We start from the raw sequence: 56,834 nt of genomic DNA, 5'->3' as shown, positions 1-56,834 counted from the left end.
CGCGCTGAATCCCCGCGCTTTTATCCCAGCCTTCCAGGTCCAGAATTATCAGCTCGCTCATAGCATCAAGGAATACCGCATCGATAGGTGCCCACATCTTACCAATGTTCGCTTTCTCGGTTTTCTCCAGCACCAGATTAATCGGATGAGACATAGTGACCTGGCTGAAAATCACATTTCCCGACTCGGCGATTTTCGCGGCGACTTTATTGCATGCTATAAAGCGCTCGTGAACGACCTTCGCGTCTGCGTGGCTGTACGGGCAGGCAAGGAAAATTTTACGCATAAAAACCTCAGTAATATAAGAGTCTGATAAAAACTTTAAAAATCATTCAGGGTAAACCCATGATTGCTTACGACAGCAATACTGTTAACCCTGATTTAAAACAACAGCTATCTGTAATAATGCGATGGCGCCTATTTCTGGCAGCAAGTAAATGAATGCCACCCATTAAATAATTTATGGAAAACGCAAGGCCTTACTTGAATTTTTCGTATGAACCTTATTGCTTAAATGCACATTTCAACTTACACCGCTGGTAATAAAAATCGATATTATTAATCATTTTGTATCACTGGCAGGCAGAAATATTCGTGATCACAATCGTGCTTATAGCGTTACTGGCTTAACTGCGCGGCCATTTTCGTTTCGGATGATTCACTCTCTTTTAATTCATCACGTTTTTCCATTCGCTGCGCTTCCGGTACGGAAATAAATATCGCAATCGCCACCGCAATGGCCCCGGCCATAAATTTACCGACCATAATCGGCAGCACCAGCGTCGGCTGGAAGTTCGCGGTGAAGGCCAGATGGTCACCTAGCGTTGCCTGAGCACAGATACCGAAGGCCACGCAAAGCACTTTGTCACGGGCGCGCATGTCTTTAAAGAGATGATAAACCGCGATAATGTTCGCCAGCACCATTACAATTCCCAGCGCACCGGCTTCGGTCAGCTTCAGCTGGCGGCCAATAAACTGCATCGGACGGTGACAGTATTTCTGGAACAGATAACAAATCGGGAAGGTTCCTGCCAGCATAATGCCGATATATCCGGCGATCTCAATGGCGCGGTACAGCTCTTTTTCATCAGCGAACAGCGGGTCGAATACCCAGCCGCCGAAGACTTTAGTAAATACGCCGGTGAAATGCTGAATAATACAGGCCGCCAGCACCAGTTTAATAAAGGCATCCATGATTTTACCGAACATCAGGAAGCCACGAACCATCCACTCAGTGCGGTATTTTAATCCCAGCGCCAGCAGGAAGCAGAAGGCAAACAGCGGTGATAAAAGCTGTAGTGCATTAACAAAGTCAATCGTCAGGTAATGGCTGGCCGGCGAAGATGTGGAAATGATATCGCGTACCGGAATGTTATTTACGGTAATAATCATCAGTGAGATCAGTACGCCAAACGGAATACTGATTAATCCCGCCATTGCGCCCAGTGCCAGATATTTATGGTCGCGCTTTTGCAGCATAATTAAACCTACAGGAATCAGATAAACAATACTGGCCCCCGAGGTGTAACCAATCAGCATCGCGGTGATCCACTGATCGCGGTTAGAGGCAATCACATCTGCCAGCTGGTAGCCGCCCATATCCACGGCAATAATTGACAGTGCGGCAATAGACACATCCGACCCCATCGACTCGAACAGCGGGCCGATAGTATGCGTAATACCGTAGGAAATAATGGGAATGGCAGCCATTATCCCCGCCTGTGCCAGAAATACCGGGCCGATGGAGTGAATACCGTTAACAAACTCTTTCCCCAGTCCGCTTTCCGGGCGAACGATCGACGCCATTGCTCCCAGCAGCGTGCCAGCCATGATGATGTAGATAATGATATTTCCAATCTCTGACATGATAGCCTCTTATTATTATGCGTTACGCAGGTTGCGTGAGCGATTAATGATGTCCTGATACCGTTCAAAATAAGGCGCGAAGTCCCTGTTCTGTGGTTCAGTGATGGACTGCTGGTTTCTGACTTTCATTGGATGCGTATTGCCTAATCCTCTTCTCGCCAGCAGCGCCACGCCCTGGGCGGTAATTTCGCGATTGGAAGGTGAGACAATGCATTTCTGAATCAGGGTGGCAAGGAACTGCTTGAAGTAAGCGTTGGAGGACAGCCCGCCATCGACGGAGATGGTGTCGCCAATGCTGCGCACCTTGTCCATGGCGTTAATCACTTCGGCGGAGCGCACGGCAATGCCTTCCAGAATGGACTGCAGCATGTCTTTGCGTTCGGTTTCCAGCGACAGCCCGGCCCAGACTCCCGCCGCTGAGCGATCCCAGTGCGGGCACCCCAGCCCGGAAAGCGCCGGAACAAATGCCAGACCGCGTGCAATCGCCGGTTCGTCCGGAAAATCGGAGAACTCCTCCAGGTCGCTGTACAGGCCGATTTTCCCCGCCCAGTTGATAGCGGAGGCCGCGTTATAGACGCCACCGTCCAGACCATACAGCGGGTTTTCACCCGGCAGTTTCCAACAGAGCGTGGGGAGCAGGCCGGAACTGGCGGCATCAGGCACTTCCGCGCCGGTAATCGATTGTAAAAATGCGCCGGTGCCAAAGGTGATTTTCATCTGGCCAGGTTCCAGACAGCCGTGGCCGTAGGTTCCGGCAAACTGGTCAACGATGCAGGCGGTCAGCGGTGTGGTGTTCCCTTCATAGCGCACGTCGCCAAAGTGGCTGATGTTGTGGCGCACTTCCGGCAGGGCTTCTATCGGCACGCCGAAGATGCGGCACAGTTCTTCATCCCACTGCAGGGTGTGGATATTGAATAGCGAAGTGCGAGAGGCGGAGTTGTAATCCGTGGCATGCACGCCGCACAGGTGGAACATAAAGAAGGAATCCATCGTCCCCAGCCGCAGATCGCCACGGCGCAGCAGCTCCTGCGCGCCGGCTACGTGCTGCATCACCCAGCCCATTTTGCTGGCGGAGAAATAGGTATCCAGCGGCAGCCCGGAGCGCGCACGCACCGTCTCTTCTACGCCGTCGGCGCGCAGTTTACGAATGGTGGCTTCAGTGCGTTGATCCTGCCAGATAATCGCATTGCACAGCGGCAGCCCGCTGCGTGCGTCCCAGGCAACAATACTTTCCCCTTGATGGGCCAGCCCGATAGCATCCACCACGCCGCAGCGATTCAGGCAGTTGCGGATGTTACGCAGGATCTCCATCGGATCGTGTTCAACCCATCCCGGGTTTGGCGTGAGCTGTTTGTGAGCGATAGCGGCTGGCGAAAAGTGTTTGCCGTCCTCGCTGAACACGACAACGCGCGTTCCGGTCGTTCCCTGGTCAATGGCTGCATAGCGTTGGTTAAGCATATAACCCTCAGTTCTTATGTGTTACTTAAATGTTGCCAGTAAGCGATTTCCTACCATTTAGCATGATAACCACACATTAAATCAACATTAATATCACATTACACTGTGTAAACGTGACATGCTTCATACTTTTTCCTTATGTCAGTGTGGGTATTTTTCAGCCGTTTTCAGGGATATAACGGAGCCTTAAAATCGGGTCATATGATGGCGAAAAATACCGTCAACACCTTGAGTATCGCGGTTCTTGCGGGGAATGAGGCGCTTCAGCTCACAGAGATGAAAAATGTCCTGAGGGAGAATTGCAGATAAAGAAGCAGCAGGCCGGTGGGGAAATCCTCAAACAAAAACAACATGAAAACAACATTGGGATGTGGTTTCTGTTGTCGGGTATCGCGCTTGTCCGATATTTAGCGAATGCGTACTATTGTTGTTTACGATCAGACGACCGGAACTTTACATGGATCACTCAAACGGTTCGGAACGCAGGAACATTATCCTGGAAAAGCTCAGGGAAAGCGGCCAGGTATTTGTTAACGATCTGGCGGAGTTCTTCAACGTCTCCCAGGAAACGATTCGTCGCGACTTCAACAAGCTTGAAGAAATGCGCTATATCAAGAAGATCCACGGGGGAGCGGTCAGCGCACAGTTTGGTTTTGAGCTGGAATTCAAGGAACGGGCAAAGCTGGCGGAGGAAGAGAAAAAATCCATTGCCGCACGCGCCGCAGAGCTGGTTAAGCCCGGCGACTCATTATTTATCGACTTCGGCACCACGACGATGGCGTTCGCCCGTCAGATAAGTGCAATTAACAATCTGACGGTGATCACCAACTCGCCGGTGATCGCTAACCTGTTCCATGACAATGCCACTATCAAGCTGATTCTGATTGGCGGCGAGTTCGGTTCGTCGAAGATGGAGTGCATTGGCCCGATTGCCCTGCAGTCCGTCAGCGCGTTCTACGCCGATTATGCGTTTATCGGTGCCGGGGCAGTCAGCCCGGAAGCCGGCGTGATGGACCAGGATCTGAACGAAGCCGCCATCGCCAGGCAGATGATTAAACAGAGTAATCAGGCAGTGGTGCTGGCGGATGGCCATAAGGTAAACAGTCGCGCTACCGCGCTGGTGGCGGTGTGGAAGGATATTTCCTGGCTGATTACGACCGATCCCGACCGTAAACTCAGGCAGCTCTCCTTCCCGAAGCACCTGAATGTGGTTGTGGCCTGAGACATGATGCACTGATGGACGTTAACCTGGCTGGCTTTCTTCCTGCCCTCCTCCCCGTTGCGTTCTCTCCCGGGGCGAGTTTTACGCTGGCGATGAACAGCGCCCTCGCAGGCGGACGCAGCGGATTGATTCGCACGCTGGTGGGTACCGCACTGGGGATTTATACCCACGCGTTACTCATTGGGCTGGGAGTGACGGCTGTACTTGTGGCCTCCCCCGCATTGTTCGGCGTGCTGAAAGTGGCCGGGACACTGTATCTGCTGTGGTTCGGTGTGCAGCTGATCCGCAGCGGCCTGCGAGCTGGCGTGATGGATTTCAGCGGCGGTGAAGGGACAATCACGTTAAAGAATGCCTGGCTGGCGAACGTGCTGAATCCCAAGGCCATCGTGTTTTATCTGACCGTGGTATCACAGTTTGCGGGCCGACAGGGCGACATAACCGATTATCTGGTTCTGGCATCGCTGCATATCGCGGTGATGTGTTTATGGCTGATCGTTGTCAGCTATTTACTGATTTTCTCCGCCAGTAAAGCCGATCCGGTGAAGATTAAAAAAGCCGTGAATATTGGCGGCGGTGCGTTGTTAATTATCTTTTCAGTTCTGGCGGCTTTTCACTGATCGATTTCTATTACAGCGACTGAGCACATCTTCCGTTATCCCGCTATCGGTTTCAAGATGACGATCTGCATCAGGCACTGCTGGCCTGCCAGCAGTGCCTGATGCAGATCGTCACGGGTGATTGATACGGGGATGGCAACCGGCGGCGGCGCGGGTTCTGCAGCGGCCAGCGGATGCGGATAGCGGCGGCCAGCCAGGTTGTTAAACGGAATGGCCAACAGCGCCAGTGAAACGGAATTCAGCAGGACCGGCGTGAAGGCAAACTCATAGCCCGCACTGTGGATGCCCGGCCCGCCGAGCACGGCAGTCAGCGCCACAGCCCCACCGGGTGGATGCAGGCAGCGCAGCTTAAACATCAGCGCAATCGCCAGGCAGGCCGCGACGCCGCAGGCAATTGCCGGATTATCAATCCAGATCCCGACGGTAACCCCGGTCAGCGCGGAGACAAAGTTACCGCCCACGATCAGGGCTGGGCCAGCGGACTGTTGGGAACGCCAAATAATAAAACGGCAGAGGCACCGACCGGAGCGACAAACCACAAATTAACTTCACCCAGCACCCAGTGGCTGAACAGGCTGGTAATCGCCAGCCCGATTCCGGCACCAATACTGGCAAGAACCATCTGTTTTCTGGCAACTGCCAGCGGATGAGGTTTAAGGCGACCGAAGAAGATCCGGACCTTAGCGATAAAGGTATCTGGAGGGGAGTGATTCATAGCGCAGGTGACTAATCCATAGAAAATTCTTATATTATGAGCGGGCGATTGTCCTCCGATCGTCCGCCTCAGGCAACCTGCAAAAATGTGTGGTTAATCATATGCAAGCGAACAATTTTCGATTACTTTTTTATTGTAAGAAAATCGCTGCGTTATTTTTAAGGATCTGTAATGCCTCATTTCGTCATGAAGGGAATTATGCTGATGGTAGTAGGTTTTCTGGCTGCCTGCAGTCAGACTACGGATAGCGTCACTGCCCATACTAAAAGCTATGTTTTTAAAGCCAAAAACGATTTCGATCCCAATTACACCACTCAGATTTCCGGTACCATCCAGTTAATGAAGCCGGTTTTCAAAGCGTTTTATGATGACGGCATAAAGGATCGTCAGGCGGGAATGTCGCGCGGGGTGGCGTTGCAGAAAGTGGACCACTTTAAAAAAGAAAAAGCCTCAGAAAAGATGGAAAGCCAACATACCTTTATTAACAGCAGCTATGCCAGCACGCTGAGCGACAAGCAGCGGGCGCTGTTTATCAATGAGGCAATGGGAGCCTATCTGGACGGTTTTGAAGGCCGCTAATCATAAAGCTACCGCAGTGCTGAGGGATCGGGGCTGTTAAGTTGGCCGCCATTGTGAGCAACAAGCAAACCCTTTCCACGCTGTGAATGCTTAACCTGGTAGATTCTGCGGCACCGATCCGATCGCTGAACACGCCGAGGCCAGACCCGCCGATTAATCTGGCCCCGATGAGCCGCTTTTTGCCAGCGGCTCGTTACCCTGACGGATGCAGTTCAGTTAAACCAGTGCGGCAGCGGGTCGGGAAAATAGACCCAGCTACGTGGCCCGGCAGCCAGTTCGCTGTCGGTCAGCAGCGCCGCATTAAGCTGGCGGCGCAGTTCCCCTTCATCCATCTGCATGCCGATAAACACCAGTTCCTGGCGCGCATCGCCCACCCCATCCTGCCAGTGCTGCATAATCCAGCGCAGGGATTCTTCATCCTGCGGCCAGCGATCGCGCGGTACGCCTACCCACCAGCGCCCCGCCATCTCCTGGCGCGACACGCCACCGGCCTGTGACCAGCTACCGGCAAATTCTGGCCGGCTTGCCAGCCAGAAATAGCCTTTGGAACGCACTACCCCGGGCAGTTCGCCGCTGAAAAATTCCCAAAAGCGCTGCGGGTGGAACGGTCTGCGGGCGCGCCAGACAAAATTGCTGATGCCGTACTCTTCCGTTTCCGGCACGTGGGTGCCGCGCAGCTCCTGCATCCAGCCGGGAGCCTGCGACGCTTCGGCGAAGTCAAACAGGCCGGTATTCAATACCTTATCCAGCGGCACCTGGCCGAAACGGGCGATTTCAATACGCGCGCGAGGATTGAGACTGCGCAGGATACCGGTAAGCTGTCCGCGCTGTTTTTCGCTGATCAGATCGGTTTTGTTGATAATCAGCACGTCACAGAATTCAATCTGTTCAATCAGCAGATCGACCACCGAACGTTCGTCAAACTCGCCGAGCGACTCGCCGCGGGACTCAATGCTGTCGCGTGATTGATAGTCGCGCAGGAAGTTAAAACCATCGACCACCGTCACCATGGTATCCAGTCGTGCCACCGCCGACAGGCTTTCGCCGCTGTCGTCTTCAAAGGTGAAGGTTTCCGCCACCGGCAAGGGTTCGGAGATGCCGGTGGATTCAATCACCAGCTGATCGAAGCGGTTTTCCCGCGCCAGGCGATTGACCTCCAGCAGCAGATCTTCGCGCAGCGTGCAGCAGATGCAGCCGTTGCTCATCTCGACCAGCTTTTCATCGGTGCGGGACAAATCGGCCCCGCCGTCGCGAACCAGCGCGGCATCGATATTGACTTCAGACATATCATTGACGATAACCGCGACGCGTCTGCCCTCGCGGTTGTTCAGAATGTGGTTGAGCAGCGTGGTTTTACCCGCGCCCAGAAAGCCGGAAAGCACGGTAACCGGCAGGCGACTATCGTGGTCGGTGTTGATGCGTTGTTGTGACATAGTGACATCCTCAGGTGCGTTAACGCGGAGATGAACGGGCGTTAAACCGTATCCCTTATGGGATGATTGTTATGTTATAACATAACAATTGAAGCTGTCATCCGTTTATCGAAAAATGCCTGGTGCAGGGATTTGTCGGGACTACGTGGTGTACATTATATGTCCCGGATTTCTATGTACCTCAACGAGGCGAAAAAACGGACCGGGATACGGAAACAATCATTTGCTATGGGTGTTACCATGGCAATATGTCCTGGCTCTAATGTAAGTGCCGGAATTGTCGGAAAGGCGAGTAAAGTCTCAGGTCTTTCTGTTGCGGCATTAAATCTTTATGGATATATTCAGGAAGCGGCTGAAAGTGCCGGGCGGTTACAAATCATGCATCCGGAATATTAACAGGTATCAGATATCAGAAAATTGGGTGATGACTCCAATTTACTGATAGTGTTTTATGTTCAGATAATGTCCAATGACTTTGTCATGCAACTCCACCGATTTTGAGAACGACAGCGACTTCGGCGTAAAACAGCCAGCGCTGGCGTGCTTTGCTTCCGATGTAACTCCACTGTTCGTCCATTTCCGCGCAGACAATGACGTCATTGCCTGGCTGTATCCGGGAAGTTACTGACTGCGGTTTGAGTTTTTTAAATGGCAAAAAATCGTGTTGAGGCCAACGCCCATAATGCGCACGGTGGCACGACATCCGACACCATTCATGGCCATACCAATGATTTTCTGGTGTGTACCGGGCTGAGACGTGGTGTAGGTGAAGGAGAGTTGCCATGTTTTACGGCAGTGAGTACAGAGATAACGCTGATGTCCGGCAGTATTTTTGCCGTTACGCACCACGCCTTCAGTAACGGAACAGGAGGGGCAGCAGACGGAGACGGAAGCCACAGAAGCACCTCAAAAACACCATCATGTACTGCATCAGTAAGTTGAGAGCATTACCTAATTTTGGAGATTTTTATGGCTTATTTCTTCTCCCATATTGCAATGCAGGCAATAGGGATTTTCTTTGTCTTAATGTTAGCTGCTGTTTTTTTCTGCTCTCGATAAATTTAAAAGGATGTTAAAACGTCAACCCCAGCTCATATTTGGTTAACAGATGAAAATGGATCGTCCGTAGTCGGTGGGTGTTTAATACCAACGCGAATTGGTTCAATTGAATTAAAGTCGCTTACACACAGCTGTATCCCTTAACACAGGAAAACTTACCGGTACAAGAATCCATTCACCTGTTGCAGTGCAACAAGAGTTCGATAAAACCACACCAATTCTATTTCGCGCACTGTGTGAAGGTCGAAAATTTAAATCAGCAACAAGTTACCCAGGCTGAAATGACGAAGGCATTAGTCGGGCATACTCTACGGCCTCACATCTGCCATTCTTTACCGTTGTTACCGCCTGCACTAGCGGGCACTTTTAGCCAGTAAACCCCGCAGCAGCAGCCCCAACGCTGCCGTACTTTGCGCCAGGCGGGCGTCACTATCTTCTCCTTCGGCGATCCAGAATGCGGCTTCGGCCAGACTGCCGTAAATCAGAGATGCCAGCGCCTGCGGGTGCGGGTGCGCTTCAGCTATCACGCCCTGAGCAATCAGTTGGCCAATCAGCCGCTGCATGGCATCAACGCAGTGCCGCTGCGACTGCTGCGACGGCCCACCCAGTACCGCACGGGCATCGCGCAGGACGGTACGCTGATACTCAGGTTCCAGCGCTATGGTCAGACAGGCATGGCACCGATGGGTAAACCCCTGCCAGCCGTCTTCAACTGCACTGGAGATCGCCTCCAGCCTTGCATCCCTTTCTTCATCAATCTGCTCCACCACCGCCGCCAGCAGTCCCTTTTTATCACCAAAATGGTGATAGAGTGCGCCGCGGGTCAGCCCCGCCTGCCCGGTCAGATCGTCCATCACCGTTTCGGCATAGCCGACCTCGCTAAACACCTTCCGTGCCGTTGCTATCAGCGCGCCGCGGGTTTCTTCCATCTCTGCGCGGGTACGTCGCACCATAATCCCCTCCTTTACCGGGATCATCATTATCAGGCGGACGGCGCTTACCCTGTTGGCGATTGCACTGGGCTTACTATTGCTTTCTAAGTATCGGGCATTGCCGTACAGGCAGCGGAGCCGCGCTGATGCTCTGGGGCCTGGCCTGGGGAGGGGTCTCGGTAGGCTTAATGAGCTGGATGATGAAAGCCGCGCCGCGCGCGATTGAAAGTGCGACATCGCTGTATGTTGGCGTGTTTAACATCGGTATTGCTGGCGGTTCCTGGTTCGGTGGGCAGATCGTTGACCGGTTTGGCCTGGTGCCCAACCTCTGGGTGACAGCCGCGATGCTGATGGCTGCGGCGCTGCTGTCACTTTGCCTGTTGCTTCACGAGTGTAAAGACACCAATGTCACGCTGAAAAGCTAGCTATAACGCTTTGCCCCAAACACGCAAAGGATCACCGCCGTGGCGCAGGCAACCATGCTCCAGGCGATGGATTCATGGAGCAGGACGGCGGCCAGCAGCAGGCCGAAAAACGGTTGCAACAGCTGGAGCTGGCTGACGCCGGCGATACCGCCGAGCGCCAGGCCGCGATACCAGAACAGAAAGCCAATAAGCATACTGAACAGCGAAACATAGCCCAGGCTTAGCCAGCCGGGCTGACTGACGGCGCTCCAGCTGTGCGGCAGGCTGAACAGACCGATAACCGCCATCAGCGGCAGAGAGAGCAGCAGCGCCCAGCTGATCACCTGCCAACCCCCCAGGCGGCGCGACAAACCGGCGCCTTCCGCGTAGCCCAGACCGCAGACGATAACCGAGGCAATCATCAGCAGATCGCCGCTCAGCGATCCGCCCTGTGCCTTGGCGATAGCAAAGCCGGCCACGATGGCGGCACCGAGCAGTGAAAAAAGCCAGAAAGCCCTCCGGGGGCGTTCTCCGCCGCGCAGCACACCAAACAGGGCCGTGGAGAGCGGCAGCAGACCGATAAATACCACTGAGTGACCGGCGCTGATATGGCGCAGGGCCAGCGCGGTCAGCAGTGGGAAACCGACTACCACGCCAAGCGCCACAATCAGCAGCGGCAGTATATCGGCGCGGGCCGGGCGTCGCTGGCGCAGCAGCAGCAGCAGCGCGCCGCCCAGCATTGCGGCGATGGTTGCTCTCGCAGAGGTCAGAAACAGCGGCGAAAAATCATTAACCGCCACGCGAGTGGCCGGCAGTGAACCGCTGAAAATCATCACGCCGATCAGTCCACTCCACCATCCTGCCGTTGTCCGTTCCATAGTTCCTCGTTTCTGTTTTGCCTCACAATTTTCAACGATAATAGGTAACATCAGGCGCGTTTCGAAGATACAATGCAGTACAATTTTACCAAACTGTATGGATTAAGTTGACCATACAGCTGCCGCTGCCCCGAGGGATACTGCGATGACACGTACCGAAATGCTGATCGCCGATATTCGCAGCCAGATTGTCAGCGGTGCTCTCGCCGCAGGAGAACGTCTGCCGTCAGTGCGCGGCTATGCGGCAAAGATGCAGGTGTCGCCGTCAACCGTGGTTGAAGCCTATGAGCGGCTGGCGGCGACGGGAATGATCCGCGCTCGCCGGGGCGCCGGATTTTTTGTGACAGGGTCGCATCAACCGCCGCTCAATCTGGTAGAAAAGAATGTCGATTATCAACGCGACGTTGACCCGTTCTGGGTTTCCCGCCAGGCGCTGGATGCCGATCGCGATGTGCTGAAACCCGGCTGTGGCTGGCTTCCTGCCGACTGGATGCCGGTGGATGCGCTGCGCAAAGCGATGCGACAGCTGGCCCGTTCGGATGCCAGCCTGTTATGTGATTACGGTACGACACGCGGTGCGATGGAGCTGCGCCGCCTGCTGCTGGCGCGCTTTGCCAGCGAAGGGCTGACGACGGCAATGGAGCAGATTATGCTGACCGGTTCCGGGACCCTGGCGCTGGATTTAATCTGTCGGTTCCTGCTGCGGCCGGGTGACACGGTTCTGGTAGACGATCCCTGCTATTTCAATTTTCAGGCCCTGCTCCGCGCGCATCAGGTCACTATCGTGGGCGTTCCCTTCACGCCCACAGGACCGGACGTGGCGGCGTTTGAGTCGGTTCTCCGCCAGTCGCGGCCCAGGCTGTATATCACCAACTCGGCGCTGCATAACCCGACCGGGGCAAGCCTTTCCCCGCAGACGGCCTGGCGTCTGCTTAACGCGGCTCGCGAGCACGATCTGATTATCGTTGAAGATGATATCTTCGCCGAGTTCGAGCCTGAGCTGTCATCGCGGCTGGCGATCCCCGACGGTCTGGAGCGGGTGATTCGCATGGGCAGCTTCTCCAAAACGCTCTCAGCCTCGGTTCGCTGTGGCTATATTGCCTGTCGCCCTGAATGGATTGAGGGCCTGACCGATCTGCAAATTGCCACCAGTTTCGGCGGTCCCAGCCCGATGACCACCGAGCTGCTGGCCCGCGTGCTTTCCGGTGGCAGCTATCGTAAACATCTGGATGAGGTGGTTCGCAGGCTATCAAGAGCGCGCAAAGATGCGATCGAACGGCTGGCTGCGCTCGGAATAACGCCATGGATGATGCCGCGCGGTGGGTTTTATCTCTGGTGCCGTCTGCCAGCGGAGTTAGATTCGACGGAAATTGCCCGCCGCTGCCGACAGCACAACGTGGTGCTGGCACCGGGTAACGTCTTCAGCGTGTCGCAGTCGGCAGGGGAATTTTTGCGGTTCAACGTTGCTCATCTGAGCGATGAGCGCGTGTATAGCGTGCTGAAAGAGGTAATGGCGGCATGTTCAACCGGGGATTAGCGTCCCGGACGGGTAGTGTAAAACAGAGACTTTCCGCTTAAACCTGCCCGCCGAACTCCCTGTGCCGCTGACGGTATTGGCTTCACAAATGAGATACCGCCAGCGGTGTGGTTTAGCGGTTAATGCAGGCTTTCCTCTTTAAAATCAATCGCTCTCAGCGCCTGCTGGAAAGTCGTGTCCGTGATGTTGCGGGCGCGTTTAAGCCTGAACAGTTCGGCACGCTGGGCCATGATCGCCTCGCGCTGCATCGCTTTTTCGATCCGCGCACGCTCCTTCAGTTCCTGGCCGACATCGTTCTGGTCGTCGCTATCATTGTAGTGAAGGCGACGCTGGTAGGTTTCCAGCAGCAGATTTCCGGCATCCGCCCGCATTGCTTCTTCTTCCGGGTCGTCAACGGGCTGGCTAAGCAGTTCGTTCAGACGGGCAATCGCCGCTTCGGTCAGCGCCGCACCGATCGCGCCCTTGCCGGAATCATGGGGTAAGTCATCGGCCAGATACGAGGTCATGATCGGCAGACCGATCGCGGCAACGATCAGCGACAGCAGGATCACCGACATCGAAAGAAAAATCAGCAGGTCTCTGCCCGGGAACGGCGAACCATCGGTCAGCACCACAGGGAGTGTCAGAATACCGGCCAGCGTGATCGAACCTTTTACGCCGGCCAGCGCCATCACCGCCACCGCGCTGAACTGCGGGCGGCTGGTGGTGACTTTACCGCGGCGTTTCTGGCGGAAGACCGTCAGCGTAATCGAAAGCCATACCCAGCAAAAGCGCATTGCGCCCAGCGCCAGGGTAATCACCACCGCGTACAGCAGCAGATACCAGGGGGATGAAACGCCTGCCTGGCTGGCAACGTCCGGCAGCGTCTTCAGCATACGGGGAAGCTGTTCGCCCAGCATTAGGAAGATCATACCGTTGAGGATGGTTTGCAGCATGTTCCATACGGCACTGCTTTTCATCCGTGTGGCTGGCAGGCGAGGACCAGAAAGCTGTTCGTAGTGCATGGCGATCCCGGCGGCAACGGCGGCCAGAATCCCCGACACGTGGAAGCTTTCAGCGAGGATATAGGCAGCAAACGGGATAAGAATACTGATCAGGATCTGTATTGCTGGTTCTTCACGGGTTCGTTTAATCAGGAAGTTGTTGCACTTGCCGGTTGCCCAGACCACTACGAGGCCGCTGAGGAGACCGCCGATGGCCATCAGAATAAATCGCGTTACCGCATCGCTGGCTGAAAAGCTGCCGGTCAGCACGGCGGCAACGGCAAAGTTAAACGCCACCAGTCCCGATGCATCGTTGAGCAGCGATTCACCTTCAAGAATATGGCCCATTCGGGAGGGCAGCGGCGAGTTGGCGGTCATCGCAGATACGGCGACCGGGTCCGTCGGTGACAGAATCGCCGCAAGGGCAAATCCGGCTGCGACGGTGATCGCTGGAATCAGCCAGTGAATGAACAAACCGATACCGATAATGGTAAACAGCACCAGCCCGATGGCCAGCGACAGAATAGGTTTTAAATCGCTGAAAAAAGCATCCTTCGGGATGCGCCAGCCATCAAGAAACAGCAAAGGAGGAATGAACAGCAGCAGAAAGATGTGAGGATCAAAATCGACCTGAAAGCCGCCCGCAGCCAGGGCTGCTCCCGCCGCAATCTGAAGCAGCGGCAGTGGAATTTTAGCGGACAGTAAATGGGATATAAAAACGGTAACAACAATGGCCATCATAAAAACTAATACAATGGTGATCAGCGACATTCGCAACCTCCCCTTTTGGTAAAAATGGCAAAAGACATACAGACCTTCTCCCTAGTTAACTTAAACAATAAAGAATTCACTGGCACCCACACGCTTCGCGACCGGTTCATCACACTGATGCGCAGCCCGAACACCTACTACAGGCCCGGTTTCCGGTGGATATTCAACGAGCGAAAACAAAACGCGTAGGAAGTCTGAGCATACAGTGATGGAAAATAATCGGTCATTATGGCTGCCAGTCAGGAGGGATGATACAGGAAATATCTTATGCGGAAATGTTGTATTCGCCGTCGCCGGAAGCAGTTTGCATCAGAATTAACGTTGCCGGGCCATTTGACAGGGAATATTGATCGTCGTTATTCCGCTAAGGCGGATTAAGATTTTAACTGCGCATCGTTATCAGATATTTATCTTTCACAGTTTCCCCCGCGCTGTTAATAATCTTATTAACTTAATTGTCTGACGGTGGAACTCATGACTGAACATATTCGTTTAGCAAAAGCGGAAGAAGCAGAATTACTTCACGGACTATTACAGCGCGCCTACGCGCCGCTTATTCACCAGGGTATTCATTTCACCATTACCCGTTCCAGCGTGGAAGATGTTCGCGCGGTGATCGCCAGCGAATCGACATTTGTGCTGGAAGATGAGGGACGTCTGGTTGCCACGCTGACCGTCCGCTTACCCTGGGCTGCCGACAGCAAGCAGGTATCTCCGTGGCCTTTCCTGCACTGGTTTGCCGTCGATCCGGAGTTCAAAGGTCAGGGCTTCGGCAGTCGGATTATTCGCTACGTGGAGGAAAGCTTCCTGCGCGATACGCTGAAATCCCCGGCAGTTTACCTGGCGACGGCAATTAAACATCCGTGGCTGTCGCAGCTCTATTTGCGCCGTGGCTATCAGCCGTTTCATCGTGCGGTTAATCCGTTGGGCGTTGAGCTGGTCTATTTAACCCGTGTGCTCGATCAGCAGCGCTATCAGCAGGCGAAAATTAAAGAATGCGTACACGATTTTATTGAAAACTCACTGACTGCTTAGTCGTCTTTATTACCTTTCTGGGAAAACTATGCGCTTAAATAATAAAGTGGCCATGATGGTTACGGTATCGCTGTTGGCTTTATCCGTCTCATCGGCTTTTGCTGCCGCAGAACCCCGTACCGGCGGAACCCTGACGTGGGGGGGGGTGAAACCGAACCTAAACCGTTAAATCCCCAGCTGAACGGTCAGTCCAAAGCCGAGCTGATCCTGCGTGTAGCCTATGAGTCACTGCTGGCGCGCTTTCGGGACAGCCGGATATTATGGTGCTGGATGCGCCGCAGCATCCGTATACACGATTGCTGATGGAGTCAGTGCCGCGCATCGGTGCTCCGCTGGATGGCGCACGTCCCGTCTCCCACCGTTCAGGGAGGTTAAAAGAGCGCCATATTGATTAAAATAGTTACAACATACAATAAAAGCATTAAACCACTCAGTAATCATCTGCAACTATGAGATCTCAATTCAGATCGGCAAAACATGCAATAGCTAATCAGAGATTAACAGGCTGGAACTGACGCAGTTACTTCAGCGCCCTGGCAATGACTCAAAATGACACCGCTGCTTACGAATCCAGTCCGCCACGTCTGAAAGCACTCCCGGTGTGACGCTGGCGGTAGAATCGTTGCGTACGCGCGACGGTAAGAAAGAAGCGTAAATCGTTCCAGTCCACACTAAACACCCCGCAGCTGTTTTCTATTAATGGAAAATGATTGTCCTGTTTTGTCTGTTTTTTTCCAAATCTGTCATAACTATACTGCCTGAAATGATACGTAACCTAATGATTTTAAGGTAAAGAAATATTTTATATGGCACAGGAAGAGAAGCACAGCGCACCAAATTTGACTGCAACCGAGGTGGTCAAAAACTATTTCGCCGCATTTGCCAGAGGCAATATCGTGGATGCTGTCGCCCTGCTGGATGAGAATGTTGTCTGGCATATCGACGGCGATCCGAGCGTTTCCACCACCGGTCTGCTGTGCGGGCAGAAAGAGGTTAAAAACTGGCTGGAGCGCTTTCGACATACCGTGTTAAGCAGTGGTAATACCATCGGCAGCGATATGATCATTCATTTCACTGTCGAAAATTACCCGCTATCAGATATTTGAAGATTCGGCTCTGCTGCAGCGCGCTTTTGATGCCGACGATAGCTGGGAAAATCAGCAAATCAGGATTAACGGTACTCTTTATCGCTACCGCGACTGCGGTGAAGGCCCTACCCTGCTGTTTGCTCACGGGCTGCTGGTCGATCGCGATGTCTTTGCGGCACAGGTCCGCGTACTCAGCCAGACCCGTCGCTGTATTGTGCTGGATACGCCAGGCCACGGGCAAAGCGGCTACCGCCCCGATGGCTGGACGCTGGATGATATCAGCAGCGACCTGGCGTTACTGATCCGCGAGCTGTCATTAGGCAAAGTGACGTTTGTGGGACAGAGCCAGGGCGGGATGGTGGGAATACGACTGGCAGCGCGGGAGCCGGAGTGCGTATCGGGACTGGTTTTGATCGGCACCAGCGCCAGGGCTGAGTTCCCGGAGCGGCTCGATAGTTGGAAATCGCAGCGCGAGGTGATACTCAACGGCAGCGATGAGTCGCGTGAATCGCTGTTCAGGGATATTCAGTATCGGTTAAACGGACAGCGCTGGCTTGCAGATCACCCAGACGAGGCCCTGCACGAATGCGCCGTGATGCTGAGCCATAACCGAACTGGCACTTGCGCTCGATGCCGCCGTATTCAGCCGGGGCGATATCCGATCGCTGCTGCCGATGATTACCGTGCCCACGCTGATTATCAGCGGTGAAAACGATCGGGCGACGCCACCCAAGTTAAGCGATGAGATGGCGAAAGCCATACCCGATTCAACGCTGCAGCTGTTGCCCGAAACGGAGCACCATCCAACGATTGAATCAGCTGAAATGGTGACCGAAGCCATTGCCGTTTTTTTATCTCAATACCCGCATGAATGATCCTAACGGCCGGTTGCAGCATATCATGTGCCGCGACTTATGATTATCATCAATGCAAAGTGAACATTTAAACAGAAAATTATTAATCATAAAAAATCCATATTATCGTTATCTTAATCAGTACAGAATTAATAAAACATGATTGATTACATCTTAACATCATTACTTACATGATTACCATCCAGTATCCTGTACTTATATACATACGGTTGATAAAATCCACGGATTAATATCATTAATATTCACTCCGGGAAAGTCAGACTTGCTGATTTCACATCCCGGATGTATTCGTTGAAGCGATGTTCAATTTCCGATGATGCATTCGCCCGAAATGCAAAACGTGGATGGTGTCATTATTGTAAATTGCCATCCTGCATTCTGTGCCGATATACATACGTCTTATAATATGCACACGCTTTTGATAACTAACAAATAGTGAGTCCTGAAGCATGTCCTGGAAATATCTATTGAGGCGCATTGCATTCAGTCCTTATGACTATAACGCCATTAATATCCACCCAAAAAAAGTCAGCCTTGCCGTTATTCACATCCCGGATCAGATCGGGGACGCGATGTCCGTTTTTCCGGTGATACGTTCGCTCGAATTGCAAAAAGTGGATCATATTATCATTGTGGCATCAACACTAAACAAGGCGGTTTTTGACGATCTGATTTTATCTCCGACCCGACTTACCGTTATTGAAATGACATTTCAGGATAACGCACGCTTAACGGAAGTTAAGGCGGTGGCGCTGGAGATACGTAAAACTTTCGGCCCCCCCGACCTCTGTATTGAAGCAATGCGAAAAAGTAATTTTAAAACAATGTGTTTCATAAGAAACCTGAAGGCTAAAACTAACTTTCAGGTAGTGGGTTTATCCCTGAAATGCTTCTCGCCAGCATGCAAAATCCCTTCCAGAATGGACCAGATTTTTCGCGCACCGGTGCCGTTAACCTGGTCGATCATGATGCGAGAAGCCGGGTTTCCTGCCGTGCGGCCCCGATTTGAATTTCCGCTGAGTGAGGATGTGAGAAATGAAGTACGAGAAGATTTAGATTACGCGGGAAAATATATTGCACTCAATTTTGAGGGCAGCGTTGATGAGCGCACTTTTTCGGTGTCAATGGTGAAAAAAATAATAATGTTAATCAGGAAACAGCTAAAAATCCCGGTGATTGTTGTCCACAGTCCTAAAGGAATGAATACCGCAATGGAATTAGAACGGACGTGCGATCATGTTTATCGCCTGAGGCTGACGCCATCCATAAAACGGTCCGCTGCGGTGGTTAAAGACGCTTTTATCGTCATCACACCGGACACATCGATATTACATATTGCCAGCGCATTTAATATACCGACCATTGCCATTTACGCCAATTATAAAACGCGCTGGCCGGCCATGCAGGATATCGCGGAAACGATCGTCGTTGGAAATAATATCAACGAACTCAATCTGGACGAGTTCACTATGGCATTACGGAGCCTGAAGACGCGCCTTGATCTGCCTCATGAAGGTCGGGAAGTGCCTGCAGGCCATGCTGTGAACGAATAATATTGATGAATTCTCGCAGGGCAGGATGAACATATCGCTTGCTACTGTAGTAAATATTAAAAGGCTCGCCATAAGAAGAGTGTGCGGACATCACATTCACCAGCGCACCTTCAGCAAGCTCATCACTCACGCGCGATTCCAGCACATAGGCAAGGCCTGTACCGGCTTTGGCTACCGAAATAGTGGTTTCCGTATCCTTGATGGTGATATGGCCTGGAACATTAATACTGATGCCGCCTTCAGGTGAATCGAATTCCCAACGATAACGCGCGTTATTCCCCAGTAATAGCTGGATGCAGCGGTGTTTTACCAGCTCAGCCGGGGATGCGGGCACGCCGTATTGCTTAACGTACTGCGGAGAACCGACCACGATCCAGCGCTGCGCACCGGTCAGCGGCACGGCAACCATATCCTCCGGCACCAGATGGCCATAACGCATACCGGCATCAAAGCCTTCGGCGGTGATATCGACCGGCCTGTCCTCCACCACAATGCTGAGCCTGACCTGCGGGAAGCGCTCGGAGAATATTGGTAATGCAGGGGCAACCAGCAGCTTTGCCGCATCGGCAAAAACATTAACGCGCAGGGCACCGAAGCTGTTACGCCCGGGCGCATCCAGCGTTTCAACTGCGGCAGAAATAGTGTCAAATCCCTCACCCAGCTTTTCTGCCAGCTGCTGCCCTAACGCCGTTGATGATACCGCCCGGCTGGTGCGGTTTAGCAGGCGGGCATCAAGGCGCGCTTCCAGCCGTCGTATTGCATGGCTGACCGCCGAAGAGGTCAGACCCAGCTCAATCGCCGCCAGCTTAAAGCTGCGGCAGCGCAGCACGGTCAGAAAAACCTGAAGGTCTGCGAAATCAATACGTTCCATAACGATGACGTTCCTGATTAACTGCCTGAATGAACGGCAAACATCTATTATTGCGGGCTATATAATCTGGTAAAGGCAACGCTTCTGCAATCATTCTGCTGTCTGTCCCGATGTAGCGGGTCATCTTTGCCCTTTTAGCCAGCCCCGGCATGAAGGCTCCGGTCAATATATCCATCCAGCCACCTTGTAAGGTGGCTATTCATTTAAATGGCACTTACGACTTATTTTTTTCGCTGTTGCTTAGCTCTTCGATGAACATAGCTCTCTCTTTCAATTTTTTATATGCATCAGTCTCACCAATTAATTCACTCAGCTCATGGAACGAATGGATTAGCGCGCTGGCCTCTCTGGTTTTATTTTTCTTTAAAAGTAAGTTAGCAAGGAAAACCTGGGCCGTAGCAACAACAATTAAAATATCTTCATTTGGCGAATCACTAAATTTCTTTATTATTTCCCAACATGCTTTTTCTTCATCTTCAGCGTTTGATTCAAACACTAAACCAAGCATAGAACAGGCAACCAATACCTGAATCGCATCGTTTTTATATTGACCAAAGCGTTCGATAAGCTCGCGGTATCCCTGACGCTTTTCTTCACCTTGAGCATCAACTGCCAGGTTGAACATCGCGCTGGCAACGCGTATTGCACGTCGGCGCGAAGGTTGTACAACAATGATGAATTTCATTAACTGCTTGATTGAACTCTATTCATCTTTTATCACGGGAGATCCCGTCGGGTAAACGCTAAGCTCCTTCATACACCCGATTTTGTATCCCGGTTTGCCGAGTCGCAGCCACCATTTTTCAGTCAATAACGGTAAGGAATGACAAGATGAAACACAGAACGCTGGGAAAAACCGGCCAGAAGGTGTCGGAAATTGGTTTTGGTGCCTGGGCGATTGGCGGTACCTGGGGCGAAGTCAGCGTCAAAGACGCAGAGGAAGCGCTGAACGCCGCCCTGGATGCCGGAATCGACTTTATTGATACCGCCGATGTTTACGGCGACGGGCGTTCAGAAAAAATTATTGCCAGCGTGCTGAACCAGCGCGGCGGCAAACGCCCGTTTATCGCCACCAAGCTCGGCCGCCGGCTTTCCCCGCATCAGGCTTCCGGCTACACCGAAAAAAACCTCAACGATTTTGTCGATCGCTCACGCGTTAATCTGCAAATGGATACGCTGGACCTGGTGCAGCTGCACTGCCCGCCGACGGAAATTTACTATACCCCGGAAGTCTTTGCCGTGATGGATGAGATGATTGCCACCGGAAAAATACGCAGCTATGGCGTGTCGGTTGAAAAAGTTGAAGAGGGTCTGAAGGCGCTTGAATACCCGAACGTTTCCTCTATTCAGCTGATTTATAACATCTTCCGGCAGCGTCCCGCCGAACTGCTGCTGCGGGAAGCGAAGCGGCGTGACGTCGGCATCATCGCCCGCGTACCGCTGGCTTCCGGATTATTGACTGGAAAAATGAACGCCGCCACCGCTTTTTCCGCCGACGATCATCGGGCGTTTAATCGCAATGGTGAAGCCTTCGATAAAGGGGAAACGTTCTCCGGCGTGCCTTATGAGGTGGCGCTGGATGCCGTTGAGGATATCCGCCGTTTCATTACCGGTGACGTGACGATGGCGATGTTTGCCCTGCGCTGGATACTGATGAATGAAGATGTCACCGTAGTGATCCCAGGCTCGAAAAACAGAGTACAGTCACAGGCTAACGCCCAGGCGAGCGGCGTTGACGCGCTGCCGGCGGAAACTATGACCGCGCTGAAGCAGCTCTACCAGGAAAAAATCGCGCCGTGGGTGCATCAGCGCTGGTAGCAGGGATTATCGATTCTCAGATCGGTAAAACGGGGGCGCTGCGGCCTCCGTGTGTTCACCTTCAGGCGTTAAACGGCGCATGCCCCAGCAGCATGGCATCAATAACCGCTAAAACACCCTCTTCATCGTTAGCCGGTGCCGCATAGCGCGCAGCCGCTTTTGCCGCCGGTGAACCATTGGCCATGGCAAAGCCAAATCCGGCATGCCTCAGCATTTCCAGATCGTTGCCGCCGTCGCCAAAGGCCAGCACTTCGTCATCCGCAACGTCGTAAATCTGCTGGATACGACGGATGCCGTTCGCTTTATGATTGCCGGGGATAATCAGGTCAACGGAGCCGTGGCCGCTGGAGACCGGCGTGACGATATCCCCCACCTCTTCAGCAATCTGCGCCATCAGAGCGCTGACGTCATCCTCAACGTAGCTGAGCGCGAATTTAAAAACGGTGTCGTCAATCTGGTCATAGCTGTCGATTTTCTCCAGCATATGGTAGTAAACCCGCATCTCATTGAAGAACGCCTCGCCGGCGCTGGCCAGCATCCAGGCCCATTTCCGGCCACAGACCAGGAAGTTAACGCCCTCAATCCGGCTTATCACTTCAATAACGCGTTTTACTTCAGGCTCCGGCAGGCTTCCGCAATAGATCTCCCGCTGCTTATCCACTATATAGGCACCGTTTTCCGCCACGTAGGCCAGTTCGGCATCAATATCAGGAAAGAAGCTTTTTAACTGGTAATACTGATTGCCGCTGGCGACCACGAATTTGATATTTCGCTCTTTAAGCTGCTGGTACTGTTCGGCAAAACGCTGACGCGCGTAATCACCCTGACTGTTGAGAAAGGTTCCATCCATATCCACGGCCACAAGCTTAATCATCGTTTATCTCCCTGCAATTTAAAAAAAGCCGGTACGAAAGACCCGGCCGGCACAGTGCCACTCAGGTAATCGTTAATATTTCAGTTTCAGGGCGCCCAGCACAATAACCAGGAAGCTCAGTACCACCAGCGAAAACGCCGCATAAAGATTGGAAAGATGCGCCACCCAGCCAATCAGCGCCGGCCCGCCCAGCACGCCGAAGTAGCCCAGTGTGGCCACCATCGCCACCGAACGGTTAACCGGCATCACTTTTTCCTGACCCGCCAGGGTAATCAATACCGGAACGATGTTCGCCGCGCCAATCCCCACCAGCGCGAAGCCAAACAGCGACATCGCCCAACCGGCAGTCAATACCGTCAGCAGGTAACCAACGATACCCAGCACACCCCCGACTATCAGCACCCGCTTGCGGCCCAGCGCGGTGACCACCGCATCGCCGGTCAGGCGCATCAGAGACATAGCGATGGCAAACGCCGCGAAGCCCCAACCCGCATGCTCAACCGCCATACCGCGTTCCTGGGTGATAAAAATACCGCTCCAGTCGAGGATGGCACCTTCGGCCATAAAGCAAATCATCGCCATCACCGCCATCAGCACCAGACGGAAATTAGGTCGCGCTTTGCCGCCTTCAGACTGTTCTTCCTCCCCACCGGTCGGCAGCAGCGATGACAGGAAGCCCAGCGTCACCAGCACCACCAGCGCCACGGTGCAGAGCGAGGCCCCCAGCGGCGAGAAGCCGGACCCCAGCAGCAGCGCCCCACCGCCCGCCCCGACGATACCACCGACGCTCCACAGGCAGTGGAAGCCTGACATCAGCGGCTTTCTTGCCGCCTGTTCCACCAGCGTACCCTGCACGTTCATCGCCACATCGGTCAGGCCGACCCCCATGCCGAAAATCAACAGGCTCAGCGCCAGCAGACGAATATCGCTGAAGATCGCCAGCAGCGGCAACGTCAGGCAATACAGCAGCACCCCGGCGACGATCACCGTGCGGCAGCCCAGCCGCCCGATGATCCGCCCGGAAGCCAGCATCGCTATCAGCGAGCCGCCTCCGAGGCACAGCAGCAGTAGCCCCAGGTCCCCGGCTTCGGCCCCCGTTCGCAGTTGCGCATAGGGAACCAGCGCCGCCCACAGGCCCATCGCCATCCCGGTGACAAGAAATATTGCCCGCGTGGAGGCCCGACGTGTAGAGCTGTCCACCCCAACCAGCGCGTTTTGCATCGACATAATCGGAGGTTCCTTCGCTTGCGATTAAACTTATTAAAAGTCTTTTAATAATTCGGTATTATTACGATGGCGAAAAAAATGTCAATCGGGGAACGGGAAATTATCGGAAAGACATGCGGCGTTACTCCGCGTACAAACGATGGTAGTTGTACTGTTGCAGAGTGCGATCGGCGATACCCTGCAGATAGTCCTGGCGAATTGAGTCACGGTAAATCAGTTCAGGCAGATGTTTTTCCGGAACGTACCGCAGGCAGATTTCTCTCATCTCCGGTAGATGGTCAGCGCGAATGTTATCCCCCGCCACCGCAACGGTGCACGGGTTAATCAGCGCCGTCAGCGAAACCAGGGTTTTGGCCATGCCTTCCACCAGCGACGGTTCGCCTTCGACGTTAAACGGCAGATGCAGCACTTCACCGGCAAAATTACTGACGCCTGTCAGCACCTTGCCATCAATAACCATGCCGCAGCCGGGGTAGTGAACATCGGGTTTGTAGAGATAGGCTACCGGTGCACGAATGCCCGCACAGCTGCTGCGGTAAAAGCCCCATACCGTGTAGTTCAGATCGTTGCCCGCCTGGGTAAAGCAGCCGGTTTGTTGCGCCGCGCGCTCTGCAATCGGCAACCCGCTAAACAGCGAGATATCACAGTATCCCACCACATCGTCCACCACCACGCCCGGCAGCCCGATGCCGATGACTCGCACGCCGGGATATTGTGCCAGCAGGGAGGCAATCAGCATGTCGAAGGTTTCCACCGTCTGCGGCAGAAACGGCATCTCTCCCTGAGCCAGCAGATTGCCTGTGGCCGAACTGACCGCCCACACCAGTTCAGCACGGGCATCGCTTCCCGCCGCGTACAGGCTCAGGACGGAGAAAAAATCCGGGTTGCAGGCATAGCGTTGCGCCGGACGACCACCGCGCGATGCTTCAAATTCCAGCGCCAGCACTTCACCGGTGAGGGTCAACTCATTGAGTACTGCACCACAGGTGGCACTGCTCAATCCGGTTTGCTGCGCCAGCTCGCCCTTGGTTGCCGTGCCAAGGGATTTCAGCATCCCGATCACCAGCGCGATGTTGCTCTTTTTCATTTCACGGGTGGTTCGGCTGTGCGGCGTATTCATCTTTTCTCTTCGGCTGTCGCGGGTAACGACAGTAATTTAACACAGATGGGCACTTTCAGGGCTGCGCTTAGCCCGGGGCGGGAGAATCAGCCCGGTTTTAATCTCAAACCGGGCATGTGTATCAGGTTTTCACTGTTGTATAACGTTCGGCCAGTTTATCGAGGAAGGTATACAGCACCTGATTCATCGCCCGGTAATCATGGGCGCGCAGCTCATCCGCTGTGTTCACAAAACGCAATTCAGCCGCACGGCTGAGATCGTTTTCAGAGTGGGCAATCAACAGTTCAACCACTTCGGGCGTCAGTTCCATATGGCACTGGAAGCCGAAAACGTGATCGGGATACCGATAACCGCTTTGCCCGCTTTGATAGCCGAAGCAATCAGCAGCTGCTCACCTTTGGAATCAAAGTGCGGGCACGCTTCCGGTGTGGTTGCCGGGTCCTGCGGGCCGCCCATCACGATCAGAAAATCAATATTGGTGACTGCCTTCGGTAACGGCTCACCGGCGTAAACCCGGGAAAAGGTCACATCATGGCCACGCTCTCTGGCCCAGATTTCATAAGCGCCCGGGGCTTAAAAACTTTCATGCACGATGAAATGTACGCGCATTTCAGGTAACTCCGTTGATCGTGATACCGGCCCGTTTCAGGCCAGCTGAGGAATAAAAGTCTGGCGCGAAGCAGAGAGGATCGCTGCCAGAGACTGCGCAATCTGTTCGGTTTCCGCCGGGTTAAGGTCGGAGACGGTAATCCGCAGACCGCTACTGGTACCGCCGAGCGCAAAGGAATCCCCGCCCCTGACCAGCCATCCGCGCTGAGCCAGCTGCATGACAATGGCCGAAGTATCACCGACAAGCGGAACCCAGATATTCAGTCCGTCATGCTGCGACGAAATAGTGACACCGTAACGTTTTAACGCCGTCACTAATCCTTCCCGCTGCTGCTGATAGCGCTGGCGCGCCTGCTCAATTGTCTGGCGAAACTGTGGTGACGTTATGGATGCGCCGGCCAGGTCCTGAAGAATATGACTGACCCAGTTGGTACCGGCATTGAGCCGCTGCCGCAGGCGGGCGGACGTCTCACCATCGCTGGCGACAAAAGCCAGCCGCAAATCAGGCCCGAGAAATTTCGACGTCGAGCGGATCAGCACCCAGTTCTGCGTATTAACCGGAATAACATGATGATAATCCTGCGTAGAAAGCAGAGAAAAATGGTCGTCCACAATCACCAGCACCTGCGGATAGCTTTCCAGCAGGGTACGGAGCTGTGCGGCTCTGCCAGAACTTAAGCCGTAACCGGTAGGATTGTGCGCGCGCGGGGTAATAATTACCGCCTTCACCCCGGCTTCCAGCTGGCTCGCCAGCGCCTCAGGCTGCATCCCCTCAGTATCAACCGGCACCGGGCAAACCTGCAGACGGTTATGTTTTAGCGTGCTGATACTGCTGAGAAAGCAGGGATCTTCCACCGCCACCCGATCGCCGGCAATCAGCCAGGTTGCCAGCACGCGCTCTACCGCATCGACCGCACCGCTGGTCAGATTCAGTTCGAAGCGGGTTGATATGTCAGCCTGTAACCATTCACGCCCTGCCTCTTCCAGTTCCGGGCGAATAGTGGCTTCACCGTAAAGGCTTGGTGAACTGCGGATAAAAGTCACGAGATCGTGAAGCTGTGGCAGAACGTCGGGGGAAGGATTACCGCTGGCAAGATCCTTCAAAGTCAGGCCGACGGTGCTCCCCTCCAGCTCTACGTCTGATACGGCGTCACGAATAATGGTGCCGTTACGCCCCTGCGAGAGCGCAAAACCCGCATCGGTTAACCTTTTATAAGCCAGTGCAACCGTATTGCGATTGACCCCAAGCTCGTTTGCCAGCTCCCGGACGGAAGGAAGCAGCATTCCCGGTGTCAGCTCGCGGGCATGTACCAGAGATCGAATGCTGTCGAAAATTTCACCTGCTGTTTTACCGTTTATCTTCATTGAACTGTGACAAAATCAGGTTTAGCCTAGGACAATGTTAATTCACTGCCGATGAGTTGTCTATCCGTTATGAAAACACACCAGAGTTCCCCCCTCGATCCGGCTGTCGCGGAGCACACGCAGCCGCGCCATGAGATGCATAATCGCTGGCCACAGGCGGAAAGCGTTGAGGATTTCCGCCATAATCTGGCTGCGGTTCAGACACGGATCGGCAGCGCCTGCCTGCGCGCCGGTCGCGATCCTTCTGAGGTGCGGCTGCTGCCGGTAAGTAAAACCATGGATGAAGCCCACATTCGCCTGGCGCATCAGGCAGGCTGCACCATGCTGGGCAAGAACAAAGTGCAGGAGGCGTGGAGCAAATCGCAGGCAATGGCCGATTTAACCGATCTCAGATGGTCGGTTATTGGTCATCTGCAAACCAATAAAGCAAAGCTGGTTGCCCGCTTTGCCAGCGAATTTCAGGCGCTGGACAGTCTGCATACCGCAGAGGCACTTGACCGCCGCCTGCAGGCAGAAGGCCGGGCGCTGGATGTATTTGTACAAGTGAATACCTCAAATGAACCGAGCAAATACGGGCTGCATCCCGATGCTGCTGGCGAATTTATGCAAAAAATTCAGGGCCTGGATACCCTGCGCGTGCGCGGTCTGATGACGCTCGCCGAATTCAGTTCCAACGCCGCACGTGTGCGGGCCTGTTTTGTGCGGCTGCCAACGCTGCGGGATCGCCTTGGTGATGCACAGCAGCTGGCGCTGTCGATGGGCATGTCCGCGGAGATTTCGAAATCGCGATAGAAGAAGGCGCAACCGTCGTGCGGGTCGGACAGGCTATTTTCGGCGCGCGGTCACTGCCTGACGATCACTTCTGGCCAACGGAGAAATAATCTCATGATACCTGGCATCACTCCGGCCCAGCTGCAAAAGCGCCGCCCGGAAAAAAACGCGGATATTATCTCGATCCAGTCGCAGGTCATTTACGGTACCGTCGGCAACAGCATTGCCCAGCCTGCGCTGGAAAGCCACGGCTGGCAGGTTCTGGCCGTACCCACCTTTTTACTCAGCAATACACCCGACTATCCCAGCTGCTTCGGCGGTGAGATTTCATCAGAATGGTTCCGCGGCTTCCTTCAGGGGCTGCACGATCGCGGGCAGGATGCGCAGCTGCGCGCCATTATTACCGGCTATCTGGGCAGCACCAGTAAAGCCGGTGAAGTCAGCCGCTGGCTGCCTGATACGTTGCGGAGCAATCCGGCTGCGATGGTGATTATCGATCCGGTCATGGGTGACGACGACTGCGGCTACTACGTCGATCCGGCGCTGCTGAGCTGGTATCGCGACAGTCTGGCACCGATGGCAACAGGCCTGACGCCCAACCGCTTTGAACTGGCCTGCCTGAGTGGTAAAACGCTGGAAAATGACGATGATGTCATCTCTGCAGCACGAACGTTGCTAAACCAGCTAACTCAGTGGGTTATCGTCACCAGCGCCGCGCGCAGCGAAGTGGGAAACAGCCTGCGCGTCATTTGCGTGACTGCAGAGGCGGTGCATATCATTGAGCACGAGGCCTACGACGGCGCGCCCAAAGGCACCGGCGATATGTTTACCGCACAGCTAACCGCTCTGCTGCTGAAAGGTTTAACGCTGTTCGACGCGGCAGAACTCGCCTGCCAGATGACCCGCCGCAGCGTGCTGGATTCGCTGAATGATGGGACAGGACTGCTGAATCCACGACCGGATATGTCGATCGGTCCGGCGGGGAATGAGACTGACTGAAGCGGAGTGACAGCGATATTCTGACCGGCTGGCGATAGCCATCGTCAGCGCTAAAGACTCTCAGCCTCCTTACCTTGAGCAAACACCCTGTCGGTCAGGAAATCGACCAGCGCACGTATCTTTGGTGATGCGTGCTTGCTGGCAGGCCAGAGGATATGGAACACCCCTCTGCGCTTATCGATATCGTCCAGCAGGGTCACCAGCTGCCCTTCCGCAATCAGGTTGTTAATTGCAAACCCCGGCAGAAAAGCAATACCTAACCCCTTGAGAGCAAAGCACACCCGGGTCTCGATATTATTGCATACCATGGAAATCGGCAGACTCAGCTCCACTTTACTGCCAAGCTCCCATTTTTCCAGCTTTCCGCTGTACGGAAAACGGTAATGCATACAGCGGTGACGCAGCAGATCGCCGGGATTTTCCGGTGTGCCGTAGCGGGAAAGATAGGCGGGAGAGGCAACGATTTTCATTGTAAAATTGCCCAGCTTTCTGGCCGACAAACGGGAATCCATCGGCTGCCCGGTGCGGATCACCGCATCAAAACCTTCCTCAATCACCTCCACCATTCTGTCGCTGAAGTCCAGATCCAGCTCGATGTCCGGGTAGCGCGCCATAAAATCGCCCAGCACCGGCAGCAGTAGCGGGCTGACCTGCGGCAGGCTGATGCGCAGGCGTCCCGCCGGTTTTCCCGCCACCTGCGACAGCTCAACCTGTGCGGCCTCCATCTCACCGATAATACGCCGGCTTCGCTCCAGAAACAGCGCCCCTTCAGCCGTCAGCGTTATGCTGCGCGTGCTGCGATGGAACAGCCGGACGCCCAGCTTTTCCTCCAGCCGGGCAATGCTTTTGCTGACCGCCGAAGCAGAAAGCCCCAGCTGGCGACCTGCCGTCACGAAGCTGCGGCTTTCCGCCACCTGCACAAATACCGTCACGCCGCTAAAGCTGTCCATTTTCACCTGCCGATTAACGAAATTTATTCACGGGTTAACTGAACTATACCCTACTTTTTCTTTAATACGTCACTGCTTAAGGTAGTCGGACATTCACTGATTTAAGGAATTCCAGATGAGCAACAGCGCTATTCCACAGGTTATGGTATCGCTTTCAGATCGCGTCAGCGCGGTCATTCAACAGGCCCTGGACCAGCAGAGACTGGTGGGTGCGGTTGTGCTGATTGCCCGACATGGCCGCATTGTTTACCGCCAGGCCGCCGGGCAGGCCGACCGGGAAAACAACCGCGCTATGACCCCGGAAACACTATTCCGCCTGGCTTCGGTCAGCAAGCCGATTGTCTCTGCCGCCGCACTGGTGCTGGTCGCACGCGGTCGACTCGATCTGGACAGCCCGGTCAGCCGCTGGCTGCCGGAGTTTACCCCAACGCTGGCCGACGGCAGCCCGGCAACCATCACCGCCCGTCAGTTGCTCAGCCACACCGCCGGTCTGGGCTATCGCTTTTTTGAAAGCGATGAACAGGGTCCTTATGCGGCGGCGGGCGTTTCCGACGGCATGGATTCTTCTGATATATCGCTGGACGAAAACCTGCGGCGTATTGCCCGCGTGCCGTTGCAGTTCGCACCGGGCAGCAGCTGGGCATACTCACTGGCGACCGATGTTCTGGGCGCGCTGGTCGCCCGCGTCCACGGAACCACGCTGAATGAGGCGGTTCGCGAGCTGATTACCGATCCGCTGGCGATGCACGACACTGCTTTTTACAGTGCCGAACCGCAGCGCGTGGCCCGTGCCTACGTCAATGATCAGCCCCGACCGCACCTGCTGCGAGAAGGTGAAACCGTGCCACCCTTCCCCGATGTGGTCGGCATAAACTACAGCCCGGCACGCATTTTCAATGCCGATGCTTTCCCTTCAGCGGGTGCGGGAATGGTCGGATCGGCAGATGATTTTCTGCACCTGCTGGAAGCGCTGCGCGATGGAGAAACGCTGCTGCCGCGCACGCTGGTTGATGAAATGTCCCGCGACTGGACGCACGGCCTTGAGCTTGAAGGCTCACCGGGTATCGGTTTTGGCCTCGGTTTCTCGGTACTGCGCGACCCCAAACTTGCCGCCTCGCCGGAGTCGCCGGGTACCTGGCGATGGGGCGGTGCCTATGGCCATTCCTGGTTTGTCGATCCGCAGCAGGGCGTGAGCGTCATTGCCTTTACCAATACGCTGGGTGAAGGGATGTCCGGGCAGTTCGTTAACGATCTGCGCGATGCGGTTTATGGTGTTTCCGCTACCGGCAGGGAGGCAGCATGAGCAGTGACGTCACCGCGTTTGTGGAACGCGATCGGCTGCCGGTTTCCGCCCTGCTCGCCCTGGCGCTGGCCGGATTTATCACCATTCTGACAGAGGCGTTACCGGCCGGACTGCTGCCGCAAATCAGCAGCAGCCTGTCCGTTTCCACCGCCAGCGCGGGGCAGCTGGTGACACTGTATGCATTGGGATCGCTGCTGGCGGCGATTCCGCTGACGGTCGTCACACATAATCTGCGGCGCAGGCCGCTGCTGTTGACGGCGGTGTTAGGTTTTATCGTCGCGAATACGGTAACAGCGCTGTCCGGCGATTATCTGCTGACGCTGTCCGCACGGTTTCTGGCCGGTGTTTCCGCCGGATTGCTGTGGGCGCTGATCGCCGGTTATGCTGCCAGAATGGTCCAGCCGTCGCTGAAAGGACGCGCGATCTCGCTGGCGATGGTCGGCACTCCGCTGGCGCTGTCTATCGGTATTCCGCTGGGCACGTTTATCAGTGGAATTATCGGCTGGCGTAGCTGCTTTATGGCGATTTCCGCACTCAACCTGCTGCTGATGCTATGGATCGCGGTCAGCGTACCCGATTTTGCAGCCCAGCCCGCCGCAAAAAGACTGCCGTTGTCCGCCGTACTTCGCCTGCCCGGCGTACGATCGGTGCTGGCGGCCACGCTGATTTTTGTGCTGGCGCATAACGTTCTTTATACCTATATCGCCCCGTTTTTACAGGCGGTACAGCTGGCAGATCGCATCAGCACGGTGCTGCTGGTGTTTGGCATTGCGTCCCTGCTGGGGATCTGGCTGGTTGGCATCACCATCGACCGCTGGCTGCGGGCGGGCGCGCTGCTGTCAACGCTGCTGTTCGCGCTGGCGATGGTGCTTTTGCAGTGGGGAGGCGGCAGCCCGGCGATGATATATTCGGCGGTAGTTCTGTGGGGACTGGCATTTGGTGGCGCGCCCTCGTTATTTCAGACTGCACTGGCGAAAACCGCCGACGACTCAGCCGATGTGGCGCAGTCCATGCTGGTGACCGCATGGAATATCGCAATTGCGGGAGGCGGCGCGGTGGGTGCGGCGATTTTGACCGGGTTCGGGCCGGGTCTGCTTGCCCCCACGTTACTGGCCCTGCTGGCACTCACCTGGGGGACGATCTGGCGGGCAAAACGCTACGGATTCAGGGCATAACGGGTGGATTAAGGCTCCATAAACAGCAGCGCGCGCTCGCTGAGATGCAGCTTTTCCCCCTGATAACGGTGAGTCAGCGCGTGATAGGACGGCGCGGCAATGATAGTTTTGATACTGTCGGACAGGGCGTTTAATGCCTGCTGCATCTGCGGCAGGTAGTTATGCGTATCGTAGACGCGGTCGATCCCTTCGAGCGCGTGGTTCATGATCTTACGCGCCACATCGTTTGGCGTATCCAGCGCCGCCAGCCGGGATCGCGCGGTACGGCGCAGGTCTCGGGTGGTAAAAGGCTCCAGACCAAGCCCGCGATCGGCACGGATCATTCTTCGCAGCGCCTGAGTAATGGCTCCCTTAGATAAAGGACATGACACTGTCACTGGTGACGGTACCAGCCAGGGGGAATCCTCCGGGCTGGCCCGCATTAGCGCATCAATGCAGGTGCGCATCAATGGGGTAATCGGCAAAATATGCTCGCGCTGGGACTTATTTCGATCGCCCTGCCGCCAGATGCCGGATTCCAGATTAAACTCCTGCTTGCGTGCCTGCACCACTTCATCCGGCCTTCGCGCCGACAGCAGGCACAGCCTGAGCGCCCAGCGACACTGCTCGGAAAGCTCCCACTCATCCAGCCCGTGCCAGAACACCCACACTTCTGCATCGCTCAATGTACGGGTTCCCGGCGGTGTACTTCTTCCGGCAATATCCCGTTTTTTCATCGCACTTAGCGGCGAATGGTTGAGATATCCCTGAATTTCCGCCCAGCTGAGAAACTGCTTACAAAGCGAGAAAACGCGCCGCGCTTCCTCTTTTTTACCGTCGGCAATCAGGATGTTAAACAACCGGTTGAGCTGCAGGCGGGTCACGCCGCTCAGGGATCGATGGCCAATTACCGGCAGTACGTGCTTCAGCAAAGACGAAACGGCGATTTCCGGGCGACGGCGGGTTTGCAGCAGCGAAAGGCGAACCCACAGTTTCATTACCTGCTGCACGCTGCCCTTATCCTCACCGGACTCCAGCTGGATCAGCGAGGCGTTTTGTACCTCGTTCAGCCAGATCAAAACGTGGCGGCCAACGTGAGGTGAGTGCAAAAGCGGTGTTTTCTGTTTTTCAGCCATACGCGGTTCCGGCGATATTTCCCAACAACGATCGGCTTATTCGGCAACGATCGCTGTTAATGATGTTCATTCCAGCCCGTTATCTTCTCTTACGCAGAGGGATAGATCGGTGATTTCAAAGCATATTTTACCTCGTAGCGCAGTATGACTCCAGACTTAATAGGTCTGGAGTCATAAAAATAGCGCAGAAAGAAATCTGATGAAGATGACGGATCAATCTCAGGCCAGTTCAATCAGCATTACGGCGGTGGTATTGGCTTCTAGGGCGTCAAAAATATGGGGGCAGTCGGCAGAATAGCTGATGTAATCGCCCGCGCTGAGTTCAACCCACTGCTCCACAGGCCCGATCCGTGCACGGCCGCTGCAAAGGATCACATGTTCCAGCGTCCCCGGCTGATGTGGTTCCGACAGGCGCGGCTCGCCGGGCTGCACACTGAGGCGATAGATATCGCGCTGCGCCCCCACCGGGCATGCGGCCAGTAGCGTTGCAATATAGTTCGCCTGGCCGGAAACCAGCGGCGTGCCTTCACCGGCGCGGATCACCTGTACCTGCTGGCGCGGCTGGGCGATCGGTCGGCTGACGGGAACATCCAGCGCCATCGATGGTGAACGGCCGCTCATCGCCATACCGGCGAGCGAAGGTAACAGTCCCCCTTCCAGATAACCGACGGTCTGCACCCATCCCGACAGTCTGACCGCCGAGGCGGCATCCGGGCTGACAGCAACCGGAAGATGCAGCGCCAGCGGAAAACAAAGTCCGATGGCGATCCCCATCAGCAACACGGGAACAAGCAGGGTGTAATTGATCCCCGCCTGCAAAGCAAAAAATACCGACAGTCCGGCGGCAAGCCAGAATAGCGATTTACTTTTCCCGGTGACCGGCGGTTGTTCGTTACGTGCAGGAAGTGAAAACAGGCTCCAACAGATCAACGCCAGCAACGTTGGCAATGCCCAAAATGCCATTCCGCCTCCGGGATGCCCGCTGATAGCCGCAAGGGAGGCGGTGCCGAGGGTGGCCGTCCCGGCTCCGGCGCCCATCGACGCAGCATAAATACTCACGGCCAGTCGGCCACGATTGGCACAGCGGAGTTTGATAAAACCGGAAATCATCGGCCGGATCAGCGCATCACCCACGCCTACCAGCACCGCGGTCAGCAACAATAATCCAAACCAGCTATCGAACCAGCGTAGTAATTCACCGAAAAATACCAGCATCAGTCCGACCATCAGCGTTTGTTTCAGACCGACTCTTTTTTCCAGCAGAAATGCCAGCGGGGAAACAATTCCCATGCAGATCACCGGAATACTGGTCAGTAATCCAATCCCCGCCGAACTGACGGTGGAAAACTGCCGTTGCAAAACATCGGAAAGCGGTACAACAGATGATATCCCCGGCCGTAAACAAAATCCGGCAAGGAACAAGAGAAACAAAACTGGAAACTTCAGGGGGATTTTCATTAACGTTAACCCGGGCGCTGCACGTTGAGATGGGATGCAGAACAACACACAGCGCCGCTTAAGATAAAAAGTGGAGTCTGTGCGTTGAATGACGTTAACGCGTACGAATGTATCGGCAATGAAAGTAGCATAACCCTGGCCTGGTGAAAAGCCCTGTTTACCGGGGCCGAAGAGGCCGCCACTCCCTGCATCACTTACAGTATGTTGTAACTATAACCCCCATTGATAATAATCCTGTCATATCAAAACTCATATCAGGATCAATTAGGCAACAAGGAGCTCACAAGAGTGAGTATGCTAACGATGCTGTTGCCCGGTTTATTGATAATAACGAAACCGTATCGATAACTGTTTAATCTCCAATTGACGGTATGCCCGGATAAATTGCTTAGCGACGAACCGCATTTTATTAAAATGTACAAAAGTGTGGAAGACATCAGATTTCTTCTCAGAACTTTGGTTGATAAATGGATTTTTTACAAATTTTGTTAAATCTCGGGTGACAGGGTAACGCGAATAGTTTATTAATACGGTCGCTAATGCGATGCTGGCAACGGCGGAGCACAAGCAATCTGAGGCATAGTGGATTATAAATTCCCACCTTTTTATCCAGCATTGATTACGATATCCGCATGCCTGCGGGGTAAAGTTTCATCAGATAATGATGAGTCACCAAAGAAAGTGTTAAGATTTATCCCATATGTTGTAAATATAGTTCTTTTGCCATTCGCTACATTAGTGACTAAACTTTCACTGAAGAAACATTTAAAGAAACATTTTTTTTGATTTAGTGTTTTTTCGTGATTCATTTGTCTGTACACTTGTCTTCGAAACATTAGTTGACTAAATTTAAACCAACCCAAAGGTTACGGATTCCGTTATGAGTGAAACGCTAAAAGTATTAAATAACATTCGCACCCTTCGTGCCCAGGCTCGTGAAGTCTCTTTAGTTGAACTGGAAGAGATGCTGGAAAAACTTGAAGCGGTTGTGAACGAACGACGTGAATCAGAAGCCGCTATCGCTTCTGAGATTAAAGAGAAAGAAGAGAAGCTGGCTAAATACCGTCAGATGCTGTTGGAAGACGGGATTGATTTAAGCGAACTGACCGCCGCTGATACCACCGCTGGCAAAACCCGTACCAAGCGTGCACCTCGTCCGGCTAAATATGAATATACTGATGAAAACGGCGAAACTAAATCCTGGACCGGCCAGGGCCGCACCCCGGCTGTGATCAAGCAGGCGCTGGATGCGGGTAAATCGCTGGATGATTTCCTGATCAAGTAATGATAAAGGGTCACTCAAAAGAGTGACCCTTTACTTTTCCCCTTCTGCTACCGCCGAATTTTTAATCTCTTTCTATTTAAAACCCGCCGCAAAGTAACGATCTTTTTTCCTGCCCAACACGTTAACATTGACACATTGATCGCCCTGGATAATCGCGGACACAGAAAAATCTGTATGTGCACGTTGAATTTGATCCATACCCACAATATAGCGTCAGGTTTTTCACTGCAGATTCGGTTTAGCCCAGCCTGACAAGAATATTATCCCAATAATAGCGATATTCTGACAGACTGCTCGACATAAAACCGCTGCCGGGATAACCTTATTCATTACTAAAATGAGTCGTCACCTCGTGTTTACCGGGTCAATCCGCCGTATCAGATGCCAGTTCAGAGGAAAATTCCGTCATCAAAATGCTTAGCGCCCTCACTGCGGGAAAACTAGCCGGCTTTAATATTCGTTCCGGCACTGTGCTTTGATTACCCCTGTTTTGAAAATATGCAACGCCAGCCAGGCAGAAACCCACCGACGACGTTAGCCGTGTTATTCAACAGCGTCAGACTGTTTTATGCGATTGAGCAGTAGCAGCAAACGATCAATATTGGCGTCTTCCGTTCGCCATGAGCAAATGCTGATACGTAAAGCGGGTTGCCCCTGCCATTGCGTCGCAGCAAACCAGGTTTCTCCAGACACCTGAACCGCATCGCGAATACGCAGCGTCTGCTGTTGATCATCAGCACGGAACAGGACCTGATTGAGCGCCACCCGATTCAAAACTCGATAGCCGGAGGATGACAAACCTTCAGCCACTCGCTTTGCCAGCCGACAGTGACGCTCAACCATCTCCGCCACCCCCGTCCTCCCCAGCGAACGCAGCGCGGCCCAGACAGGAATGCCACGCGGCCGGCGGGAAAACTCCAGCGTCAGATTTTTCTGCGCGTCCTCTGCCACCGCCGAATACACCGCGTCGCCGCACAGGGTGGCCGAAAGCGCCGCGGCATGACGGCATATTGCCATCGCGCAGTCATAGGGCGTGTTCAACCACTTATGCGCGTCGGTCGTCCAGCTATCGGCCTGCTCCACGCCATTAGTCAGTATGTGGAGTGCAGAAGCTCTGGCCCACAGACCGAATGCACCGTCAACATGCACCCAGCTTCCGGCCGCCTTTGCCAGCGGAATAATCCTTTCAAAATCATCAAACTCACCGCTGTTAACCTCTCCAGCCTGCAGGCACAGGATGGTGCGGTCGTTCAGCTGCGGCAGTTGTTCGATATCCACCTGTCCTCGTTCATTCACCGGCGCGATTAACAGATGACGCAATCCGAAACCCAGCACGCGCAGCGCCTTAATCACCGTGATATGCGCCAGCGCCGACACCACTACGCGGATCTCCGGCGCACCGATCAGCCCGTCCTGGTCAAAGTCCCAGCCCTGTTGCTTCAGCAGCTCGCGCCGGGCGGTCGCCAGGCAGCTCAGGGTACAGGCCGTGGCGCTGGTGCCAAATCCCACCGCACTTTCACTGGGTAAGTTGAGGATTTCCAGCAGCCAGCGCGACGCCTGCCGTTCCAGCGTGGCGGAAACCGGCGAATTATCCCACCCGGAAGCGCACTGATCCCAGGCGATCATCAGGCGCTCGGCAGCGCTGGCCACCGGCAGGGTCGCGCCGATAACAAAACCAAAATAATCTGCCCCGTTAGAGGCTGTGGTCGCAGGCGATCCAACGTCATCAAGCATTGCCAGCGTTTGTTCTGTCGGATGTCCGTCCAGCGGCAGGGGCTCATCAAAACGTTTCAGCCCGGCAATCGCTTCTGCATCGGGAAAGACACGCCGCGAAGGCAGCGAGCGGGTGTAATCCAGCGCGCGTATGTCCGCTGCCGCCAGCAGTGCAAGTTCATCCATTTTTCACCTCATTTAATTGTGTGTATAAATTGAAGACCAGAGCCAGCAGACTTATCGCCGCACCCGTCATACAGACCGACGACCATCCGCCGTAAGCAAATGCCTGTGTGGAAACCAACGCACCCAGCCCGCTGCCCGCAGAGTAAAACAGCATATAGGCGGCGATCAGCTGCGAACCTGCGGCATTTTGACCGCTCAGTAGCAGGCTCTGGTTAGTAACGTGCAGCGCCTGTCCACCTGCATCCAGCAGAAAAATGCCGATAATGAGCATCAGTAGTGAGCTTTCCCCAAGCCACAGAGGCAGCCAGCTGAGCACCAGTATCAGCAGAGATAAGCGAGTATTACTGCTGGCCAGACCGCGATCGACCCGCCTGCCCGCCCGGCTCGCAATCAGCGCACTGAACGCCCCCACCAGCCCAAGCGCGCCAATTTTTCCGTGGTTCAGATTCCAGGGCGGCGGCGTTAACAGCAATACCAGCGCGCTCCAGAAAATCGCAAAGCTGGCAAACATCAGCAGCGCCAGCACGCCGCGTATTTGCAACTGTCGATGCTGACGCAGCAGAAACCAGAAAGACACGAGCGGTGGATGTCCGCTGTCTGTTTTCTGCGCAGGGAGATCGGGAAACCGCCGCCAAAGCACTGACGCCAGCAGCGTCATGATCAGCGCGGAAGCTAAATAGACGCTGCGCCAGCCTGTGATATCGCTGAGCACCCCGGCAAACACCCGCGCCAGCAGTAGCCCGCCCACCACACCGGCAGAAACGGCGCCCACCGTCTGGCCGCGCGAATGCTCCGGTGCCGCTGCCGCAGCAAAGGCGATCATCCCCTGAGTCATCGCGGTGCCGGTCAGGCCGGTCAGCAGCATCGCCAGCAGCAGTATTGTGCCATTCGGTGCAACCGCCACCAGCAGCAGTGAAGCGATCAGCGCCACCAGCTGACAGCGCATCAACCGACGGCGGTTCAGCCTGTCGCCCAGCGGCACCAGTAACAACAGCGCCAGCAGGCAGCCCAGCTGCGTGGCAAAAATTACCGTACCCAGCGAGGCGGAACGCAGCCCAAAGCTGAGGCCGAGGGTATCCAGCAGCGGCTGGGCATAATAAACGTTGGCAACGCTGAGGCCGGTTCCGGTGGTAAACAGAGCAACCTGCCAGCCGGGCAACCCCTGCGGCGATCCTCTTACGGGAATAACGTGACTCACTTTCGCCTCCTGATTAGTTTCAAATTAAAACCAATTGCAGCCTGCGTGAAGTGGTTTTAAAATGCAACTAAATAATTTTCAGGAGATGAAACGATGGCGGCAAATATTCCGTTCAGCCAGTCACCCTGCCCGGTGGCCCGCAGCGTGGATCTGATCGGCGATCGCTGGATGCTGATGATCCTGCGCGACGCCTTTGACGGCAGCCGGCGATTCAGCGAGTTTCAGCGCGGACTGGGCGTGGCGCGCAATATACTGGCCGATCGCCTGAAGAAGCTGGTGGAAGCCAATCTGCTGAAGGTGCAGCCCGCCTCAGACGGCACCGCGTGGCAGGAATATGTGCTGACCGAGCGCGGCCTGGCCACCTTCCCGCTGATCGTCGCGCTGCGGCAGTTTGGCGAGAATCAGCTGTTCGGCCCGGGCGAAGCGCATTCCGAACTGCTGGAAACCGCCAGCGGGCAAACGCTTTTCCCCCTGCGGATACTTAACCATCAGGGTGACGAGATCACCCCGGAAATGACCCGGGTGCAGAAGCTCGACTGAGTCTTATGCAAAAAACGCAAATAGCTAGATGAATTCCTTGGTTCACCAAACCCCTTGTCAGGATTGATATTTATCGTCAGCAGATAAAACAAACTGACAATAAAGGAATTCTTCATGCGCACAACTTTCCGCCTCAACGCCCTCGCCGGCGCACTGGCGATATTTTCCGGGGTGATTGCCGCACAGGCAGCCGATAAACCCGTTCAGGGCGGCACGCTGATTTATCTTGAGCAGCAGGCACATACCAACCTTTATCCCCCTGCCGGTGGCTTCTATCCCAACGGCGGCATTCTTAATCAGATCACCGATAAGCTGACCTGGCAGAACCCCAAAACGCTGGAAGTTGAGCCGTGGATTGCGGAAAGCTGGAGCAGCAATGCCGATAAAACCGAATACACCTTTAAAATCCGCCAGGGCGTGACGTTTTCTGACGGCACGCCGCTGGATGCCAACGCGGTTGCGAAAAACTTTGATACCTATGGCCTCGGCAACAAAGCCCAGCGCCTGCCGGTCTCGGAAGTGATCAACAACTATGACCACAGCGAAGTGATCGACCCGCTGACGGTGAAGTTCTTCTTCAAAAAGCCGTCGCCGGGCTTCCTTCAGGGTACCGCCACCATCGGGTCCGGCCTGGTATCCCTCAGCACGCTGGCACGCAATTTTGAAGCGCTGGGCGATGCCCGTCACATTATTGGTTCCGGTCCGTTTGTGGTCAGCGATGAGAAGCTGGGCCGCGAGGTTGATCTGAAAGTGCGCGCGGACTACCAGTGGGGGCCGAAGAACGGTTCACAGCAGGGCCGCGCCAATCTGGACGCGATTAAAATTATCGTCACCCCGGAAGACAGCGTGCGCATCGGCGCACTGCTGGCAGGCCAGGCGGGAGCCATTCGCCAGGTACAGGCCTACGATGAAAAGCAGGCCGAACAGCAGAACTTCCCCATCTACGCAGCACCCACGCGCGGCATTAATGACAGCCTGAGCTTCCGCCCGGATAACGCCCTGGTCGCCGATGTGAAGGTGCGCAAAGCCCTGCTGCACGCTACCAACAGCCAGCAGATTGTCGATACCCTGTTCTCTCCTAACTATCCGGTGGCCAGGTCCGTGCTGGCCAGTTCGGCGGCGGGCTACGTTGACCTCAGCGACCAGCTGAAGTTTGACCCGGCGCTGGCCAACAAACTGCTGGATGAAGCGGGCTGGAAAGCGGGCAGCGACGGTATCCGCCAGAAGGATGGCCAGAAGCTGGCGCTGACGGTGTATGAATCCCTGCCGCAGCCGCAGAATAAAGAGGTCCTGCAGTTGGTGGCACAGCAGTGGAAGCAGGTCGGCGTCTCGCTGGCGGTAAAAGCGGGCGATGCGGGCAGTAAAACCGTCGATAACCTCGACCCGCAGAAAACCCCGGTTTCCGTCACCGAAGTGGGTCGTGCCGATCCGGACGTGGTGAAGAGCCAGTTCTATCCCACCAACCGCGATGGCCTGTTGCAGAAAGGCGGCTCGAGCAGCCTGGTGAAAACCTTCCGTGACGACAAACTCAACGGCATTCTTGAGGGCATCGCGGCCGAAACCGATCCGCAAAAACGCCTGGCGCTGACCGGCGATGCGCAGCGCTATCTGATCGAGCAGGCCTATAACATTCCGATCTTTGAAGAGCCGCAGGTGTTCGCCGGCGCGCCGTGGCTGAAGGGGCTGACCTTCGAAGCCGTCGGTCGCCCGAGCTTCTACGGTGCCTGGCTGGAAAAACACTGAGGTAAGCAGCGATGACGGGATATTTCACTCAGCGACTGGGACAGGCTCTGCTGGTGCTGTGGGTGGCGTTTACCGTCTCCTTTGTACTGCTACAGGTGCTGCCCGGCGATGCGATCCTGATTAAATTTCAGAACCCTGATTTAGGACTGAGCCCGGCGCAGATCGAAGAGATGCGCCAGTCTTACGGAGCCAGCACGCCGCTGTGGCAGCAGTATCTGCACTCTCTCGGCAGCATGCTGCGCGGAGATTTTGGCTTCTCCGTGCAGGCCGGGGTGCCGGTCAGCGAACTACTGACCGAAAACTTCCCGGCCACGCTGCGCCTGGCGCTGCCGGGCTTTGTGCTGGCCACCCTGCTGGCGGTGGTAATTGCCTTCAGCTCCAGCCTGACCGGGCTGCGCTGGCTGCGTAACGCGCTACAGTCGCTGCCTTCTCTGTTTATCTCGATCCCCACCTTCTGGCTGGGGATTGCGCTGATTCAGGTCTTCTCCTTCCAGCTGCGCTGGATACCGGTGATCAGCCCCGGTGAGTGGGTTGGCCTGATCCTGCCGGTGATCACCCTGGCGGTGCCGATTTCAGCGCCGCTGGCGCAGATCCTGATCCGCAGTATCGACCAGGTGCAGACCCAGCCGTTTGTCGCCGTTGCCCGCGCCAAAGGCGCCAGCCAGCGGCGGGTGCTGTGGTATCACGTGGCGCGTAATGCGCTGCTGCCGGTGCTGACCATTGCCGGTCTGCTGTTAGGCGAGCTGATTGCCGGCGCGCTGATCGCCGAAACGGTGTTCGGCCTCAGCGGGCTGGGGCAGCTGACCCAGCAGGCGGTGAACAATCAGGACGTGGCGGTACTGCAGGCGATCGTGATGATTTCCGCTACCGGCTTCGTGCTGATCAATTTACTGGTCGATATCTTCTCGCCGTTACTCGACCCGCGTCTTAAGCATTATCAGAGGGCAGCATCATGAGCCTCGCCGATTTGAACAGCACACACAAAACCTCCCGCCTGTACTGGCGCAATATCCTGCCACGGCAGTTCCGTCCGGGGCTGGTGCTGGCCTGGCTGACGATCGCCATCGCCATTCTCTGGGCGCTGTTTCCGGGCTGGTTTACCGACTGGAGCGCCACCGAAGGGGTGGCCGGGGTGCAGCGCCTGGCACCGCAGGCCGGGCACTGGTTCGGCACCGATCAGCTGGGGCGCGATCTCTATGCGCGTATCGTCTGGGGCGCATCCCATTCACTGAGCGGCGCGCTGGTTGCCGTGACGCTGGGTCTGACGGTGGGCACGCTGCTCGGCGTGATCGCCGGGGCACTGGGCGGACGCAGCGAAAGCGTGGTTATGCGGCTGGTGGACGTGCTGCTGGCGATTCCCGGCCTGCTGCTCTCCCTGAGCATTATTATCCTGCTCGGCTTCGGCACCGTTAACGCCGCGATTGCGGTGGGGATCACCTCCATTGCCAACTTCGCCCGCCTCGCCCGCTCTGAGGTGGTTCGCGTGCGCCATTCCGAATACGTTGAGGCGGCTTACGGCAGCGGCGGCACCTTCTTCGCGGTGCTGTGGCGGCACATTTTACCGAACTCGCTAACGCCGGTGCTGGCGTTCTCCGCGCTGCAGTTCGGCAGCGCCATTCTGGCGATTTCCACCCTGAGCTTCCTGGGCTATGGCACGCCACCGCCCACCCCGGAGTGGGGGTTACTGATCGCCGAAGGACGTAACTATATTTCTACCGCCTGGTGGCTGACCACCTTCCCGGGCATTGTCGTGGTGCTGGTGGTACTGGCCGCCAATCGCATCAGCCATCATTATTCAGGAGGCCGCCGATGAGCGAATCAACCCAGCCAGTGCTCAGGGTGAACAATCTGAGCATCGCCTACCGCAGCGGCGGCGAGCAGAAACGGGTGATCCACAATGTGTCGTTCAGCGTGGAACGGGGTGAAGTCGTGGCGCTGGTCGGCGAGTCCGGCTCGGGGAAAACCACCACCGCGCAGTCGATTATCGGCCTGCTGGCGGACAATGCGGTACGCGAAGCGGGGCAAATCTGGCTGAACGGCGTGGAAATCTCCCACTGGTCGCAAAAGCGGCTGGACGGTATTCGCGGTGCCGCTATCAGTCTGATCCCGCAGGACCCCGGCAGCTCGCTGAACCCGGTGAAAACTATTGGCGCGCAGGTGGAAGAGATCCTGCTGCTGCATGAGCCATTATCCCGTCAGCAGCGCCGTGAGCGCGTGGTGGCGCTGCTAAAGCGCGTCGGGCTGTCGCATCCCGAACAGCGCGCACAACAGTATCCGCACCAGCTTTCCGGCGGTATGAAGCAGCGGGTGCTGATCGCGATTGCTATTGCGCTGAAGCCGGCGCTAATCATCGCCGATGAGCCCACCAGCGCGCTGGATGTCACCGTGCAGAAGCGCATTCTCGATCTGATCGACGAGCTGCGCCGTGAGTCGGGCACCGCAGTGCTGTTTGTCACCCACGACCTGGCCGTGGCCGCGGCGCGTTCCGATCGGATTCTGGTGTTCCGCCACGGTGAAATCCGCGAGCAGGGCAGCGCGGAGGCGATTGTGCATTCACCGCAGGATGCCTATACCCGCCAGCTGTTCGCCGATGCGTCCGCGCTTTCGGTGGGAAGCTTCGCTCCGGCTCAGCGGCCGCAGTTTTCCCAACCGGCTGTTGAGATTATTGGCCTGAACAAATACTTCTCCCTTGGTAAAGGTAAAGGCTTCCAGGCGCTGAACAACGTGTCTTTCAGCGTTCAACGCGGTACGACCCATGCCCTGGTCGGTGAGTCCGGGTCGGGGAAAACCACTCTCGCCCGTATTTTGCTCGGCTTCCAGCAGGCGGACAGCGGCCGGGTGGTGATTGACGGTATTGATGCCTCATCGCTGCGCGGCGAAGCGCTGCGTCAGCTGCGCCGCAAGATCCAGCTGGTCTGTCAGAACCCGTTTGCCTCACTCGATCCCTCGCAGACGCTGTATCGGGTGATTGAAGAGCCGCTGCTGAACTACGAACCGCTCAGCCAGCAGGAACGCCGCCAGCGCGTGGAAGAAGCGGCAACCCGCGTGGCGCTGCCGCTTACCCTGCTGGACCGTAAGCCCCATGAGCTTTCCGGCGGCCAGCGCCAGCGCGTGGCCATCGCCCGCGCGCTGATCCTGCGCCCGCAGATCCTGGTGCTGGATGAAGCTACCTCGGCACTGGATGTCACCATTCAGGCGCAGATCCTCAGCCTGCTGCTTCAGCTACAGCGGGAGCTGGGTTTGAGCTATCTGTTTATTTCACACGATCTCGCCACGGTCCGGCAGCTGGCGCACAGCGTTTCCGTGCTGCGTGCCGGGCAGCAGATTGATTACGGCAACACCGCCGGGGTGTTTAATCGCCCCGCCAGCGACTACACCCGCGAACTGATTGCCGCGATACCCGTTTTGACTCGCGCAAAGGACACCGCATGACTACTAAACGCCTTGGATTTTTTACCCGCCTGCTGGACAAAACCAGCGCGCAGGAACGCTATCGACTGGCTACGCTCCAGATTCAGCATGCCGAGCGCTGGGGATTCGACACCGCCTGGGTTGCCCAGCACCATTTCCATGAACACGAGGGCGGCCTGCCCTCCCCGCTGCTGTTCCTCGCCAGCGTGGCGGCACAGACCTCGCGCATCCGTCTGGGCACGGCGATTATCACCCTGCCGATGGAGAACGCGCTGCGGGTGGCGGAAGATGCCGCCGTACTCGATCTTCTCAGCCATCATCGTCTGGAGCTGGGGCTGGGTTCCGGCGGTACGCCAACCTCATTTCTGCCGTTCGATCTGACGTTTGGCCAGCGTGCGGACGCTTTCTCGGCCAATCTGGACACCCTTATCAAGGCCTGGGGCAACGCGCCGCTGGCGCATGAGGATAACCGACTGTATCCGGCCGCACCGCAGCTGGCCGGGCGTCTCTGGCAGGCCACGTTCTCGGTTGCCGGGGCCGCACGGGCCGGAGCCGCCGGTCACGGGCTGATGCTGTCGCGCACCCAGCCGCGGCCGCCGGGTCAGCCGGATCTGCCACTAGATGCGATTCAAAATCCGCTGATCGATGCCTATCTGGAGGCACTGCCGCGCGGCGTGGAACCGCGCATTCTGGCCTCGCGCACCGCGTTCGTCAGCCGCAACGGTAACGAAGCGCGCCGTCTGGCCCTGCCGGGACTCACCGCGCAGGCGGAGCAGCATCGTACCGCCGGGCATGTCGTACCGGGCGATACGCTGGATGACTATATTGCCATTTTCGATGCGCACCTCGGCACACCGGAACAGGTTGTCGCCTCGCTCCGCAGGGACAGCACCCTGCCGCGCGTCACCGATATTTCGTTCCAGGTGCACTCTATCGATCCACCGCATCAGCACATTTTAACCTCTATCGAACTGCTGGCTACCGAGGTCGCTCCGGCGATGGGCTGGCGACGGGCCGCTACCGTACAGAATCACAAGGAAACCGTATGACACCGTCTCAGGATTTACTGCAAAAACTGGCCGACATTGCGGCAGACAGCCCGCTGGCGGAAGCCCGCCTCACCCGTGAGGCCGCCACCACGCACACGCAGGGCAGCTACGATGTGCTGTTCAGCGGCAATGATTCGGGCGATTTCCCGCTCTCTTTGCGCCTGTCCCTGGCAGAACAGATTGCCCGCTGGCACGGCGAAGAATCGCTGGCGGTGCACTATGCCGGACGGATCACCACAGCCCCGGCAGAGGATCGGCTGGCCTCCGCGCTGGCACATGCCGAGCTGCTGACCTTTAAACCGGCCAGCGCCGAACCGACACATTTGCAGGCGCTGGAACAGGTGGGATGGAGTAAGGCAGCGATTGTAACCCTGTCCCAGCTGGTGGCGTTTATCAGCTTCCAGAGCCGGCTGCTGCGCGGCTATCGTCTGCTGAACGGCGAGAACGGTTCGGCGGCCAGCACTCAGCCGGTGACCGCGGCCGCATGGCGCACCGAACCCCAGACCCTGAGTGGGAAAAATGCCCCGCCGGCGTTTACGCGCGAAGAGCTGGGCTGGGAGCCGTGGCTGGCGGCCAAACCGCTGACCGAGTTCAACCCGCTGGAAAAAGCCACGCTGGCCAAGTTTGGCCATACCGATTCCGATTATTTCCGCCTGCTGGCGCGCAACCTGCCGCTGCTGGAACAGCGCACGCTGACTGACAAGGGGATTTTCTTCACCTCCGGCGGACTGCCGCGCAAGGAGCGAGAGCTGGCCGCTACCGTCTCCAGTAAGGTCAACGGCTGTATTTTTTGCGCCTCGGTTCACGCCCGTAAGGCCGCGCAGCTGTCGAAACAGCCGGAAGACATTCAGCGCCTGATTGATACCGCCCCCGGAAAACCGCTGGCGGTGGATCAGTCCCCGCGCTGGCTGGCGCTGATCGACTTCGCCGCTTCACTGTCCGCCACACCACCAACGGCCAGCGTTAAGCAGCTGACAACCCTGCGTGAACAGGGACTAAGCGAACTGGAGCTGGTGGATCTGATCCAGTCTACCGCGTTCTTCGCCTGGGCTAACCGCCTGATGCTGACCCTTGGCGAGCCGTACACCGAAACCGTCTGAATTGACAGGGGAGCTGCGGCTCCCTTTCTAACAGGAGCGATGAATGTCACAACCGCAACCCGCACTGGATCACGTGGTGATCAACGTCGGCCCACAGCTGGATGAGGCAGCTGCGCTGTTTCAACGTCTCGGCTTCCAGCTGACCGCTCGCGGCCACCACTCGCTGGGTTCAAGTAATCACCTGGCGATTTTCGGCAATAACTATCTTGAACTGCTCGGTTATGAGCCGGATCGCGGCAATCTGCGCCGCGATCTGTGGCAGTCGCCGATCGGCCTTTCGGGGCTGGTGTGGAAAACAAACGATGCCGATGCGGTGTACCAACATCTGCAACAGCAACAGCTGGCCGATACGCCACCGGGGACGTTTTTCCGTCCGGTCACGCTGCCGGACGGCAGTGAGACGGAAGCCCGTTTTCGTACCGTCAGGCTGCATGCCGATCGCGTACCGAACGGCCGCAGCTTCTTTTGCCAGCACCTGACTCCAGACGCGGTCTGGCAGAAAGACTGGCAGGTACATCCGAACGGCGTTACACAGATCCGCGAGTTTGTTATCGCCGCCGAACGTCCCGGGCAGGCCGCCGAGGTTTATCTTCAGCTGTTCCCTTCCGTGGTGCTACAGGAAACGGAAAACGGTGAGCGGGTGATTGATGCGGGTGTGGCGCGGATACGCTTTGTTCCGACTGAAGCGGCGGAAAGCGAGTTCGGCAATCTGCCAGAGGACTATAACGGCAGTACCAGAATGGTGGCGCTGAGCCTGCACAGCGCTTCGCTGGAACAGGTGAAAGAGAGCCTGTCTCAGAGTGGTATTCCCTTCCATGAGGATCGGCAGGGCGTTCGCGTTGATGCCCGGCACGCTTTCCAGCTGGCGCTCCGTTTTACACAGTAAACCGGCACGTAAAGGTCAGTGCAGCACCATACGTCGCATTGACCAGGCAGGTCAGGCAGGTCAGGCAGGTCAGGCAGGTCAGGCAGGTCAGGCAGGTCAGGCAGAATAGCTTCGACCGGACGTAAAAACAGCGGGCATCTGCCCGCTGTCTTATTCTACCCGTCAGCAAAGAATCGGAGCTTAGCCCAGGTACTCAATAATCGACAGTCCGCCGTTATAGTCGGTGCTGTAGATAATGCCCTGCGCATCCACAAACACATCACAAGACTGGATCACCTGTGGGCGTCCCGGACGCGTATCCATCATTTTCGCCGGGGCGGCAGGCACCAGCGCACCGGTTTCCACCGGCTGATACGGATTGCTGATATCGTAAGCGCGTACGCCCGCGTTCTGCCAGGTGGCAAAGATCAGGGTTGAGCTGACGAAGCTGCCCGGGCGGTTTTCATGCAGGTTATGCGGGCCAAAATGCGCCCCTTTCGCCACGTAGTCGATCTCAGCCGGCTGCGGAAAGGTCGAGATGCTGACCGGATTTGACGGTTCGCGAATATCAAACAGCCAGATATGCTTCTCTCCGTCCTCCTGATTATCCAGCACCGCCTCATCCAGCACCACCAGCAGATCGCGATCCGGCAGCGGCAGCGCGGTGTGCGTTCCGCCGCCGAATGGCGGGCTCCAGTTGCGATGGCTAATCAGCGTCGGCTGACTGCGGTCGCTAACGTCCAGTAGCGTCAGACCACCGTCGCGCCAGCTGCCGTAAGCAGTATCGCCACTGATAATCGCATGGTGCAGCGCATAGCGTTTACCTTCAGGCCAGTCCGGCTTTTCCCCCTCTGCGGCATTCATGCCCGGCAGCCACCAGCGCCCCGCCACTTCCGGCTTCTGCGGATCGGCAAGATCAATGGTCAGGAAAATATAGTCGGTAAAGCCGTCCAGCAGTGCGGAAACATAGGCCCAGCAACCGCCCACGTACCAGATGCGGTGAATACCGATACCGTTCAGCGGCAGGAAGCTGATTTCACGCGGGCGATCGGGGATAGAGATATCAAAAATGCGCAGGCCGGCGCTCCAGCCCCGATCCTGAACATCACTGACCGTCTCGCCCACCGAGCGGGTGTAATAGACTTTCTCATCGGCAAAACGCACGTCGGCGAACAGGTCGCGGGCGTTGATCACCAGCAGCAAATCGCCGTGCGCCTGCAGATGCACATTCCACGTTCCCGGCGGCGCGGCAATATAGCCTGCGGGGCGCGGATTTTTCGCATCACGGACATCAATAATCGAAAAGCCGGACGAAACCATATGGCCTACGTAGGCATAGCCACGATGAACCATCACCTGCACACCGTCCGGTCGCCCGCCCTGGTCGCTGTGACCAATCAGGCGCATGTTCCGGCTGAATTCCGGGGTCGGTAAACTGTCTGACACGGTATCGTCCTTACTTTTTGTATTTCGCTTCCAGGGTGGCGAACCACGGCGCTACGAAGTCTTCGGTCTGGCCCCAGCCCGGGATGATTTTGCTCAGACCCGCTACGTTAACCGGACCGGGCTGGGCAACCAGCAGCGCCTGCGGAATGGTGGTGGCTTTAAATTCGTAGCTGTCCGGCGTGGCTTCACCTGCCAGCTTCAGCGCCACCAGGCGCACGTTGGTGGCACCGATCAGTTTCGGATCGACTGCCGCCGTCACTTTCCACGGGCTGCCGGCTTCACGCATCAGCTGCAGATCCTGATTGGATACGTCGATGCTGTAGAGTTTGATTTCGGTACGGCCATTCTCTTTCAGCGCTTTCATCGCGCCCTGGCTGAAGGCATCCCAGGTTCCCCAGATCGCATCCACTTTACCTTTTGGATATTTGGCCAGCAGCGCGCCGACCTTATTGGCGGTATCGCCCTGGACGTCAGAGGAAACGGCACCGACGGATTCCAGCTCGTGGATGCCCGGGTTTTCCTGTAGCAGCTGCTTGTAGGCCGCCTGGCGGCGTTCCATCGGCGGGAAACCGGCGACCCACAGTTTGATGATGTTGGCTTTGCCGTTGTGATCCTGCACCAGCTGGCCGAAGGACAGTTTGGTCAGGGAAGCGTCGTCCTGCTGGGTGACGGTGGCGCCGGGAATGGTGCCGTCAACGGAGGTATCAAACACCGACACCGCAATGCCGCTATCAACGATCTTTTTAATCAGCGGCGCAGCATACGGCGCGCGGCCCTGCGACAGAATGATCCCGTCATACTTCTGGCTGATCGCCTGGTTTACGAAGTCCTGGAATTTGGCGTCATCACCGTTGGTTAAAAAGGTGCTCACCTTAAAGCCCAGCGCTTTACCCTGCTGGATCGCGCCCTGGACAAACTGCATGGTGTTATCGTCGGAACCGAGGTTACGGATCACCGCAATACGTACCGGGCCATCGTGGCTGGCAATTTTCTCCGGTACCGGAGTTGGCATGGCGGCATGAACGGGCAGAGCGCTGGCAACCAGCAGGGCCAGTACGGAAAAAATTGGTTTCATCAGAGATCCCTGTATCAAAAAGTAAACTGGAGAATAAACGGCACGATATGTCACTTTTTCATGCCTGTAACTGACTGACAAAGAAGTAAAAGGAATAAGTAACTATAAAAAAAGTATTAGCCTGTGGCGAAGGCTCTACAGCAGGATAGAGACAAAGAAACGCGAAGGAATATCATGGACATTACCGCAATTCAGGTCGTTCCAGGCCCCGCTAACTATTATTCTCATCCCGGTGCACTGGCGCGCCTGTCAGACTTATATAGTGAAGCGCAGCTTTCTCAGGCCGTCTGGCTGTACGGCGAGCGCGCAATTCAGGCAGCGCGCCCCTTCCTGCCGGCGGCGTTCTCACTGAGCGGCGCACGGCATCTGCAGTACGGCGGACACTGTACCGATCCGGATCTCGCCCGGCTGGCGCAGGCTGCCGGTGACGACCGCCAGGTGGTGATTGGCGTGAACGTCAACGATCCGGCCCAGATCGATCCGGTCATCGCGCACACCCTGCGTCCTAAAGAATCCATCCATGCGCTGCCAATCCCCGTTACGCCGGACAGCCTGCGCGAAGCATTTCTTCACGTTGAGTCCTTAGGTCGGTAAACACAGAGTCGGCTCATTTTTACTCAGGGTGAGCCAGATATTTATCCACAGAATCGGGGGATAATTCAGTGAGTAACTGTATTAAACCTGAGAAGAAACCGTCAGAAAAAATAATTAAGATGCTGATAGTAAGCTGTTTTTTATTTACCCGAGGCAACCAGGGACAGATAAAGGCCGCGGCCGATTTTACCACCGATAATTCAGACAAATCCGCTATCGATGCGTGACAATGTCACAAAATTCAGCTGTTCAATGAGGCATAGAGTCACAGACATTTTTTGCTATTCTGTCAGCGCGACTTTCCCGTCAGAAGCCTAACGAGTAAACAATGATGAAGGACAGGACAGATATAGCGCAGCCCCGTGAAGATAAAACTAAAATTATCGGCGTGGTCAGCGATGAATTTACCAATCCCTACACCGTTACCCTGCTGAATGAGCTGACCCGTCAGTTAAACCAGCGCGACAGTATCACGCTGCTGCTGAACGTCAACTCACGCGACGGCTTGCAGGCTGCGCTGAGGAGCACAGCATCATTAAAACCCGATGCGCTGGTTTTCCTCTCATCCGTCTTCAGTGACGAGCTGCGTGTTGCCGCCGATATTCTGCCGCAGGTTCCGGCAATTTATATCGGGAGTACCGCGCCTGATACTGCCGCAGAAAGCATCCTTGTTGATGGGTATACCGCCGGGAAACAGGTTGCCCGACTGCTGAATTCGCAGGGCTATATCCGGTTCGGCTATCTTCAGGCGCAGGATTCCGCACCGCTGCCGCAGCAGACTGGCTACAACGAAGGACTGGCCGCTGCACATCAGTCCGTTAAACAGGTTCTGACCGCCGATGGCTTCGACCGTGAGCACGCGTGGCGCGCCACCCTGGCCTATCTGAAGCAGACCTGGGCTTCCGAACGCATCGATGCCCTGTTCTGCGATAACGATGAACTGGCATTTGGTGCCCTGCAGGCGGTGCGTGATTTTGGTGAACGGGTACACATTGGCGTTGTCGGTTCTGGTGACACCAGCGAAGCCCACTCCCCGACCTGGCATCTCACCAGCCTGTCACAGCGCAGCGATCTGCTGGTCAGCGAAGCACTCAGCCGCCTGCTGGATAATCACAGCGACCCGGAAGGTGTATGGCGTCACGGTGAACTGAAAGTCCGGCATTCACACCTGAGCCGCGAGACCTTCAGCGAACCTTCGCAGTGTGGCTGCGCCAGCCGACACTGATCGCACGAATTCTACGGCTCGATCTCTTTTACGCCGAAGCCAGCCCGGCAACGATCCCGGGCTGGCTTTTTTTGTTATGTGAAAAACGATCCTGCCTGAAAATCCCCTTAATAACCACTGTAGCGAGAGGATCAACTTTGGATGTCCACTGTAGAGAGAAGTCCGCTGAAATAACCACTGTGGAGAGTATTAACCACTATAAAGACTGATATCCACTATCCACTACAGGGAGCAGATAACCACTGCGGTGAGAACACTGTCCACTGTGAGGAGTAATGGAAGATAAAGAAGGGTATCAGGGATAAGAATCCAGATGTTAGCGATTACTCACATACGATAAAACAAGGGTTTGCAGGTTAGTGGTCACCAGGGCGGCGTGCAATAACCACTGTAGAGAGTGACGCCACTCATTACAGTGGTTGCCATACTCTCTGCAGTGGTGATTAGGGGATGATGGTGCGACGATCGCTCACTACAGTGGATGGTGAGTTCACGATCCTCTCACCACAGTGGTTACTTAATCAGGTTTTACGACCCTTGCGGATCTTCTCCAGCAGCTCCAGCTCTTCACGGGAAAGCATCACCATCTCCCCTTCTTTCTCCCTGCTGTCCGGGATGTCATCAAACTCGTCTTCACCGATGTCAGGCAGGCTGAGCGGGATATCTGCCGGGCGCAGTTTTGGCCGCCTGTAATGGATAACAAAGTACACCACCTTACCCCGCTTCACTTCCGTATAGTCGAGGTAGCCGATTTCTTTCAGCTGCTCCATCGCCTTACGCACCGTGGCATTCTGCGTGATGGTCCGGGAGGTCAGATTGAGCCTTGCCCGCAGGCGGGCCATGGAGATCGGTGCCGGTGAAGGCGGCAGACTCTCGATAAACGTGTAGAGCGCCTGTGCAGACTCTTTACGCGAAAGCTCGTTGATCGCTCTGAGCTGTAGCAGCACTTTTTTATCAAACTGGTAGAGCTCAAAAATCTTCGGATCGGCCTGAAGCGTTACTGAGTCATTTTTGGTGCTGTATTTCGCCGACTGAACCAGGTGAGTGACGTAGTACTCCCCTTCTTTGCTGCTGAAAGCAATGGTGTTGGTCGCAATGCGGGTCAGAGACGCGTCCAGACGGCTTCTGAGACGCGCAGAGGACCGTACAGAGGGTATCCCACAGAGTTTGGCAAAATCGATGAATGGCAGCGTTACGCTGTCTCCCAGCACCTTGTATTTAGCAAACGCATGAATGATCCCCACCCAGGTCTTAAAGTCGTTATCCATATCCAGTCGGGCGCCGGTGATCTTTATATTCTCATACCCTTCCGATTTGACGATCGACAGCTGCTTTAATTCTTCCGTGACGTCCATAGTAGACATCTGGTTCTTACGCCCGCGCGCGGTGGATTTCAGCGTCGGAACAAACAGTCCCAGCCGCATCAGAGCCACAGGCTGCACGGTATTATTGGTGTTAGGCGTCAGGTTGATAACTTCGCCGGTGCGTTTATCCGTTTCACTGAAAGCGTCGGCTATCATTCTGTTTTCTGGATCTTTATCCGGCATCTTTTACATTCCATCAACTCACAGGCGAGGATCGCGATTACTGGTCACAGTGGATACTAACACTCACTATAGCGGATATTCTACTCACTACAGAGGTTTTATTACTTACCACAGTGGTTAGTTTACTCTTCACAGTGGATAGTAACCCCCTCCAGGAGCAGGCGTGGCGCGGCTTGAGCGCATGCAGGGATCTTTATGGTTCTTATAAGGTTCTTTCTGGATCTTGTTACTGGATCTAAGCAGTGGATAAAATTACGTTATTTCAGATCTGAAAACTGTGGAAAAGATCCAGTAACCGCCTATCCGGATTCATCTGCTCATTTTACAACCCACCGCCGCCGCATATCTGTACGAAATCAGAGTTGATAAGGTTATTCACACGGTTTTTGCCCCTTTCCTCACTACAGTGGTTTCGATCTACTCTCTTCAGCCGTTAGCCGACTCTCTACAGCGGTTGTTTTACTCCCCGTAGCGGTTGTTTTACTCCTCACAGTGGATAACGATCGGGCCTCAGGCCAGACAGGGCAAGGCCTCCATAGGTGCGGGGATCTTCTTGGATCTATTTATGATCTATTCAGGATCTAATTATTGGATCTGGCCTGTGAATAACGGGGAAAAACACCCAGTTATGACGTGAGTATGAGTAAAACAACGATCTTTTCTTTCAGTCATCCATTTAGAGATAAAAGCCACCTTTATGTTGATAATTATCTCCGTGTGTAGGATTATTGATTTTAAGAAGATAAGCTACATAAGTGGAGACATTGATGAATATGGATTCGCATCAGACTGAAAAGATTGCCCAGCGGGCAGGTAAAATGCTGACTTCTCTGACTGAACACATTCAGGCGCAGAAAGAAGAAATGCGTGAGAACGAATACTTTCAGGTCTACGCCAAAGCTGCACTGGCAAAACTGCCTAAACTGACGCGTGCTAACGTTGATTATGCCGTCAGCGAAATGGAAGAAAGCGGTTATGTTTTTGATAAACGCGCTGCAGGGTCCTCAACCAAATATGCGATGACTCTCCAGAATATTGTGGATATCTATCAGCACCGTGGCGTACCTAAATATCGTGACCGTCATGCAGAAGCGCTGACCGTATTCGTCGGCAACCTGAAAGGGGGTGTGTCAAAAACCGTCTCCACCGTTTCTCTGGCGCACGCGATGCGTGCTCACCCTCACCTGCTGTTTGAAGATCTGCGCATTCTGGTTATCGATCTCGATCCTCAGTCTTCAGCGACCATGTTCCTTAACCACACAAGGGCTGTGGGTATTGTGGAAACGACCTCTGCACAGGCAATGTTACAGGACGTCAGCCGTGAAGAGCTGCTCGAAGAATTTATTGTCAGTTCAGTTGTGCCCGGTGTTGATGTGCTGCCTGCTTCAATTGACGATGCATTTATAGCCTCCGGCTGGGAAGGTCTGTGTAGTGAACATCTGCCAGGCCAGAATCCGCACGCCGTTCTGCGGGAAAATGTTATCGATAAACTAAAGTCAGACTATGACTTCATCTTTGTTGACAGCGGACCGCATCTTGATGCGTTTCTGAAAAATGCCATTGCTGCAGCGGACCTGCTGATGACGCCGGTTCCACCAGCACAGGTTGATTTTCACTCCACGCTGAAATATCTGACGCGTCTTCCAGAGTTGGTCAGCATTATTGAATCTTCGGGCTGCGGTTGCCGTCTGCTCGGCAACATTGGTTTTATGTCCAAACTGTCTAACAAACCGGATCACAAAGTCTGTCACAGCCTGGCAAAAGAAATTTTCGGCGGCGATATGCTGGATGTTGCCCTTCCCCGCCTTGATGGCTTTGAACGCTGTGGTGAATCCTTTGATACGGTTATTTCCGCCAACCCGGCGACCTACATCGGCAGCAGCGAGGCGTTAAAAAATGCCCGTGCCGCTGCGGAAGATTTTGCCAAAGCAGTCTTTGATCGTATTGAATTTATTCGCATTAACTGAGGTGCCTGATGAACATTAAACGAAATACTATCGGGCGCACCTTCAGTGCGCCGGTATTAAACAGCGAGCCGCAGGCAGAACCGGTCAAACAGATCTTTACGCTGTCATCAGGCAAAAAAGCCGTTTTTACCCGCGTTACCGTGGCAGCAGCAGATGTTGCCAGCAAAACATTTGTGGTTCAGGAAACCAACGGCCGCGATCAGGCGGCACTGACGCCTGAATCACTGGAAGGCATTACGCGCACGCTGCGGCTACAACAGTTTTTCCCGGCGATTGGCGTACGTAAAGGCGAGACCATTGAGATTCTGGACGGTTCGCGCCGTCGAGCTTCCGCCATTCTGTGCAACGTTGGCCTTGATGTACTGGTTACGGATGTGCCGCTGACTGCAGCCGAAGCGAGAAATCTGGCGCAGGATATTCAGACCGCGCGCGAACACAACATTCGTGAAGTCGGCCTTCGTTTGCTGGCGCTAAAGGAAAGTGGACTGACACAGAAAGAGATCGCCGAGGACGAAAACCTTTCGCAGGCGAAAGTGACCCGTGCACTGCAGGCCGCCAGCGTTTCTGCCGAGCTGCTGTCGGTCTTTCCGGTCCAATCTGAGCTGACCTACGGCGACTATAAAAATCTGCTGGCCGCGGAAGAGATGCTGGCTACCATGGACGTTTCTATACCGGAGTTGCTGGATAATATTGGCAGTGCGGTGGAGAACATCCGCGCTCAGCCCTCCCTGGCTGAAGATGAAGTGAAGAATAAAATCATCGCGGAGATCAGAAAGGAAGCGGCCTTACTGGTGATGACGCCGGAGAAGGACAAAGTGGTCACCACGCCGCTGTGGGACTTCAGTGATAAGAACCGCTATGCGCGCAAGAAGACGCGTGGACGCACCTTCAGCTATGAGTTCAATCGCCTGCCAACCGATTTGCAGAACGCGATCGACAGCGCCATCGCTGCGGTACTGGCTAAGCATTTGAAGAGCTGATTGTCTTTTCCCCTGCATTGATGGCGACAGTGAGGGCCAACGATGCAGGGGTTATAGCTGTTTTCCTCACCATTGAATTTCACGCCTTTCTCCCCACCAATTTCACTATTAATATACTGTTTTATAATGAATTTCACTTTGAATTTCACGATGAAATCTCCATAATTTCACTGCCTCAAACCTCAAACCTCAAACCTCAAACCTCAAACCTCAAACCTCAAACCTCAAACCTCAAACCTCAAACCTCAAA

General features: G+C 55.3%; 50 protein-coding genes and 9 pseudogenes (1 of these 59 running past the window's edge). 33 read left to right on the top strand and 26 right to left on the bottom strand.

The genetic code is table 11. The annotated features are described in order from the left end of the window. From AC07U6_RS20575 to AC07U6_RS20565, 3 genes are all read right to left on the bottom strand, one after another. On the bottom strand, nt 1–286 hold the 5' portion of the coding sequence (locus AC07U6_RS20575) for a DUF1937 family protein (RefSeq protein ID WP_494764612.1). Its footprint begins 71 nt before the window's first position; 286 of the gene's 357 nt are visible here — the first part of the coding sequence; it begins with the start codon at nt 284–286; the stop codon falls past the left edge of the window. 332 nt (nt 287–618) lie between these two features. Then, nucleotides 619–1,866 (bottom strand): ethanolamine utilization protein EutH, encoded by a 1,248-nt coding sequence (gene eutH, locus AC07U6_RS20570; RefSeq protein ID WP_494764613.1) that lies wholly within the window; start codon nt 1,864–1,866, stop codon nt 619–621. A gap of 15 nt (nt 1,867–1,881) precedes the next feature. Then, nucleotides 1,882–3,324 carry an FGGY family carbohydrate kinase gene (locus AC07U6_RS20565; protein ID WP_494764614.1) on the bottom strand — a complete coding sequence of 481 codons (1,443 nt, stop codon included), beginning with the start codon at nt 3,322–3,324 and terminating at the stop codon, nt 1,882–1,884. Nucleotides 3,325–3,781: 457 nt separating this feature from the next. Between AC07U6_RS20565 and AC07U6_RS20560 the strand changes: the two genes are divergently transcribed. Next, complete coding sequence (locus AC07U6_RS20560) at nt 3,782–4,546, top strand: DeoR/GlpR family DNA-binding transcription regulator (protein ID WP_494764615.1); 765 nt, start codon at nt 3,782–3,784, stop codon at nt 4,544–4,546. 14 nt (nt 4,547–4,560) lie between these two features. Beyond that, nucleotides 4,561–5,163: a LysE family translocator gene (locus AC07U6_RS20555; RefSeq protein WP_494764616.1), complete on the top strand. Its 603-nt coding sequence runs from the start codon at nt 4,561–4,563 to the stop codon at nt 5,161–5,163. A gap of 35 nt (nt 5,164–5,198) precedes the next feature. On the opposite strand, the pseudogene AC07U6_RS20550 reads toward AC07U6_RS20555, so the two are convergent. Next, nucleotides 5,199–5,785: pseudogene (locus AC07U6_RS20550) on the bottom strand (HPP family protein). A gap of 264 nt (nt 5,786–6,049) precedes the next feature. Here AC07U6_RS20550 and AC07U6_RS20545 point away from each other — a divergent pair. Continuing rightward, nucleotides 6,050–6,457, top strand: coding sequence for an Exc2 family lipoprotein (locus AC07U6_RS20545; protein WP_494764617.1), 408 nt, complete (start codon nt 6,050–6,052; stop codon nt 6,455–6,457). A 212-nt stretch (nt 6,458–6,669) separates the two neighbouring features. Here AC07U6_RS20545 and zigA read toward each other — a convergent pair whose 3' ends face one another. Continuing rightward, a complete protein-coding gene (zigA, locus tag AC07U6_RS20540; protein WP_494764618.1) occupies nt 6,670–7,890 on the bottom strand; it encodes a zinc metallochaperone GTPase ZigA in 1,221 nt (406 codons plus the stop codon). A 174-nt stretch (nt 7,891–8,064) separates the two neighbouring features. On the opposite strand from zigA, the gene AC07U6_RS20535 reads away from it, so the two are divergent. Then, the gene (locus tag AC07U6_RS20535; protein WP_494764619.1) at nt 8,065–8,286 is read left to right on the top strand and encodes a hypothetical protein; all 222 of its coding nucleotides are present in this window, start codon (nt 8,065–8,067) and stop codon (nt 8,284–8,286) included. Nucleotides 8,287–8,325: 39 nt separating this feature from the next. Here the strand turns inward: AC07U6_RS20535 and AC07U6_RS20530 are convergent. After that, a pseudogene (locus AC07U6_RS20530) lies at nt 8,326–8,787 on the bottom strand (IS1 family transposase). Between the two features lie 198 nt (nt 8,788–8,985). On the opposite strand from AC07U6_RS20530, the pseudogene AC07U6_RS20525 reads away from it, so the two are divergent. Next, nucleotides 8,986–9,214, top strand: a pseudogene (locus AC07U6_RS20525) (type VI secretion system tube protein Hcp); the annotation flags it as partial. 88 nt (nt 9,215–9,302) lie between these two features. Here the strand turns inward: AC07U6_RS20525 and AC07U6_RS20520 are convergent. Continuing rightward, nucleotides 9,303–9,902, bottom strand: coding sequence for a TetR/AcrR family transcriptional regulator (locus tag AC07U6_RS20520; RefSeq protein ID WP_494764620.1), 600 nt, complete (start codon nt 9,900–9,902; stop codon nt 9,303–9,305). A gap of 125 nt (nt 9,903–10,027) precedes the next feature. Between AC07U6_RS20520 and AC07U6_RS20515 the strand changes: the two genes are divergently transcribed. Further along, nucleotides 10,028–10,306 (top strand): hypothetical protein, encoded by a 279-nt coding sequence (locus tag AC07U6_RS20515; protein ID WP_494764621.1) that lies wholly within the window; start codon nt 10,028–10,030, stop codon nt 10,304–10,306. Here the strand turns inward: AC07U6_RS20515 and AC07U6_RS20510 are convergent. Further along, nucleotides 10,303–11,163, bottom strand: coding sequence for a DMT family transporter (locus AC07U6_RS20510; protein ID WP_494764622.1), 861 nt, complete (start codon nt 11,161–11,163; stop codon nt 10,303–10,305). The genes AC07U6_RS20515 and AC07U6_RS20510 overlap by 4 nt on opposite strands. 145 nt (nt 11,164–11,308) lie before the next feature. Here AC07U6_RS20510 and AC07U6_RS20505 point away from each other — a divergent pair, with 145 nt between their 5' ends. Next, nucleotides 11,309–12,700, top strand: coding sequence for an aminotransferase-like domain-containing protein (locus AC07U6_RS20505; protein WP_494764623.1), 1,392 nt, complete (start codon nt 11,309–11,311; stop codon nt 12,698–12,700). A gap of 119 nt (nt 12,701–12,819) precedes the next feature. Here the strand turns inward: AC07U6_RS20505 and AC07U6_RS20500 are convergent, their stop codons facing one another. Further along, a complete protein-coding gene (locus AC07U6_RS20500; protein WP_494764624.1) occupies nt 12,820–14,454 on the bottom strand; it encodes a Na+/H+ antiporter in 1,635 nt (544 codons plus the stop codon). Nucleotides 14,455–14,928: 474 nt separating this feature from the next. Between AC07U6_RS20500 and AC07U6_RS20495 the strand changes: the two genes are divergently transcribed. The 6 genes and pseudogenes from AC07U6_RS20495 to AC07U6_RS20470 all read left to right on the top strand — a co-directional run bounded on the left by AC07U6_RS20495 (nt 14,929) and on the right by AC07U6_RS20470 (nt 19,005). Continuing rightward, a complete protein-coding gene (locus AC07U6_RS20495; RefSeq protein ID WP_494764625.1) occupies nt 14,929–15,489 on the top strand; it encodes a GNAT family N-acetyltransferase in 561 nt (186 codons plus the stop codon). 263 nt (nt 15,490–15,752) lie between these two features. Next, a pseudogene (locus tag AC07U6_RS20490) lies at nt 15,753–15,833 on the top strand (ABC transporter ATP-binding protein); the annotation flags it as partial. Nucleotides 15,834–16,295: 462 nt separating this feature from the next. After that, nucleotides 16,296–16,595: a nuclear transport factor 2 family protein gene (locus tag AC07U6_RS20485; RefSeq protein ID WP_494764626.1), complete on the top strand. Its 300-nt coding sequence runs from the start codon at nt 16,296–16,298 to the stop codon at nt 16,593–16,595. Then, a complete protein-coding gene (locus AC07U6_RS20480; protein ID WP_494764839.1) occupies nt 16,558–17,286 on the top strand; it encodes an alpha/beta fold hydrolase in 729 nt (242 codons plus the stop codon). Before AC07U6_RS20485 ends, AC07U6_RS20480 begins: the two co-directional genes overlap by 38 nt. Further along, nucleotides 17,252–17,452, top strand: coding sequence for an alpha/beta fold hydrolase (locus AC07U6_RS20475; RefSeq protein WP_494764836.1), 201 nt, complete (start codon nt 17,252–17,254; stop codon nt 17,450–17,452). The genes AC07U6_RS20480 and AC07U6_RS20475 overlap by 35 nt, the downstream gene beginning before the upstream one ends. Nucleotides 17,453–17,901: 449 nt before the next feature. Next, nucleotides 17,902–19,005, top strand: a complete 1,104-nt coding sequence (locus AC07U6_RS20470) for a glycosyltransferase family 9 protein (protein WP_494764628.1) — start codon at nt 17,902–17,904, stop codon at nt 19,003–19,005. Here AC07U6_RS20470 and AC07U6_RS20465 read toward each other — a convergent pair. The 3 genes from AC07U6_RS20465 to AC07U6_RS20455 are packed head-to-tail and all read right to left on the bottom strand — an operon-like array spanning nt 18,920 to nt 20,561. After that, nucleotides 18,920–19,876, bottom strand: a complete 957-nt coding sequence (locus AC07U6_RS20465; RefSeq protein ID WP_494764629.1) for a LysR family transcriptional regulator — start codon at nt 19,874–19,876, stop codon at nt 18,920–18,922. The genes AC07U6_RS20470 and AC07U6_RS20465 overlap by 86 nt on opposite strands. Then, the gene (locus tag AC07U6_RS20460; RefSeq protein ID WP_494764630.1) at nt 19,863–20,051 is read right to left on the bottom strand and encodes a hypothetical protein; all 189 of its coding nucleotides are present in this window, start codon (nt 20,049–20,051) and stop codon (nt 19,863–19,865) included. The genes AC07U6_RS20465 and AC07U6_RS20460 overlap by 14 nt, the downstream gene beginning before the upstream one ends. Before the next feature lie 39 nt (nt 20,052–20,090). Then, nucleotides 20,091–20,561 carry a hypothetical protein gene (locus tag AC07U6_RS20455; RefSeq protein ID WP_494764631.1) on the bottom strand — a complete coding sequence of 157 codons (471 nt, stop codon included), beginning with the start codon at nt 20,559–20,561 and terminating at the stop codon, nt 20,091–20,093. A 146-nt stretch (nt 20,562–20,707) separates the two neighbouring features. On the opposite strand from AC07U6_RS20455, the gene AC07U6_RS20450 reads away from it, so the two are divergent. Continuing rightward, nucleotides 20,708–21,694: an aldo/keto reductase gene (locus AC07U6_RS20450; protein WP_494764632.1), complete on the top strand. Its 987-nt coding sequence runs from the start codon at nt 20,708–20,710 to the stop codon at nt 21,692–21,694. Nucleotides 21,695–21,755: 61 nt separating this feature from the next. Here the strand turns inward: AC07U6_RS20450 and AC07U6_RS20445 are convergent, their stop codons facing one another. The 5 genes and pseudogenes from AC07U6_RS20445 to ptsJ form a co-directional block, all read right to left on the bottom strand. After that, nucleotides 21,756–22,568 carry a Cof-type HAD-IIB family hydrolase gene (locus AC07U6_RS20445; protein ID WP_494764633.1) on the bottom strand — a complete coding sequence of 271 codons (813 nt, stop codon included), beginning with the start codon at nt 22,566–22,568 and terminating at the stop codon, nt 21,756–21,758. Between the two features lie 72 nt (nt 22,569–22,640). After that, on the bottom strand, nt 22,641–23,795 hold the full coding sequence (locus AC07U6_RS20440; RefSeq protein WP_494764634.1) for an MFS transporter: 1,155 nt from the start codon (nt 23,793–23,795) through the stop codon (nt 22,641–22,643). Nucleotides 23,796–23,916: 121 nt separating this feature from the next. Beyond that, the gene (locus AC07U6_RS20435; protein WP_494764635.1) at nt 23,917–24,915 is read right to left on the bottom strand and encodes an ROK family protein; all 999 of its coding nucleotides are present in this window, start codon (nt 24,913–24,915) and stop codon (nt 23,917–23,919) included. Between the two features lie 121 nt (nt 24,916–25,036). Beyond that, nucleotides 25,037–25,470 (bottom strand): annotated as a pseudogene (locus AC07U6_RS20430) (hypothetical protein). 90 nt (nt 25,471–25,560) lie between these two features. Continuing rightward, a complete protein-coding gene (ptsJ, locus tag AC07U6_RS20425) occupies nt 25,561–26,889 on the bottom strand; it encodes a MocR-like B6 salvage transcription factor PtsJ (protein WP_494764636.1) in 1,329 nt (442 codons plus the stop codon). A 69-nt stretch (nt 26,890–26,958) separates the two neighbouring features. Between ptsJ and AC07U6_RS20420 the strand changes: the two genes are divergently transcribed. Together AC07U6_RS20420 and AC07U6_RS20415 are read left to right on the top strand one after the other, a co-directional pair. After that, nucleotides 26,959–27,681 (top strand): YggS family pyridoxal phosphate-dependent enzyme, encoded by a 723-nt coding sequence (locus AC07U6_RS20420; protein WP_494764637.1) that lies wholly within the window; start codon nt 26,959–26,961, stop codon nt 27,679–27,681. A 93-nt stretch (nt 27,682–27,774) separates the two neighbouring features. Beyond that, nucleotides 27,775–28,659 carry a PfkB family carbohydrate kinase gene (locus AC07U6_RS20415; RefSeq protein ID WP_494764638.1) on the top strand — a complete coding sequence of 295 codons (885 nt, stop codon included), beginning with the start codon at nt 27,775–27,777 and terminating at the stop codon, nt 28,657–28,659. A gap of 50 nt (nt 28,660–28,709) precedes the next feature. On the opposite strand, the gene AC07U6_RS20410 is transcribed toward AC07U6_RS20415, so the two are convergent. Continuing rightward, nucleotides 28,710–29,609 (bottom strand): LysR family transcriptional regulator, encoded by a 900-nt coding sequence (locus AC07U6_RS20410; RefSeq protein ID WP_494764639.1) that lies wholly within the window; start codon nt 29,607–29,609, stop codon nt 28,710–28,712. Nucleotides 29,610–29,724: 115 nt separating this feature from the next. Here AC07U6_RS20410 and AC07U6_RS20405 point away from each other — a divergent pair, with 115 nt between their 5' ends. Both AC07U6_RS20405 and AC07U6_RS20400 read left to right on the top strand, forming a co-directional pair. Next, nucleotides 29,725–30,912, top strand: coding sequence for a serine hydrolase domain-containing protein (locus AC07U6_RS20405; protein ID WP_494764640.1), 1,188 nt, complete (start codon nt 29,725–29,727; stop codon nt 30,910–30,912). Then, a complete protein-coding gene (locus tag AC07U6_RS20400; RefSeq protein WP_494764641.1) occupies nt 30,909–32,087 on the top strand; it encodes an MFS transporter in 1,179 nt (392 codons plus the stop codon). Before AC07U6_RS20405 ends, AC07U6_RS20400 begins: the two co-directional genes overlap by 4 nt. 8 nt (nt 32,088–32,095) lie before the next feature. On the opposite strand, the gene AC07U6_RS20395 is transcribed toward AC07U6_RS20400, so the two are convergent. The 3 genes and pseudogenes from AC07U6_RS20395 to AC07U6_RS20385 all read right to left on the bottom strand — a co-directional run. Then, on the bottom strand, nt 32,096–33,202 hold the full coding sequence (locus tag AC07U6_RS20395) for a tyrosine-type recombinase/integrase (protein ID WP_494764642.1): 1,107 nt from the start codon (nt 33,200–33,202) through the stop codon (nt 32,096–32,098). A gap of 219 nt (nt 33,203–33,421) precedes the next feature. Continuing rightward, nucleotides 33,422–33,811: pseudogene (locus tag AC07U6_RS20390) on the bottom strand (cupin domain-containing protein); the annotation flags it as partial. Between the two features lie 285 nt (nt 33,812–34,096). Then, nucleotides 34,097–34,660, bottom strand: a pseudogene (locus AC07U6_RS20385) (MFS transporter); the annotation flags it as partial. Nucleotides 34,661–35,540: 880 nt separating this feature from the next. Here AC07U6_RS20385 and AC07U6_RS20380 point away from each other — a divergent pair. After that, nucleotides 35,541–35,945: an H-NS family histone-like protein gene (locus tag AC07U6_RS20380; protein WP_205067114.1), complete on the top strand. Its 405-nt coding sequence runs from the start codon at nt 35,541–35,543 to the stop codon at nt 35,943–35,945. Between the two features lie 543 nt (nt 35,946–36,488). Here AC07U6_RS20380 and AC07U6_RS20375 read toward each other — a convergent pair. Further along, a complete protein-coding gene (locus AC07U6_RS20375) occupies nt 36,489–37,844 on the bottom strand; it encodes a pyridoxal phosphate-dependent decarboxylase family protein (RefSeq protein WP_494764643.1) in 1,356 nt (451 codons plus the stop codon). Then, nucleotides 37,837–39,042 (bottom strand): MFS transporter, encoded by a 1,206-nt coding sequence (locus AC07U6_RS20370; protein ID WP_494764644.1) that lies wholly within the window; start codon nt 39,040–39,042, stop codon nt 37,837–37,839. The genes AC07U6_RS20375 and AC07U6_RS20370 overlap by 8 nt, the downstream gene beginning before the upstream one ends. A gap of 93 nt (nt 39,043–39,135) precedes the next feature. Between AC07U6_RS20370 and AC07U6_RS20365 the strand changes: the two genes are divergently transcribed. The 8 genes from AC07U6_RS20365 to AC07U6_RS20330 all read left to right on the top strand — a co-directional run bounded on the left by AC07U6_RS20365 (nt 39,136) and on the right by AC07U6_RS20330 (nt 47,771). Next, entirely contained in the window at nt 39,136–39,582 is a 447-nt protein-coding gene (locus tag AC07U6_RS20365) for a winged helix-turn-helix transcriptional regulator (protein WP_494764645.1), read from the top strand. Nucleotides 39,583–39,696: 114 nt separating this feature from the next. Further along, the gene (locus AC07U6_RS20360) at nt 39,697–41,325 is read left to right on the top strand and encodes a TIGR04028 family ABC transporter substrate-binding protein (protein ID WP_494764646.1); all 1,629 of its coding nucleotides are present in this window, start codon (nt 39,697–39,699) and stop codon (nt 41,323–41,325) included. Between the two features lie 11 nt (nt 41,326–41,336). Next, nucleotides 41,337–42,281: an ABC transporter permease gene (locus AC07U6_RS20355; protein WP_494764647.1), complete on the top strand. Its 945-nt coding sequence runs from the start codon at nt 41,337–41,339 to the stop codon at nt 42,279–42,281. Continuing rightward, nucleotides 42,278–43,138 carry an ABC transporter permease gene (locus AC07U6_RS20350; protein WP_494764648.1) on the top strand — a complete coding sequence of 287 codons (861 nt, stop codon included), beginning with the start codon at nt 42,278–42,280 and terminating at the stop codon, nt 43,136–43,138. Before AC07U6_RS20355 ends, AC07U6_RS20350 begins: the two co-directional genes overlap by 4 nt. Continuing rightward, entirely contained in the window at nt 43,135–44,757 is a 1,623-nt protein-coding gene (locus tag AC07U6_RS20345; protein ID WP_494764649.1) for a dipeptide ABC transporter ATP-binding protein, read from the top strand. The genes AC07U6_RS20350 and AC07U6_RS20345 overlap by 4 nt, the downstream gene beginning before the upstream one ends. Further along, the gene (locus AC07U6_RS20340; RefSeq protein ID WP_494764650.1) at nt 44,754–45,785 is read left to right on the top strand and encodes a putative FMN-dependent luciferase-like monooxygenase; all 1,032 of its coding nucleotides are present in this window, start codon (nt 44,754–44,756) and stop codon (nt 45,783–45,785) included. Before AC07U6_RS20345 ends, AC07U6_RS20340 begins: the two co-directional genes overlap by 4 nt. Beyond that, nucleotides 45,782–46,885 carry an alkylhydroperoxidase domain protein gene (locus AC07U6_RS20335; protein ID WP_494764651.1) on the top strand — a complete coding sequence of 368 codons (1,104 nt, stop codon included), beginning with the start codon at nt 45,782–45,784 and terminating at the stop codon, nt 46,883–46,885. Before AC07U6_RS20340 ends, AC07U6_RS20335 begins: the two co-directional genes overlap by 4 nt. A 43-nt stretch (nt 46,886–46,928) precedes the next feature. Further along, nucleotides 46,929–47,771: a VOC family protein gene (locus AC07U6_RS20330; RefSeq protein ID WP_494764652.1), complete on the top strand. Its 843-nt coding sequence runs from the start codon at nt 46,929–46,931 to the stop codon at nt 47,769–47,771. A 180-nt stretch (nt 47,772–47,951) separates the two neighbouring features. Here the strand turns inward: AC07U6_RS20330 and AC07U6_RS20325 are convergent, their stop codons facing one another. Then, entirely contained in the window at nt 47,952–49,157 is a 1,206-nt protein-coding gene (locus AC07U6_RS20325; RefSeq protein WP_494764731.1) for an LVIVD repeat-containing protein, read from the bottom strand. Nucleotides 49,158–49,206: 49 nt separating this feature from the next. Beyond that, a complete protein-coding gene (locus AC07U6_RS20320) occupies nt 49,207–50,271 on the bottom strand; it encodes a sugar ABC transporter substrate-binding protein (protein ID WP_494764653.1) in 1,065 nt (354 codons plus the stop codon). Nucleotides 50,272–50,445: 174 nt separating this feature from the next. Here AC07U6_RS20320 and AC07U6_RS20315 point away from each other — a divergent pair. Beyond that, nucleotides 50,446–50,724 (top strand): annotated as a pseudogene (locus tag AC07U6_RS20315) (oxidoreductase); the annotation flags it as partial. Between the two features lie 469 nt (nt 50,725–51,193). Next, nucleotides 51,194–52,090 carry a substrate-binding domain-containing protein gene (locus AC07U6_RS20310; RefSeq protein WP_494764654.1) on the top strand — a complete coding sequence of 299 codons (897 nt, stop codon included), beginning with the start codon at nt 51,194–51,196 and terminating at the stop codon, nt 52,088–52,090. Nucleotides 52,091–52,611: 521 nt separating this feature from the next. On the opposite strand, the gene AC07U6_RS20305 is transcribed toward AC07U6_RS20310, so the two are convergent. Then, nucleotides 52,612–53,358: a RepB family plasmid replication initiator protein gene (locus tag AC07U6_RS20305; protein ID WP_494764838.1), complete on the bottom strand. Its 747-nt coding sequence runs from the start codon at nt 53,356–53,358 to the stop codon at nt 52,612–52,614. Nucleotides 53,359–53,479: 121 nt separating this feature from the next. Between AC07U6_RS20305 and AC07U6_RS20300 the strand changes: the two are divergent. The 4 genes and pseudogenes from AC07U6_RS20300 to AC07U6_RS20285 form a co-directional block, all read left to right on the top strand. After that, nucleotides 53,480–53,590, top strand: a pseudogene (locus AC07U6_RS20300) (hypothetical protein); the annotation flags it as partial. A gap of 820 nt (nt 53,591–54,410) precedes the next feature. After that, a complete protein-coding gene (locus AC07U6_RS20295) occupies nt 54,411–55,604 on the top strand; it encodes an AAA family ATPase (RefSeq protein WP_494764732.1) in 1,194 nt (397 codons plus the stop codon). 8 nt (nt 55,605–55,612) lie between these two features. Continuing rightward, entirely contained in the window at nt 55,613–56,584 is a 972-nt protein-coding gene (locus tag AC07U6_RS20290) for a ParB family protein (protein ID WP_494764656.1), read from the top strand. 29 nt (nt 56,585–56,613) lie between these two features. Next, the coding region (locus AC07U6_RS20285) for a hypothetical protein (RefSeq protein WP_494764835.1) at nt 56,614–56,834 on the top strand (221 nt) is incomplete at its 3' end.

This window comes from Erwinia sp. GW821-FHT03D09 (assembly GCF_059420805.1).
The sequence above is the reverse complement of the archived record's forward strand: the minus strand, read 5'-3'. Positions and strand labels throughout refer to the sequence as shown.

Coding starts and splice junctions, on each gene's coding strand:
- eutH (WP_494764613.1), bottom strand. CDS start 1,866: ATGTCAGAGATTGGAAATATCATTATCTACATCATCATGGCTGGCACG.
- AC07U6_RS20565 (WP_494764614.1), bottom strand. CDS start 3,324: ATGCTTAACCAACGCTATGCAGCCATTGACCAGGGAACGACCGGAACG.
- AC07U6_RS20560 (WP_494764615.1), top strand. CDS start 3,782: ATGGATCACTCAAACGGTTCGGAACGCAGGAACATTATCCTGGAAAAG.
- AC07U6_RS20555 (WP_494764616.1), top strand. CDS start 4,561: ATGGACGTTAACCTGGCTGGCTTTCTTCCTGCCCTCCTCCCCGTTGCG.
- AC07U6_RS20545 (WP_494764617.1), top strand. CDS start 6,050: ATGCCTCATTTCGTCATGAAGGGAATTATGCTGATGGTAGTAGGTTTT.
- zigA (WP_494764618.1), bottom strand. CDS start 7,890: ATGTCACAACAACGCATCAACACCGACCACGATAGTCGCCTGCCGGTT.
- AC07U6_RS20535 (WP_494764619.1), top strand. CDS start 8,065: ATGTACCTCAACGAGGCGAAAAAACGGACCGGGATACGGAAACAATCA.
- AC07U6_RS20520 (WP_494764620.1), bottom strand. CDS start 9,902: ATGGTGCGACGTACCCGCGCAGAGATGGAAGAAACCCGCGGCGCGCTG.
- AC07U6_RS20515 (WP_494764621.1), top strand. CDS start 10,028: ATGCTCTGGGGCCTGGCCTGGGGAGGGGTCTCGGTAGGCTTAATGAGC.
- AC07U6_RS20510 (WP_494764622.1), bottom strand. CDS start 11,163: ATGGAACGGACAACGGCAGGATGGTGGAGTGGACTGATCGGCGTGATG.
- AC07U6_RS20505 (WP_494764623.1), top strand. CDS start 11,309: ATGACACGTACCGAAATGCTGATCGCCGATATTCGCAGCCAGATTGTC.
- AC07U6_RS20500 (WP_494764624.1), bottom strand. CDS start 14,454: ATGTCGCTGATCACCATTGTATTAGTTTTTATGATGGCCATTGTTGTT.
- AC07U6_RS20495 (WP_494764625.1), top strand. CDS start 14,929: ATGACTGAACATATTCGTTTAGCAAAAGCGGAAGAAGCAGAATTACTT.
- AC07U6_RS20485 (WP_494764626.1), top strand. CDS start 16,296: ATGGCACAGGAAGAGAAGCACAGCGCACCAAATTTGACTGCAACCGAG.
- AC07U6_RS20475 (WP_494764836.1), top strand. CDS start 17,252: ATGATTACCGTGCCCACGCTGATTATCAGCGGTGAAAACGATCGGGCG.
- AC07U6_RS20470 (WP_494764628.1), top strand. CDS start 17,902: ATGTCCTGGAAATATCTATTGAGGCGCATTGCATTCAGTCCTTATGAC.
- AC07U6_RS20465 (WP_494764629.1), bottom strand. CDS start 19,876: ATGGAACGTATTGATTTCGCAGACCTTCAGGTTTTTCTGACCGTGCTG.
- AC07U6_RS20460 (WP_494764630.1), bottom strand. CDS start 20,051: ATGGATATATTGACCGGAGCCTTCATGCCGGGGCTGGCTAAAAGGGCA.
- AC07U6_RS20455 (WP_494764631.1), bottom strand. CDS start 20,561: ATGAAATTCATCATTGTTGTACAACCTTCGCGCCGACGTGCAATACGC.
- AC07U6_RS20450 (WP_494764632.1), top strand. CDS start 20,708: ATGAAACACAGAACGCTGGGAAAAACCGGCCAGAAGGTGTCGGAAATT.
- AC07U6_RS20445 (WP_494764633.1), bottom strand. CDS start 22,568: ATGATTAAGCTTGTGGCCGTGGATATGGATGGAACCTTTCTCAACAGT.
- AC07U6_RS20440 (WP_494764634.1), bottom strand. CDS start 23,795: ATGTCGATGCAAAACGCGCTGGTTGGGGTGGACAGCTCTACACGTCGG.
- AC07U6_RS20435 (WP_494764635.1), bottom strand. CDS start 24,915: ATGAATACGCCGCACAGCCGAACCACCCGTGAAATGAAAAAGAGCAAC.
- ptsJ (WP_494764636.1), bottom strand. CDS start 26,889: ATGAAGATAAACGGTAAAACAGCAGGTGAAATTTTCGACAGCATTCGA.
- AC07U6_RS20420 (WP_494764637.1), top strand. CDS start 26,959: ATGAAAACACACCAGAGTTCCCCCCTCGATCCGGCTGTCGCGGAGCAC.
- AC07U6_RS20415 (WP_494764638.1), top strand. CDS start 27,775: ATGATACCTGGCATCACTCCGGCCCAGCTGCAAAAGCGCCGCCCGGAA.
- AC07U6_RS20410 (WP_494764639.1), bottom strand. CDS start 29,609: ATGGACAGCTTTAGCGGCGTGACGGTATTTGTGCAGGTGGCGGAAAGC.
- AC07U6_RS20405 (WP_494764640.1), top strand. CDS start 29,725: ATGAGCAACAGCGCTATTCCACAGGTTATGGTATCGCTTTCAGATCGC.
- AC07U6_RS20400 (WP_494764641.1), top strand. CDS start 30,909: ATGAGCAGTGACGTCACCGCGTTTGTGGAACGCGATCGGCTGCCGGTT.
- AC07U6_RS20395 (WP_494764642.1), bottom strand. CDS start 33,202: ATGGCTGAAAAACAGAAAACACCGCTTTTGCACTCACCTCACGTTGGC.
- AC07U6_RS20380 (WP_205067114.1), top strand. CDS start 35,541: ATGAGTGAAACGCTAAAAGTATTAAATAACATTCGCACCCTTCGTGCC.
- AC07U6_RS20375 (WP_494764643.1), bottom strand. CDS start 37,844: ATGGATGAACTTGCACTGCTGGCGGCAGCGGACATACGCGCGCTGGAT.
- AC07U6_RS20365 (WP_494764645.1), top strand. CDS start 39,136: ATGGCGGCAAATATTCCGTTCAGCCAGTCACCCTGCCCGGTGGCCCGC.
- AC07U6_RS20360 (WP_494764646.1), top strand. CDS start 39,697: ATGCGCACAACTTTCCGCCTCAACGCCCTCGCCGGCGCACTGGCGATA.
- AC07U6_RS20355 (WP_494764647.1), top strand. CDS start 41,337: ATGACGGGATATTTCACTCAGCGACTGGGACAGGCTCTGCTGGTGCTG.
- AC07U6_RS20350 (WP_494764648.1), top strand. CDS start 42,278: ATGAGCCTCGCCGATTTGAACAGCACACACAAAACCTCCCGCCTGTAC.
- AC07U6_RS20345 (WP_494764649.1), top strand. CDS start 43,135: ATGAGCGAATCAACCCAGCCAGTGCTCAGGGTGAACAATCTGAGCATC.
- AC07U6_RS20340 (WP_494764650.1), top strand. CDS start 44,754: ATGACTACTAAACGCCTTGGATTTTTTACCCGCCTGCTGGACAAAACC.
- AC07U6_RS20335 (WP_494764651.1), top strand. CDS start 45,782: ATGACACCGTCTCAGGATTTACTGCAAAAACTGGCCGACATTGCGGCA.
- AC07U6_RS20330 (WP_494764652.1), top strand. CDS start 46,929: ATGTCACAACCGCAACCCGCACTGGATCACGTGGTGATCAACGTCGGC.
- AC07U6_RS20325 (WP_494764731.1), bottom strand. CDS start 49,157: ATGCGCCTGATTGGTCACAGCGACCAGGGCGGGCGACCGGACGGTGTG.
- AC07U6_RS20320 (WP_494764653.1), bottom strand. CDS start 50,271: ATGAAACCAATTTTTTCCGTACTGGCCCTGCTGGTTGCCAGCGCTCTG.
- AC07U6_RS20310 (WP_494764654.1), top strand. CDS start 51,194: ATGATGAAGGACAGGACAGATATAGCGCAGCCCCGTGAAGATAAAACT.
- AC07U6_RS20305 (WP_494764838.1), bottom strand. CDS start 53,358: ATGGATAACGACTTTAAGACCTGGGTGGGGATCATTCATGCGTTTGCT.
- AC07U6_RS20295 (WP_494764732.1), top strand. CDS start 54,411: ATGGATTCGCATCAGACTGAAAAGATTGCCCAGCGGGCAGGTAAAATG.
- AC07U6_RS20290 (WP_494764656.1), top strand. CDS start 55,613: ATGAACATTAAACGAAATACTATCGGGCGCACCTTCAGTGCGCCGGTA.